This is a genomic window from Gluconobacter aidae (genome assembly GCF_009547075.1).
GTDB classification, from domain to species: domain Bacteria; phylum Pseudomonadota; class Alphaproteobacteria; order Acetobacterales; family Acetobacteraceae; genus Gluconobacter; species Gluconobacter aidae.
The window spans coordinates 57,672-115,342 of record NZ_WIPH01000006.1 but is presented as its reverse complement, the minus strand read 5'-3'; the positions used below and the strand labels follow the sequence as shown (position 1 = coordinate 115,342).

Sequence of the window (57,671 nt, the reverse complement as noted above, 5' to 3'; positions counted from 1 at the left end):
CGGCCCGAACGCGTCAGGCAGCAGTTCGGCCAGCGTCCGGATCAGGAGCAGTTCCCCCTGAGGATCAATCATGTGAACCGGCAGATCTGGCAGCGCGAATTCCCGCAATTTCTGCCGGCACCCCCCGCATGGCGTGCACGGCGCAGCCCCACCCACGATCACGATTTCCTCGATACGACGTCCACCGCCCCGCACCATGGCGGCAATCGCCCCGGCCTCGGCACACGTCCCAAGCGGATAGGCAGCATTCTCGACATTGCAGCCGGAATGGACAACGCCCTCACACCGCAATGCGGCCCCCACCTGAAAGCGCGAATAGGGTGCGTAAGCACGCGAACGGGCCTCAAGGGCCTCTCGGATCAGTTCCTGTATCATGCCGACGATATTATCCCCTGCGGGTTCAGCTTGGAACATGCTTCCAAGAGCGATACGGTAGCATCATCATGAGTGCAGCGCTTCCCTCCGATCCCGCCACCGATCCGTCTTTCTCCGACATGCTGGAAACCCGTCCATCGCTGAAGATGGACGCACGGGACGGCCTGCTGTTCGAAGGCGTGCCCCTGCACGTCATCGCGGCCGCCGTCGGAACACCGTGCTGGATCACGGGCGCTGAAACGCTGCGCCGTCGCGCAAAAGCCCTGCGCGCCGCGTTCGAGGCCCGGAACCTGCCGGTGAACATGCATTTCGCCATGAAATCGCAGGACCATCAGGCCACCCTGACCATCCTGCGCCAGTGCGGCTATGGCGTGGACATCGTCAGCGGCGGCGAGATGCAACGCGCGCTCCATGCCAGGATTCAGCCCTCGGGCATCGTGTTCTCCGGCGTCGGCAAATCCGATGCGGAACTACGCGCCGCCGTCGAGCACGACATCGCACAAATCAATGTCGAAAGCGTCGAGGAACTCTACCGTCTGGACGACATCGCCCGCGCCTGTGGCCGCGTCGCGCGGGCTGCCCTGCGCGTCAATCCGGACGTGGACGCCGACACCCATGACAAGATCTCCACGGGCCGCGCCGGAGACAAGTTCGGCATCGAGCATCGCCGCGCCGTCGCCCTCTATGGTGAAGCTGCCAGCCTGAAAAACGTCCGCATCGTCGGTCTGGCCGTCCATCTGGGCAGCCAGATGCTCACCGCCGGTCCCTTCCGCGAGGGCTATGCCCGACTGGCCGACATGGTCCGCGAGATCCGCGCCGCCGGTCACACCGTCGAGGCCGTGGACTGTGGCGGGGGCCTCGGCATCCGCTACCGGGACGAAATCGCGCCCTCGCCGGACATGCTTGCTGGCGTCATCGCCGAAACACTGGGCGATCTCGATGTCCGGCTCAGCATCGAACCCGGCCGCTGGCTCTCCGCCCCCACCGGCATCCTGCTGACCCGCGTGATCGAGACCAAAGCCGGCAATCCGGATTTCGTCGTACTCGACGCCGCCATGAATGATCTGGCCCGCCCATCTCTTTATGAATCGTGGCACGGCATCATGCCCGTCGCCCCGAGCGGCCTGACCAATCCTACGAAACTCTGGGATATCGTCGGCCCGGTCTGTGAAAGCAGCGACATCTTCGCCCGCGACCGCGCCCTGCCTGTGGACACGAAGCGCGGCGACCTGATCGCCCTGCTCGATACCGGCGCTTACGGCTCGGTCATGAGTTCAACCTACAATACCCGCCCGCTTGCGGCGCAGGTTCTGATCGACAACGGAAAATGGGAGATCATCCGCCAGCGCCAGAGCGTTGCGGAACTGATCGCGGCCGAAACCGTTCCGGAATGGCTGGCAGCCAAGGACGATCATGGCTGAGTCAAACCCGACCCTCCACCTCAAAACCCTGCGCCGGAAAGCCCAGCGTGTCCTGTGGTGGGAACGCGCCTGGGAGCCCCTGCGCTGGCCCCTGCTGCTGGTCACGTTCTACGTTCTGGCCTGCCTTGCGCGTATCCCCCAGTCCCTGCCGGACTGGCTGCATGCCCTGCTGGAAATCGGCGTTCTCGGCACGGCCCTGTGGCTGACCATCACCGGCCTGCGCCGCGTGCCTCCCGTCAGCATTCCCGTGGCCGACCGCCGGATCGAGCATGATTCCAAACTCGCCTGCCAGCCGCTCCTCAGCCTGACCGACCGGCCGGCTTTCGCGGGAAATGGCGAGCAATCGGCCATCTGGTCCCGTCATGTCGAGCGCGTCACAGCCTCGCTCGGCCCCCTTCGCGTTGGCCTTCCCCATCCAGAAACCAGCCTGCACGAACGGCTCGCGCTCATTGCCGTCCCGCTGGCCATCGTGGTTGCGGCCATTCTCGGCGGTACGCATACCCCCTCGCGCCTGCACGCAGGGCTGATTCCCGGCGTGGACGATGACAGCATTCCGCTCCCCACCCTTCAGGCCTGGATCGACCGTCCGTCCTACGCGCCCGGCGCGCCGATTTTCCTTTCCGCCACGGGCCACAATACGCTTGACGTTCCGCAGGGCGCCATTCTGAACGCCACCATCACCGGCGCGCATGGAAAACCCGCCCTGCACGGAATCGCCTCGCCTGAACAGAACAGGCTGGACGCTGAAAGCTGGAACAGCCACGGCACACTCCAGCAGTCCGGCACCATCAGTATCGTCGTCCGTGGCCGGACCCTCGGCTCATGGCGCGTTAAAGTCGAACCCGACCTGCCGCCCACCGTCACCTGGGACGGCAAACCCGGTCCACAGAAAAACGACTGGCGCACCGGCCTGCCCTGGCACGTCCATCAGACCTATGGCGTCGCCTCGCTTGAAGCCGAGATCAACCTTCCCGGCCTGACCCGAGGCCGCATCCTGCGCGTTCCCATCCCGCTCGACGGACAGCCCAGGGACGCGAAAGGTGTCGCCACGCCAGACCTTTCCTCCGACCCGTTTGCCGGAATGGAAGTCGAAGGCCGCCTGCATGCCAAGAGCGCTTCAGGCCGTGAAAGCCGCAGCGATATCGTCAAATTCCAGATCGCCGCCCGCAAGTTCACCGATCCGCTGGCCCGCGCTCTCGTTGCCCTGCGCCGCCGCCTCATGCTCGGACAGGAACGCGCCTCGAAGGCCGCAGCCGAACTGAACCTCCTGACGCAGACCACCGACGAACGCGCCATTCTCGCAACCCTCGGCCTTGAGATTGCTTCGCTCCAGAAAGACGCCCCAGATGGCTCAGCGGCCCGTGTCCCCGGGGAACTCTGGGCACTGGCTCTCTATCTGGACGATCTGCGCCGCGACGGACCTGAAATCGCCGATGCCGCCGCCGAAGTCCGCGCGGCCCAGCAGGGCGTGCAGCAGCAGCTCGACCACATGCGCGACCTCGGCGACAAGGGCCATACCCTTCCCGAACAGGAAGAACTCCAGCGCCGCACACAGGCTCTCAAGGATGCCCTGAACCGCCGGATGCAGCTTCTGTTCTCGCGCGCGGCCCAGAGCGGCATCGTCATGCCGCAGTCCGGCACCAGCTCGGCCGATCCGTTCTCGGACGAAATGCGCCGTCTCCAGTCCGAAGCCAATCAGGGCCACGGGGACGAGGCTCTCAAACGGCTTCAGCAGATGGAAGACATGGCAGAGCGCATGCGTCAGGCCAGCCCCGAGGATCTCAAAGCACTCGCCGAGCAGATGAAGGCACAGGCCGAAGCCCGGGCGCAGCGCGCGGCCCTGCATGATCTCGTCCACCGCGAGACGACCCTGCTCGATCACACGCAGTCCCGCCTTTCCGCCGCCCGTAAGGCCGCGGCTCCCGCCGACGATGGCAGCCATCCGGATATCAGCCAGATGTCCACGGCCGATCTGCTCCGCCAGCTCGGCATGCAGCCTCCACCCGGCATGGACCAACCTACGGACGCCAAACCACCCGCTCCGGTCGATCCCGCCACAGTCGCCTCCCAGTCCGACGGACGCCGTGCGGACCATGCGCTGCAACACGCCCTTCAGCGTGTGAACGACATCCTGAGCCGCCGCGTCAAGGACCTGACCGGCAAGCCCGCCACGGCCTTCGACAAGGCCAGAACGGACATGCAAAGCGCCCGCAAAGCCCTCGCGGACCGCAAGGACGCCGAGGCCCAGACCGCCGAGCAGAAAGTGCTGGCAGACCTCTCCGAAGCCGGAAAACAGATGCGCCAGAACCAGAAATCCGGCGGCTCCGGCAAGGGCGGACAGGGAGGTGGCAGTCTGAGCTTCATTCCGTCCGGTGGCGCAGGCGGCTCCGGCAAGCCACAGCATGGCGCGAAAGGCCAGCAGGGCGATGACGGCGACCAGCCTCAGGCCGGTGACGAAGACGGTGATGACGACGATCAGAAAGATCAGGACCCGCTGGGCCGCAAACTGGGCGAAGGGGACAAGGGCAAGGATTCCGACGCCCATATCCCGGACAAGAGCGCCCGTGACCGCGCCCGCGACATTGAACGCGGACTCCGCCGCCGCGCCTCGGACCGCACCCGCCCGCAAAGCGAACTGGACTATCTGGAACGGCTCCTCAAATCGTTCTGACACAAAAAAAGCCCGGTGCCGTCATGGCACCGGGCTTTTTCAGAACCAGCTTTCAGAAACCGCATACGCTCCCAGTTTCCGACAAGAAGAAGCGTAAGAACCGGGCGGAGCGTATAATATTTTTCGTTACGGAATGCGATAGAAGGGATTGGGCAGAAGAAAACCCTTTTCCGCATAACCACCGCTCAGATCGGACGGCTGGTCCCCGAGGCTTGCAATGATCGTATAGCCCTTGCGTTCGATCCGCCCGCGCGTCGGCGTCTTGTATAGTGCCGCATAACCATGAGATGTCATCGGCCGTAGATACAGCCCGTCCCAGCGCCGGATTCCCGCCAGATGCAGGTTCCGCTCCGTGGCCTCACGCTCGTCCTCATGCCGTCCCGTCACGAAAAATACCGCGACATGATGGGCCTGCGCGTCCTCGATCAACGCCCGCGTGGACGCAAAAGCAGGCGCGCGGCCACTCTTCTCCCAGGCATCCGCACCACACGGCCCCTTGGGCAGCGCATCACACGGACCGGCCGCGATATACCCGAAGCCGTCGGCCCGGATCTCGTCCCAGTTGGACAGCGTCGTCTCGTCAATATCGAGAACAATCGCAGGACGGCGGGTCTTCGGCGCCGTCTGGTCAATCCACTGGCGCGCCTGCGCGATAACGGCATCGAAATCACGCTGATAGTCGCCACTGTCGTGATAGGCGCTGGCGGCCAGAATGGCATCACCCACATTCGCGGGCTGTGCGGCCATGGCAGCCAGAGGCGTCATGGCGCCGCCGACAAACAGGCTGGTGGCAAGCAGGAGAGAGCGGATCATGGAGGGGCCACCTTTCGTGACAGAAGAACAAGACCGACCCCGACCAGCGCCAGAGCCGTCCCTATGACGGAGACTCCGCCATAGCCCAACCCCATCGACAGCGCGATACCACCCAGCGCCGCACCAATCGCATTGCCGAGATTGAACGCCCCGATATTCATGGACGACGCCAGAGCCGGCGCATCATGCGCGGCCTGCATCACCCGCATCTGAAGCGCGGGCATCAGCGAAAACGTGGACGCTCCCCAGACAAGCGATGCAAACAATGCGCCCGGCACGGTCTGCGCCATCCAGGGGAAAATCAGCATGATGACGCCAAGGATCGGGAAAAAGACCAGCAGGCTCCCGTCCAGAGACTTGTCCGCGCTCCGTCCACCCACGGCATTACCGATGGAGAACCCGACACCCGTGAGCATCAGCGCCACGGTAATGACCGTCGGGCTGGCATGGGTGATATGTTCAAGGATCGGCGCGATATAGGTGTAGAGGACGAACATCGCCCCTGCCCCGATCGCCGTCGTCAGCAGCGCCAGAAGCACGTTGCCCTTCACGAGAACCCGCAACTCCCGCCCGACTTCCGGCGGCGGAGCAGCTTCACGAGCCGGCAGGGCAAACCTTACAGCCAGCATGGTCACGAGCCCCAGCATGGCCGTCACTCCGAACGCACTGTGCCAGCCGAAATTCAGCCCGAGCCATGTCATCGCCGGTACGCCGATAATATTGGCGATTGTCAGCCCCATGAACATGGACGCCACCGCGCTCGCCCGACGCGAGGGCGCGACAGACAGCGAGGCCTCCACAGCCCCCAGACCGAAGAAAGCCCCATGAGCCAGACTGGTCAGCACCCGCGCGGCAAATAACAGGTCATAGCTGCCGGAAACGGCGGAAAGCAGGTTTCCCGCCACATACAGCCCCATCAACAGAATCAGGGCCAGCTTGCGCCGGAAACGCGCCATCAGCAGCGTGATGACGGGCGCACCGACCATCACGCCCATCGCATAGGCCGTCACCAGACCTCCAGCCTTGGGCACGCTGACCTGAAGACCATGGGCGATGACGGGCAGAAGGCCCATCGGAGTAAATTCTGTCGTGCCAATGGCAAAGGCGCCAACGGCGAGCGACAGCAGGGGCCAGTTTGGTGGCGATTTCGCTGCCAGTTTCAAGACCGGTCTCCGGGAATGCAGATTGTTCGAGAATGATCGAACCCTGCCATATCCAGAATGCCAGAACAACCAAAAGTTGTTTTACATCATGCCGTTGGGATGCTCGCCCATGTCCATGCCATCCATGATCATGGCTTTGTGGCGCGGATCATCGAGATGGCAGGCATGATCCTGAAGTTCCTCGCCCGAGCCGTGGTCGAGGACATGGGCCATGTCGTCGAGCAGGATGAACCCGCCATGCTTCGCCGGCGTGACGACAAGCGTGTGGATGGACATGTCATCGACCGCAATCACCCGGAACGGCGACGGGTCCAGCGACGCCACGATCCTCGCCCGATAGGGATGACCATAGAGCGAGACCAGAGACCAGGTTTCGGTGATCATGTTCTTGTCGAGTTCGGCGCGGGCATAGGCCGTCAGACAGTCCAGATGGATGTGCAACTGATCCTGCGTCCGTCCCGGACGTGAATTGATAGCCATCGACAGATGGGCGTCCGGGATCGCGAACCCGTAGGACTGCGCCACATGCCCACGCTCTGCCCAGGCTTCGGCGAAATAATTCGGCGTCTCGGGCTTCAGCAGAACAGGGTCTTCAACACCCGGAACCTTCTGCGTCGGGATCACGAGATACTGTCCGCGACCGACATGGTCCTTGAGGAGCGCGTAGCCATCCTTCTCGTCATAGACCGTGCAGGGCTTGTGGGCGCTATCCGACGCACACCGTCCGTGCACGACTTTCCACAGCGCATCCCGGTCATGGGACTTGCCACATCCTGACAGCCCGAACACAACCGCCGCCGCCAGAAAACCAACCCTGGCCGTCGTCCCGTAATTCCGCAAACTCATTCTTCCCTTACCTGACATTGAAGCTGCATCGCAGCCGCCAGCCTCTCGAAACGACGGCGGACCGCACTGCCCGCCGCCCGGACACTGCGCGCGCCCAGAACCAGCACGAGCGTTCCGTCTTCCACAAGGAGCCTGCACTCATCCAGCAGGACCTTCGTCCCCGCACAGAGTGTATACGCCAACCGGAGCGCCAGACCCAACTGTACGGCACGCTCGATTTCCGAACGTGACAGAAGCTGCCGGGAAGGTTCGATCAGGGGAGAGTCCATCGAGACTTCGTAACGCACCGCCAGCGTCAGCCCGATGAAGGCCCGCGCGCTGTGATCGAAACCTACGCCATGCCCATACATCACCCGTCGATAGGTCTGTTCGACCCGATATTCCGGGTGATCGTAAGAGCCGATATCGGAAAGCATGCACGCCAGCTCGCGCAGCCGCTTCTGGGTCCGCGTCTCGTCGCGAAACAGCGGCGCCGTCCAACTCACCAGCGCTTCAGCCAGCGACGCACTGCGCGCCAGACGATTGGCCATCTCCGCCGCCAGATCCGTCATCGGATCGAGATCCGCGACCGAAGACGCCACATGGCGCATGTACCAGCCCTCGCGCAGCCCATCGACGCTGAACACGACCTTGGACGGACGGACACGCTCCATCAGGCACCGCAGCACGACGGCCGCAAACGGCGCATCCGCCAGACGCTTGCGCGGCGCGCCCGGCATTTTCTCAAGGGTCCGGCGCGGGGAGCTGATGACCCAGTCCGCCATCTCCCGCGCTTCCCCCTCCGAGAGGGTAAAGAGATGCACGAGGTTCAACGGGTACTGCGTCCGCGCGATCTGCAGGCGCGCCAGAGCCCGGAATGCCCCGCCCACCAGATAAAGCGGCCGCCCCGTCATGCCCGGAAGCCAGTTCACGGCCGCCAGAAGTTCGTTCGCGATTTCAGCCGCCCGCTCGATGCTGCCCTTCGCACGGTCATGCAGCCGGATCACACCCAGCTTGGTCGTCACCGCCTCGAAATACTGACCATCAGCCACATGGATCAGTTCCAGAGAACCACCCCCGATATCGGCTACCAGACCGTTCGCTTCGGGCAGCCCGCACAACACGCCCCGCGCCGCGTAATCGGCTTCTTCGGTCCCTTCCAGAACCCGGATCGGCACGCCAGGCATCCGGGCACGGATGGCATCCACGAAGTCCGGACCGTTGGACGCGTCGCGGACAGCCGCCGTGGCGAGAACCTCGAAAGGCTCGGCGCCCATGGCACGCGCGACGGTGTGGAAGCGCCCCAGAACGTCCATCGCCAGCGCCACACCCTCGTCATTGAGACGGCCCGTCGCATCCAGCCCCCGCCCCAGCCTGAGTGTGACCTTCTCGTTGAAGATCGGAAGGGGATTGCGCGTGACCCCTTCAAAAACAACCAGCCGGACCGAGTTTGAACCGAGATCGACAATGGCGGAACGCTGTGAAGATGAGGACATGCAGATCAGTCTTCCAGAATCCTGTCGGGCCGCTCACGGGGGCGATGCGCCTCCGGAAGGACCTTCTCCCGCGCGGCCGAGCCTCGGCCGGACAGGGACGGATTGTTCATGAAGTATTCGTGGGCGGAGAAAGGATGTGCGCCCGGCGAAACCCGATGCCAGTAGCCGTCCCTCGTGAGCGTCCAGCTCTGAAGGTTGTCCTTGATGTTCATCGTCATGATCTGGCCAAGAATCTGCGCATGGACCGTCGGGTTCGTGATGGGCACCATGGCTTCTACCCTCCAGTCCATGTTCCGCACCATCCAGTCTGCGGAAGAAATGAAAACTTTTGCCTTGTGAGACGGCATCCGATGCCCGTTTCCGAAGGCAAAAACCCGCGCATGTTCCAGAAAACGCCCGACAATCGACTTGATCTCGATATTATCCGAAAGCCCCGGCACACCCGGCCGCAGACAGCAGATTCCGCGGATGATTCCGATGATCTTCACCCCGGCCTGCGAGGCTTCGTACAGTTTGTCGATCAGTTCGGCATCCACAAGGCTGTTCATTTTCAGCCAGATCCGCCCCGGCCGCCCCGCCTTCGCATGGTCGATTTCATCATGGATCAGTTGTTCGAGCGTCGAGCGGATCGTGATGGGCGAAAACGCCAGCGCATCCATCTTTTCCGGGATCGCATAGCCCGTCATGTAATTGAACAGACGCGCCGAATCCGATGCCAGCTTCGGATCACAGGTAAAGAACGACAGATCCGTATAAATCCGTGCCGTGATCGGATGGTAATTCCCCGTCCCGAAATGCGCATAGGACCGCAGAGACCCGTTCTCACGACGGACCACAAGACTCAGCTTGGCATGCGTCTTGAGATGCGCAAACCCGAACACGACCTGCACGCCCGCCGCCTCCAGCGCACGGGACAGGCGGATATTGGCTTCTTCATCAAACCGCGCCCGCAGCTCGACCATCGCCGTAACCGACTTGCCGGCTTCCGCCGCCTCGATCAGCGCATGCACGATCGGACTGTCGCGGGACGTCCGATACAACGTCTGCTTGATCGCCAGCACGTTCGGATCGAGCGCCGCCTGACGCAGGAACTGCACCACGACGTCGAAGCTCTCGAACGGATGATGGACCAGCATGTCCTTCGCCCGGATCGCCGCGAAACAGTCACCGTCATAATCCAGAACACGCTCGGGAAAGCGCGGCGTGTAAGGCGGGAACACCAGATCCGGGCGGTCATCGACGATGAGCTGCTTGAGATCGGTCACACCCACAAAACACGGCAGGACGACCACGTCCTCTTCGCCCACGCCCAGCTCTTCCCCCATCTCGCGGCCCAGCGCCTCAGGCAGCTTGCGGTCCAGCGCAAGGTGGATGCACACGCCGCGACGACGCTGTTTCAGTGCGGTCTCGTAGGATCGCACCAGATCCTCGGCCTCGTCCTCGAACTCCACATCCGTATCGCGGATCACGCGCAGCACACCCGCTGCCCCGATTGCCAGCCCCGGAAACAACCGCCCGGCAAACAGCGTGATCAGATCTTCGAGCAGCACAAACCGGATCTGGTCCGGCGTCTCCTGCCCTTCCTTCAGACGCGCCGGCAGTCGCAGGAAACGGGGCACCTGCGCCGGCAGCAGGATCAGACCATCCATGACATGCATGGAGGAGGCCGGGTCCTTGAGCCGCATCAGCAGCGCCAGCCCCATATTGGGAATGAACGGCAGCGGATGGGACGGATCAACCGCCATCGGCGTCAGAACCGGAAAAACCCGCTCGTCAAACAGCGTGGACAGTTGCGCCAGATCGGTCTCGTCCAGGGAGTCGGTCGGCAGGATGACGATCCCCGCCTCCTTCAGCTCCCCTTCCAGCACATGCCAGACACGCTGCTGCTCGGCCAGAAGATGCCGGGCCTTCTGCCGCACCTGAGCAAGCTGCTGGGCCGGCGTCAGCCCGTCAGGACTGCGGACGACCGTTCCCTCGCGCACCTGCCCCACCAGGCCAGCCACACGCACGGAATAGAACTCGTCAAGATTGCTGGAACTGATGGACAGAAACCGCACCCGCTCCAGCAGCGGATTGCGGGGGTTTTCCGCCTCATCGATGACGCGCTGGTTGAAGTCCAGCCAGGACAGCTCCCGGTTCAGAAACCGCTCTGGCGATGTCGGCATATGCGCATAGTCTTCAGCCTTGGCGGCAGCAGTCTGACGACGTCGGCTACGGTTCCGCACCGGGGTCACGGCATTGCGGGGTTTGCGGGGGGAACGGCGGCGCGGAGCAGGCCGGGAATCTTCACTCGTCACGATGGGGTCTTCCGGAACACACAGAAATACGGATCGTATAAAAAGTCATGCCGCGGGATAGGCATGTCAAACGGAGTTTTTGTGTCATTCCATGACGCTTACCCCTCGGGCGTCAGAAGATCCGGCAACATTTCCATCGCCAGCGTCCGCGTAATCGGCTGCTTGCGCGCCAGGGCGGCCTCATCCAGCCGCTCCACCGCCGAGACCAGCGCATTGCCCGTCCGGGGCAGATGCCGCCACAGCCATTCCGTCACCGTCTGCGACACCACGAGCTGCCGGTCCGCCAGCAGAGACAGCAGAAGCGTCGCCCGCAGATCGTCCTCCGGCTCGCCCGTCGCCGTGGTCGCTGTCGCCCGCAGGCGGCTCGCCAGATCAGGCAGCATGAAATGACTGCGCGACGGCGGAAGCCGCCCCGCCATCAGAACCCGGTCCCCCTGGGAGAACGCATCATTCAGCAGATGCAGCATGGTCGCCTCGTCTCCCGGCGAATCGGCATTGTCGATCGCCAGGTTCCCCTGAACCCTGATCCGCCCGCCTGCCGAAGACGTGGAAAACAGCCGCGCATCCAGCACCGTGGCATCATGCTCATGCGCCCACGCCGTCAGAAGATGCGTCTTCCCCGTCCCTGAAGGCCCCCAGAGCCAGAGCCGCCCGTCCGGCCACTGGTTCCGCGCCAGCCAGGCCCGCGCGGCCGCATTGGACGGCCCGTTGATGAAACGCTCGGACGTCATGGCCGTCACGCGACGCAGCGGAAACGCCATCTGAACGGCTGGCCGCCCCTCTGGCCGCCCCTGATGATGCTCCCGGCCGACAGCACCGGATTCCGGCACCGCGTCCCCGCCCGTGGCCCTGCCCGCATCCCGTTTCGTCATCTCAGGTCCCTTTTTCATGCCGTTACGCCTTCAAACAGGCGTTCCGCCAGCGCGCAGGATGCTCTAGAACGGCGTCACGTCAACCAGCGGGAACCTTCGACCATGACCGATCAGCCTGACATCTCCCCCGGCACGAGCCACAGCACGACCGGCGGCGCAAGCTACGCACAGGCCGGCGTGGACATCGCCGCGGGCGATGCGCTGGTCGATGCGATCAAGCCCGCAGCCAAAGCCACGAACCGGCCCGGCACCATGGGCGGCCTCGGCGGCTTCGGCGCCCTGTTCGATCTCAAGGCCGCAGGCTTCACCGATCCCGTGCTCGTCAGCTGCACCGACGGCGTCGGCACCAAGCTGATGGTCGCCATCGAAGCCGGAAAGCATGACGACGTCGGGATCGACCTCGTCGCCATGTGCGTCAACGACCTCGTCGTGCAGGGCGCCACCCCGCTGTTCTTCCTGGACTACCTCGCCACCGGAAAACTCTCCGTCGAAGCTGCCGCGACCGTCGTGAAGGGCATCGCCAGGGGCTGCGCCGAATCCGGCTGCGCCCTCGTCGGCGGTGAAACGGCCGAAATGCCCGGCATGTACGCCCCCGGCCATTACGACCTCGCGGGTTTCAGCGTTGGCGCGGCCGAGCGGAACAACCTGCTTCCCGCCAACATCGCCGAAGGCGACACACTGATCGGACTGCCCTCTTCCGGCGTCCATTCCAACGGCTTCTCGCTGGTCCGCGAAGTCGTGCGCCGCTCCGGCCTCGGCTGGAACGACCCGGCCCCCTTCGCTGAAGGCCACACCCTCGCTGAAGCCCTGCTGACACCCACGAAACTTTATGTCCGCACGGTTCTGGATCTGCACGCCAAGGGCCTGCTCCACGGCTGCGCCCACATCACCGGCGGCGGCCTGCCCGGCAACCTGCCCCGCGTCCTGCCTGAAGGTCTCGGCGTCCGCATCGACGGCTCCGCATGGATCGTTCCGCCCGTATTCCGCTGGCTGGCCGAAACCGGCAATGTCGCCGCTGACGAGATGCTCCGCGTCTTCAACTGCGGCATCGGCATGGTGCTCGTCACCTCCGAGCCCGAGAAGGTCATGGTCGAACTGGATGCCCGTGGCGAAACCGGCTTCCTCATGGGCCAGATCGTCCGCTCCGATGACGCCTACGCTCTGACCGCGCCGGTCTCCTTCGCATGAAGAAGCCGCATTCCAGAACCAGAGCGAAAGCTCCGGCCAAAAAGACCGAAAAAGTCCCCATCGCGATCCTCATCAGCGGCCGCGGCAGCAACATGCGCGCGCTGATCGAGGCCTGCGCCCGCCCGGACTATCCTGCCGAAATCGTGCTGGTTCTCAGCAACCGCCCGGATGCTCCAGGCCTTGAAGTCGCCGAAGAAGCGGGCCTGAAAACCCTCGCCATCGACCACAAACCGTTTGGCAGGGACCGCGAGGCCCACGAGCGCGAAATCGACGCCGCCCTTCAGGCTTCCGGCGCCATGCTGGTCGTCCTCGCAGGCTACATGCGCGTGCTGACGCCCTGGCTGGTCAAGGCCTGGGAAGACAGGATGCTCAACATCCACCCGAGCCTCCTGCCCGCCTTCCCCGGCCTGCACACCCACGAAGCCGCCATCAAGGCCGGTGTGAAAGAGCATGGCTGCACGGTCCATCTCGTCACATCCGGCGTGGACGAAGGCCCCATCCTCGGACAGGCCAGCGTCCCCGTCCTTGAAAACGACACGCCCGAAACCCTCGCCGCCCGCGTTCTGGAGCAGGAACACCTGCTTTACCCGGACGTGCTGGAAATGATCTGCGACGTGTTCGCGAAATAAGCCCGCGCCACACCCCATATTCCCGATACCGCGATCCGTATCGCGCGCCCTGACATCTTTTTTCAGATTGACTGAAAACAAGGGAAATCCTCCTTGCCCGCCATTCTTTCACCCCGACTGAACCACCGTTTCTGGCTTGGCGTGATCATCTTTGCAGGGCTTCTTTTTTTCCGCTCCCCCGACATCCTGCTTCATGCGCGGTTCTGGGGCGAAGACGGGTGGAACTGGTATCCGGAAGCGTATCATCTGGGCTGGTCTTCCCTCGCCCTCTCGCACACGGGATATTTCCAGACGATCAGCCGCATGGTGGCACTTGTTGCCGTGCCGTTTCCGCTCGCCTGGAACCCGGCGATCTATGCCGGCTTCGCCTTTATTTTCCAGCTTCTCCCCGCTGCGTTTCTTTTTTCGGACCGCGGAGCAGCTCTGTGCCCCAGTTCCGCCGTCCGGTTCATTCTGGGATCCTGTTCTGCGTTGCACCGAATACGGATGAAGTCTTCGTCAACCTGACCAACAGCCAGTGGCATCTTGCTGTTCTGGCTTTCCTGATCATCGTCTCCGACCCTCCACAGACACGCGCGGGGCAGGTGTTCGATCATGTCTTTCTGCTGATCTCGGCGCTGAGCGGACCATTCTGCCTTCTGCTGCTGCCGATTGCCGCAGCCCGCACCATCATCCACCGCGAGCCGACCTATTACACACGCCTCGCCATTGTGGCCTGCGGCGTGGCCATCCAGGCCGTTCCCATCATCCAGAGCAGTGGCAGTTCAAGACCCAACACACCTCTGGGCGCAAGTTTTGGAGCCCTCATCTGCCTTCTCGCGGCACAGCTTTTTCTGGCTCCCCTGATCAGCCACAATCACCTCGAATACCTCTATTCCACCCGGATCTGGCAAAATCCCGTTTTCCCATGTTTGGTTGATCTCGCAGCCGGCATGATCTGTTTTCAGGCCGTACGACGCTGGATTGCCCTGCGCTATGCGCTGGTCTTCGTCATGCTCATTCTTGCTGCGCCCCTGACACACCCCATCGTCACCACCACGATGCCACAATGGCACGCGATGTTCATCCCGGACGCAGGTATGCGCTATTTTTTCATGCCCATCCTGTTCTGGCTGGCAGCTCTGGTCGCCGTCACCTTCTCCGGACACGGCCTGACCCGTGCCCTCGCAACGGGCGCACTGCTGGTTGTGGTGGTTCTGGGTATTCCGCATGACCGAAAAATCGCCATGGAAGCCGATCGCGGCTTCAGCGAGGCGGCCCGAAGATTCGATGCCGGCCCACCGGGCACAACCGTCACGATCCCGGTCCGGCCTGGTTCCACCGTCACCCTGACCCGATAAAAAAAGCCCCCGGAACGAACGTCCCGGGGGCTTTTCCCTGAAATCGGAAAATCCGCAGATTACGGCAGGATTTCGGTCTCGGCGAAGAAGAAGGAGATCTCGTTCTTCGCGTTCTCAAGGCTGTCCGAACCATGCACGGAGTTGGCTTCGATGCTCTCGGCGAACAGCTTGCGGACAGTGCCTTCAGCAGCGTCGGCCGGGTTCGTCGCACCCATGACTTCGCGGTTCTTGGCAACGGCGCCTTCACCCTGAAGAACCTGAACGACAACCGGCTCGGCAATCATGGAGGACACGAGGCTGCCGTAGAACGGACGCTCCTTGTGCACGGCATAGAAAGCGCCAGCCTGCTTCTCGGTCAGCTGGATGCGCTTCTGGGCAACGATACGCAGGCCAGCGCCTTCGAACACGGCATTGATCTTGCCGGTCAGGTTACGCTTGGTGGCGTCGGGCTTGATGATGGAAAGCGTGCGCTCGAGAGCCATCTTTCTTCTCCTGGTTAGGACCGGCCCCTTCCGGGACCAGCGGGTCAATACCGCCGTTCCACTAGAGCAAATTCATCGTTCCTGATAGGTCTGTCGCAGTATTTTAACGTCCCCTGTTTCTTTTCTTCCGACTGATCGAGGCGCCCGTGAGCCTGCTCACCATTACCGACCTGACCCTCCGCATCGCGGGCCGCACCCTGCTGGACAACGCGTCCCTCAGCGTGGACCCGGGACGAAAGATCGGTCTGATCGGCAAGAACGGCGCGGGAAAGTCCACCCTGCTGGCTGCGATCGCCGGTGATTTCGTCCCCGATGGCGGCACCATCACCCTCGCCGCCCGCGCCACAATGGGTCGCGTCAAACAGGAAACACCCTCGGGCAGCACCTCCATTCTCGATACGGTCCTCGAAGGCGATCTCGAACGCACGCGCCTGCTCGCGGAAGCCGAGACCGCGACCGATCCGGCCCGCATTGCAGACGTCCATGAACGCCTCATCGCCATCGACGCCTACACAGCCCCCGCCCGCGCCGGTGCCATTCTCTCCGGCCTCGGCTTCGATCAGGACGCGCAGAACCGTGCCGTCTCGGACTTCTCTGGTGGCTGGCGGATGCGCGTGTCCCTCGCCACGGCCCTGTTCCTGAACCCCGATCTGCTGCTGCTCGACGAACCGACGAACCATCTCGACATCGAAGCCACGCTCTGGCTGGAATCCTGGCTCGCGAAGTTCTCCGGTGCCGCGATCATCGTCAGCCATGACCGCTCCCTGCTCGACAACACCGTCGATGCCATCGCCCATCTCGATCACCAGAAAATCAGCGTCACTCCCGGTGGCTACGACAATTTCGTCCGCATCCGCACGGAACAGGCCCTCCAGCAGAACCGTGCCGCCGAACGCATCGCCGCCCAGCGCGCCCATATGCAGTCCTTCGTGGACCGCTTCCGCGCCAAGGCCACGAAAGCCAAACAGGCTCAGGCCCGGCTGAAGGCCCTCGAACGCCTTCCACAGATCGACAGCGTCGTGGAAGACACCCCCACCCGCTTCTCCTTCCCCGAACCGCAGCCTTTGCCCCCGCCGATGCTGAGCCTGAACAATGTCAGCCTCGGCTATGACGGTCGCGTCGTGCTCAAGGGCCTGAACCAGCGTCTGGACATGGAAGACCGGATCGCCCTGCTCGGCCAGAACGGCCGCGGCAAATCCACCTTCGCCAAGCTGCTGGCCGGTCGGCTGGAGCCGATGTCGGGCACCTATACCCATTCACCCAAGCTGAAGATCGGCTATTTCGCCCAGCACCAGAGCGACGAACTCGTCCTGACCGACACGCCCATCGACCATATGAGCCGCGCCATGCCGGACGCGCTCCCCGCTGCCGTCCGCGCACAGCTCGCCCGGTTCGGCCTCGATGAAAACCGCGCCGAGACCAAAGTCGGAGAACTCTCGGGCGGCGAAAAGGCCCGCCTGCTTCTCGCTCTCTCCACCCGCGAAGCCCCGCACCTGCTGATCCTCGACGAACCAACCAACCATCTCGATCTCGATGCCCGTGACGCCCTGATCCGCGCGCTGTCGGCGTTCGAAGGGGCCGTCGTTCTCATCAGCCATGACAGCCATCTCGTGGAATCGGTCGCCGACCGCTTCTGGCTGGTGGAAGACGGCACGATCGCCCCCTTCGAGGGCGATATGGCCGAATACCGTGCCTGGCTCCTCGAACGCGCCCGCAAAGCCCGCGCCGAAATGACCGAGCGCAACAAGGCCGCCACCTCATCAGAAACCAGCGGCTCCTCCTCCGCCCAGAAGCGGATCGACCGCAAGGAACAGACCCGCGCCCTCGCCCCTTTACGCCGCAAAATCCGCGATGCGGAGAACAAGATGGCCCAGCTCACCGGCGAGAAGACGAAAATCGAGGCCAGACTCGCCGATCCGGCCCTTTATCAGTCCGGCGATACCGGGGAAGTGACGTCTCTGAACGTCCATCTCGCCGCGCTCAACGCCACTCTTGAAACCGTTGAGGAAAGCTGGCTTGAAGCCCAGACAGAGCTTGAGGAAGCCACCGGCTGACCTTCTGATATTTCCCTGATCGAAAATATTTAATAAAAACAGTTTGTTATCCACAAGTTCTCACGGGAGCCCCAGCCTCCCCCGAGGATTATCCCTGTTCCGGCTCTTTCCGGTCCGACAGGCGCGTCTCGGAATTATGGGTCGCCCCGCTACACCGCGACCTTCGCATGCAGGTCGGCAGTATGCCCCTGTGCGCCGGATCAAAACGCCTCTCACGACGGACGGCGATGGGTGACATGGCCGTGAAGGCGTCTCCATGCGCTGGACGGACAAGGCCCTCCGCACATTGCGTCCGGGCCTGACACTGCCGGGCGCGCGCATGTGGGCCTGTCGACAAAAGAAGGTGATCCATTGACCCCCTTTCCCTCTGCCCATAAGCCAGTCGGCAATGACTGACCAAGGACAGACCTTCCCCATGCCCATCTCCTTTTCCGATCCGGCAGAACGCAGCGAGACGGAACCTCGCGCGCGGGAACTGTCCAGAATCGCCGGTCTGCTGCGCATCACGCTCGCTCTCACACTGGGACTTCTGGCGATCTGGCTGATCGGCGATGTCCTGGCCGTGATTTTCGCCTCCGCTCTCGTGGCAATCGTCCTGCACGGACTTGCGCGCATGCTCCGGCGTCGTGTTTCCGTCATCCCGTATCAGGGGGCAGTCGCCCTGGTCACTGTCGTGATCCTCGTGGCCCTGTTCGGACTGGGCTGGTACAGCGGCCCGGCCATCAGCGACCAGTTCATCCGCCTCAAACAGGCTCTCATCACCCAGTCGGGAGAAGTCCGCACCCATCTCTCCGGCTCAACGCTTGGCCAGATGGTCCTCGATCACCTGCCCTCGTCGCTGGGAGGCAATGCCGCAGGCACCGCGAGCCTAGGCTCGCTGGGCTCGGGCCTCGCAGGCTCGGTCACAGGACTGCTCAGCTCCGTATTCGGCATCCTCGGAACCCTTCTGGTGGTTCTGATCGCGGGGCTGTATTTCGCACTGAGCCCTGCCGTCTATATCGATGGCATGCTGCGTCTCGTTCCCACGCAGCACCGTCCCGCAGCGCGGGAGCTGATGCTGACCGCCGGCGCGACCCTCTGGGCCTGGACCGCCGGACAGGCGCTGGACATGCTCGTGGTCGGACTGCTCTCCGGCATCGGCCTGTCGCTGATCGGCGTCCCGCTCGCGCTCGCGCTGGGTGTCGTGGCGGGGCTGTGCAATTTCATTCCCTATATCGGCGCCATTCTCGGCGCAGTTCCCGCCGTCCTGCTTGGCCTGTCCCTCGGCACCCACGAAGCCCTGTTCGTCGGCATCCTGTACTGCGTGATCCAGTTCTTCGAAGGCAACGTCCTCGCCCCGCTGATCCAGCGCCGCGCCGTTCACATGCCTCCCGCCCTCGCCATCCTTTCGCAGACGGTGTTCGGCTCCATCCTCGGCGCGCCCGGCCTGATCCTGGCCTCTCCCATCACGGCCGCCCTGCTGGCCATGGGCGACAAGGCCACGGCCCCGCTGGAGGACGAAAACCAGACCCGCCGCGCCGTCGGCGAAGTCACGGAACAGGAAGAAAAACAGCAAAAGTAAATCCGCTCCGACACGCCATCCGCTACAGGACAAAAAAAGACCGGCACTCCCTGCGGAGGCCGGTCTTTTTCATGTCATCGGAACCCGTATCCGTCTCTTTATTTCGCAGGTTGGGCGCCATCAGGCTGAAGCGCCATGACCTGCGCGTCCGGAAAGGCATTCATCCGGTACGGGCCGTTCTTTTCGAGCTGAACGCCGATAATATCGTCCTGTTTCTTGTGCTTCCAGATGGACACGATGACCGGCTGTCCCCGCGCCGTGGTCATTTCCAGAATGACCTGCCCCGGTGCAGGCGGACGCTCACCCGAAGGACCCCAGGCCGTCTCATGCGACTGAAGCCAGAGATTGACCTTCTGAACCTCATCCGCAGTGAGTTCACGGCTGACGGGCGCGCTCAGCCGTCCGGCCGTCACCTCTGGAAATTTCCACGCATGCAGCAGCGGCCAGGTCACGAACCAGATGATGCCCACCGGGATGAGAACAAGGGCCGCAAAAACCAGCAGAAGTTTCTGTTCGCGTCTCACGCCTGTTCTCCTGCCCAGCGATTAAGGGTTGCAATGATGTAGCTGACGTCATCGTCCGTCAGTTCGGGATGAATGGGAAGGGCCAGAACCCGCGCACCGAGCCCTTCGGCCACCGGCAGCACGGCACCATCGTGATGCGGCGCATAGGCCGGCTGACGATGAAGCGGCTTCGGATAATAAATGGCCGTCGGAACACCCGCATCCTTCAGAAACGCCTGAAGCGAATCCCGCTTGCGCGCCTCGGGCAACAGAACCGTATAAATCGCCCAGGCGCTCTCGCTGTCGGCAACGCGCGCAGGTGGAACAACGCCTTCCGGCATGGCAGCATCATAGGCCGAAGCAATCGCATCCCGACGCTTCAGCTCGTCTCCGAACACGTCGAGCTTCGCCAGCAGCACGGCGGCCTGAAGCGTATCCAGACGCCCGTTGATGCCGATCCGCTCGACTTCGTAGCGCGTGCGCCCTTCTCCATGCGTGCGCAGGGAATGATACAGCGCCGCCAGATCGTCATCATCCGTCAGGATCGCACCACCGTCTCCGTAACCGCCCAGCGGCTTGGACGGAAAGAAGGACAGCGTTGTCGCCTTCGCCTCATGCCCCAGACGACGCCCATGATACGTCGCACCAAAGGACTGCGCACAATCGGCCACCAGCGTCAGACCTTCCTGTGCTGTCCAGACCTTCAGTTCGTCCCAGGGCGCGGGCTGACCAAACAGATCCACGCCGATCACGACCCGGGGCTCAAGCTCCCCGGCCTGACGCATGGCCTCAAGCCGTTCCTTCAGGGACTCAAGACTGATCTGGAAGGTCTGCGGGTCCACATCCACGAAAACCGGTGTCCCCCCCAGAAGCAGAACAACTTCCGCCGTCGCCGTATAGGTGAAGGCCGGAAGGAAGACCGCGTCTCCCGGCCCGATCTCCTCGCCCATCAGCACCATCAGCAGCGCATCCGTTCCGGACGACACGCCGATCGCATGTTTCGCACCGCCGAACTCCGCCAGACGCTGCTCCAGTTCCTGCACTTCAGGACCAAGCACGAAACGGCAATGCGCCATCACGGCGTCCACACGTTTCTGGATGCTGCCCTTCAGCCGCGCCTGCTGGGCGGGAAGGTCGAGAAAAGCAATCTGCCTTGTCATGGCGCTATCATCTCCGGATCGGGATGGGACATCGCAACCGGCATTCCACCGTCGCGGTTATGAAGGAATTCGGGCACCAGCCTGTACAGGATGCTCATGATGGCGCCCAGATCATTCGCGTGACAGGCCGCCTCCAGCTCATCCATCGCAGCACGCGCCACCTTGAAATCGACCGTGCGCGGAGACGCCATCCGCAGACCGGGCGCATCGGTCGGAACCGGCGCCTCGCGTCCGTGAAACAGCTCTTCGAACAGCTTTTCGCCTGGCCGCAGCCCGGTAAAGCGGATTTCGATATCGGTCTCCGGCCGCAGACCGGCCAGACGGATCATCTGGAACGCCAGATCCATGATCCGCACCGGATCCCCCATATCGAGCACGAAAATACCGCCCTGCCTGAGCCGCTGGTCCGTCGCATCGTTCTGCGCGCGCTCATGCGTGCCACGCACCGCCGCCTGCAACACCAGCCCCACCGCCTCGGGCACCGTCATGAAATAGCGCGTCATGTCCGGATGCGTGACCGTCAGCGGCCCGCCATGCTCAAGCTGCCTGCGGAACAGCGGCACGACCGACCCCGTGGAGCCCAGCACATTACCGAACCGCACGGTCACACAGCGCATGCCGCCCTGCCCGGCCCGCGCGCGCATATCAAGCGCCTGCCCGTACACTTCGGCACAGCGCTTGCTGGCTCCCATCAGACTGGACGGATTGACCGCCTTGTCCGTGGAAATCATGACCATCGCCTGCGCTCCGGCCCGCTCGGCCTCATCCGCGACGATGCGCGTGCCAATCACATTCGTCAGCACCCCCTCAACCGGATTGTCCTCCACGATCGGCACATGCTTGAGCGCCGCCGCATGAAAAACGAGATGCGGCCGGTACATTCCGAAGACTTCAGCAATGCGCCGCCTGTCGCGCACATCCGCGATGATCTGATGGCGTTTCACGTCACCAAACCGCTCCGAAATATCCAGATTGATCTGCCACAGGGCATATTCGCTGCTCTCGATCAGCAGAAGCGCGGCGGGCTGAAAAGACGCGATCTGCCGCGCCAGTTCGGAGCCGATGCTTCCCCCTGCCCCCGTCACGGCAATGACGCGCCCGCAAATCAGCCGCGCCATCCCTTGCGAATCGAGTGCCACTTGTGGCCGGTTCAACAGGTCCTCGATTGCTATGGGCCGAAGTTCCACACGATCCGCCGGCCTTAACGCTGTCAGTGAGGGGGTGCGCTGCACGTCGAGATCATAGACTCGCGCGACTTCGAGAATCCGGGCCAGCTCCCGGCCCTTGATCTCGCCCGCCGTGATGACGAGCGCGTCCGGCAACCTTCCCGCCGCAGAAAGCCGCTCCAGAATGAGAGGCGTTTCGCTGATCGTTCCCAGAATCGGGCAGTCATGAATACGTCGCCCGGCCTGCTGCGCCCCACCCGTCAGCAGCCCCACCACACGGCGGCTGTTTGCACTGTCGCGCTCCATCGCCCGGATGAACAGATCCGCTTCATGATCCGCCCCGAGCAGCAGGATGCGCTCACCATCCAGAGTCAGGCTTCCGCGCCGCGCCGCCAGCCGCCACATCATGCGGATGGCGCCCAGGAACACGAGCAGGACCAGCGCATGAATGATGGGAAAAGTCGGCGTCGGCAGCGGATAGCCCGCCACATACAGCAGTTCCGCAAACAACAGCGCGCTCAGAATCGACGCACAGGCGATATTGAACAGGTCCGCCACACCCGAAAACCGCCAGTACTGCTGCGGAATACGGAACGGCAGTCCGCCCACCAGCAGCGTGATCCCGCCCCCGGCGATGAACCACAGCGGATGAAGCCATCCCCCTGCCGGATCAGCCAGCCAGCGCGCCACGGGAGCCGCCGCGGCGGACACGATTCCGTCCAGCATCACATTGAGGGCGATGCGCCGCACCGGCATCGAAGAACGCGCGGCCGGGCCTGAGGGGGGCATTGAGGCCGGAGATGTGGGCCCTGTGGGATGAACGGATGTCACGCGCCCCTTATAGCGCCAAAAGCCTCCCTCCCATAAAGTCGTCCCATGCCCTTTTCTTTCCAGAACCTGACCAGCGGCGTCACGCTCGCCTGCATCGCCGCCGTTATCCTGTGCAATCTCCTTATCCTGCTCATGATCCGCGCGGGCGTTCTGGACCACCCCGTCGCCCGCAGTTCCCATACCCGCCCGACGCCCAAAGGCGGCGGGATCGGCATCATCGGCGCCTTCATCCTGTGCCTGCCCCCCGCCCTTTACGAGGCCCATGCCTCGATGCGCATCGTTCCCGCCATCACGGGGCTGCTGGTCGGCATGATCCTCCTCGGCACGGTCTCATGGCTCGATGACGTCCGCCCTTTCCCCGCGCGCTACAAGCTCGCGGCCCAGTTCGTGGCGGCAATCGCCGCGGCCGTCGGAACGGGCGCAACCCTGCCCGAACTGATCCCCTTCGTGCTCGCTGCCGTCTTCATCACGAACGCCCTCAATTTCATCGATGGCATCAATGGGCTGGCCTCTGGCGTCATGGCCATTTCCGCTCTGCTCCTCGCCAGCACGGGCCTCATGCCCGTCGCCTTCGTCCTGCTCGCCGTCTGCCTGCTGAGTTTCCTGCCCTATAATTTCCCCAAAGCGCGGATCTTCATGGGCGATGTCGGCAGCCAGCCAGTCGGTCTCGCCATCGCCTGGGGCGGCATGACCGGCTTCGGCACAGGGAGCGCCGTGCTCGTCGTCGCCCTGCTCTCGGGGGTTCTGTGGGACGTGACCTTCACGCTCGCACGCCGGGCACGCGCCGGTGACAGGCTCGCACAGGCCCATCGCGGCCATCTCTATCAACTGGCTGTCCGCTCAGGACTGCCCGTCCCGCTCGTCACATGTCTCTATTGGGGATTTGCCCTCTGGGGCGCTGCGGCTTTCGCCACAGGTCAGATCATCACGATGGTCCTGATGATCGTCCTGCCACAGCTTGCATGGACAGGATATGTCTGCACGCGGGCCGGAACCCGCGTGCAGGACCGCTGGTAATCCAGCGGCTTAAATCAGCCGGCGCGACGGCTGCTCAGACGCTCGACAGAAGCCGAAGCGCGTTCCGTGCGCGTGGAGCGCGTGCCGGAAGCTTCCGCCATGACGGCGCGCATTTCACGCAGGAAGGTGGAGCCTTTCAGCGTGCGCTGCACCAGCACCGAACGGCGATCCAGCGGATCAACCTTGCGGCGTGCCAGATCCAGCTCGCCCAGGCGGTCGAGCGCGCGGGTGATGGCGGGCTTGGACACCTTGAGTTCCAGAGCCAGGCCCCGAACCGTATGCGCTCCATCCCGCAGATAGCAGGTCAGGAAAACGGCAAGCTGGCGGGCCGAAAGGTCGGGTCCGTCACGACGCACCATGGAAACGATGGTGTCGCACAGAAGGTTGAGCATCTGATCATTGGTAGCCTGGGGCATGATCTCTCTCCTAAGCAGTCCCTCCCTCATCTGTTGTCCGATCCCATAACAGGAGCCGACGGGATGAGGGTCGACGTGAAATTGTCTCTGCCTCTCCATATCGGGAGAGACCGTAGTGGCATTCAGATGGTGTTTCGAAACGCATGCGCAAGCATACGGGTTCCAAAACAATCCAGTAGACGATGACTCTGCATCGAAACGATAAAAGGGCGTATGCCTCATTAAAGCGCGTTTGACACCCTAATCTTTTAACACTCCATCGCTCGGCCACACTGTTCGCCGAGTGAAACGCTTTATGGAAGCTCAGGAATTATTATGAATTCGTGACAAACTCTCCAGAATTGCCCGAAGCCCAAGCACTTCTCCGCCCTCGGGACGGCCCGGCCGGGCACCGTCATTCCACGCATAAGTGTCGATATGCGCCCATTTCTGGCCGTCCGGAACGAATTTCCGAAGATAAAGCGCGGCCGTGATCGCACCGGCCATGGGTTTGGACGTCACATTTCCAAAATCGGCCACTTTACTATCCAGCCATGCATCATAGCCATGCCAGAGCGGCATTCTCCACATTACATCGGCGGTCGTTTTTCCCGATTCGAGAATGAGTGAGGCCAGTTCATCGTCATTACTGAACAGCGCGGGCACATCCGGACCGAGTGCCACACGCGCAGCACCCGTCAGGGTTGCAGCATCCAGAATGGCATCCGGACGGCTTTCAGACGCCTCCGTTATGAGATCACACAACACCAGACGCCCTTCCGCATCCGTATTGCCAATCTCGACCGTCTTGCCACTCCGCGTCCGCAGCACGTCGCCAGGCCGCATGGCATGACCCGAGACACTGTTCTCCACACAGCCCAGACGCAGTTCCAGATCCACATCCAGCCCAAGGTCGATCGCAGCACACATGACGGCCAACATTAGCGCTGCCCCGCCCATGTCCTTCTTCATACGCAACATGCCCGCCGCGCCCTTGAGATCGTACCCGCCCGTATCGAAACACACGCCCTTGCCGATCAGCGAAACCCGCGGCGCACCCTCACGGACCTTCCACCGCGCCACGACCACGACCGGCTTGCGCTCCGACCCCTCGCCCACTTCCGCCAGGCATGGATACGCACTCCGCAGATCATCCCCGTCCACAAGACTGACGCTCGCCCCGCGATGCACCAGCGCCGCACCGGCCATATCCGCCAGTTCACGCGGCCCCAGCAGATTGGCGGGCATATTGATAAGGTCACGCCCGAACCAGACCGCCTTCGACAGCGCTACCAGCCGCTGCGCCTCATCCGGCACGACCATCCGCGTCGTGACAGGTTTGTTCTCGCCCAGACTGAAACGATACGCCCCCATGCAGAACCCGAGCAGCGCGCTCTCCAGCGCCCCCTCATCAAGCCCGTGGAGCACCGCCGTCCAGTCCCCGTCCGGCAGAGCTGTCCCCAGCTTGCCAAAAACCACCGGATCATTGGCGCGTGCGGACGCCACACATAGAATCGCCGAGCCCACGCCCCCGTCCCCCGGCAGCAGTGTAAAAGCGCCGTCCTTTGCGGAAAATCCCTGTCCCTGAAGAAACGCCGCATGCTCCCCCAGAAGGTGCAAGACGGTCGCACTGTCCTCACAGGCCACCAGATGAACCAGACGGGCCGAAGCCGCGTCGGCAGATGTTACGAAGGGAAGCCGGGGATGCGGATTCATAAGACTTTCTTCCTCAAATACAGGTCCCACCCGATAAAGATCATCCGGGAAGGCTTCAGATGCTTGCTTTTGCCCCGCAGGCACCCGACCATTCAGACATGAAGGGTGCATTCCACGGAACCTCGTCCAGCTATCATACCATGCCAGCCAGCATCCGTGCTGCCCTTGGCCCCACCAATACCGGCAAAACCCATTATGCCTTAACGCGCATGATGGCCCATGCGTCCGGCATCATCGGCTTCCCCCTGCGCCTTCTGGCCCGGGAGAACTACGAGCGCCTCGTCAAAATCAAGGGCGAGCGCAGCGTCGCCCTCATCACGGGCGAAGAAAAAATCGTCCCACCCGGAGCCCGCTGGTTTTCCTGCACCGTCGAAGCCATGCCGCTGGACCGCAAGGCGGAGTTCGTCGCCATCGACGAAATCCAGCTCGCCTCGGACCCGGATCGCGGCCACATCTTCACGGACCGCCTGCTCCACGCACGCGGCACGGTCGAGACTCTTTTCCTCGGCGCAGAAACCATCCGCCCGCTGCTCCAGAAGCTCGTCCCGGGCATCGAGATCGACATCCGCACCCGCCTCTCCAGCCTGAGCAGCACGGGACACACCAAACTCTCCCGCCTGCCCCCCCGCTCGGCGATCGTCGCCTTCTCCATGAGCGAGGTCTACGCGCTGGCCGAAGTCATCCGCAGGCGTCGTGGCGGCTGTGCCGTCATCATGGGCCAGCTCAGCCCCCGCACCCGCAACGCCCAGGTCGAGCTCTACCAGAACCGAGAAGTCGATTATCTCGTCGCAACCGACGCCATCGGCATGGGCCTGAACATGGACGTCGATCACGTCGCCCTGGCCCAGCTCAGCAAGTTCGACGGCACGGTCCCCCGCCCCCTGTTCCCACAGGAAATCGCCCAGATCGCCGGACGCGCCGGACGCGGCATGAAAGATGGCACCTTCGGCACCACGGCCGACTGCCCACCCATGTCCAGCGCCCTCGTCGAAGCCGTCGAACAGCACCGCTTCGACCCGATCCAGCGCCTCTACTGGCGCAACCACGAGCTGGACTTCACCAACCCCGCAAACCTGCTCAAAAGCCTGACCCGCCCGCCTCCACTGCGTGGCCTGACAGCAGGCCGCGTGGTCTCGGACGTCACCACACTCGAATCCCTGATGCTCGATCCGGGCATCCGCGAGAGCGCCCGGGGCAAACGCGCCACCATGCTGCTCTGGGACGTCTGCCAGATCCCCGATTTCCGCAAACTCGGTGACGACAGCCACACCCGTCTCTGCGCGCGTCTTTATATGCATCTGCTCAAGGAAGGCTCCGTCCCAGCCAACTGGATGGAAGGCCATATCCGTGGCCTGGCCAAAACCGAAGGCGATATCGACACGCTGATGCACCGCCTCACCGGCGTACGCGTCTGCTCCTACGTCGCCGCTCGCACCGAGTGGAGCCGCCACTCCACGATGTGGCAGGAACGGGCCCGCGAAGTCGAAGACCTGCTCTCCGATGCCCTGCACGAACGCCTCACCGCCCGCTTCGTGGACCGCCGCGCCACAACGCTCCTTCGCCGCCTCGACAGTGACAGCGACCGCAGCCTGCTTTCCGCCGTCAAACCGGACGGAGAAGTCCTCGTCGAAGGCCACAGTATCGGCCGCATCCGTGGCTTCACACTGGAAACGGATGTCGCCGCAGGCCCTGACCGCCAGATCATCCTGCGCGCCGGCCGCAAGGCCCTGCTGCACGAAATCCCGCGTCGTATCCGCATGCTGCAGGACGCACCCGACACATCCCTCAGACTGGACACAGCAAACGGCGAACTCTTCTGGGAAGACACACGCCTCGGCCGCCTCGCCGCAAGCCCCTTCCTGCTCCGCCCCGCCATCCAGCTTTTCCCGGCCGAGTTCACCGACACCTTCCAGAAAACCCATGTCGAAACGCGCCTGCTGGACTTTGTGGCACAGCTCATCCAGCGGGATCTCAAGCCTCTCTACCGCAGTCAGGCCCTCGCCGAACGCGAACCCCAGCTCCGCGCGATCCTGCACCGCCTCATGGAAGACGGTGGCATCACCGAAACCCTCCCCGAAGACCACGCTCTTTCCCCGGCCCTGAAAAACAGACTGCGCAAGGGAGGCGTCGAGGTCGGACGTTTCTCGATCTACTGTCCCGCCCTCTTCCGGACCCGTCCGCTCGCGCTTCTGGGCCTTCTCCATGCCCTGCACAACAAGACCCCGATCCGCCCAACCGCTCCCGGCCGCGTTTCGCTGCCCTGGAGCGAGATCCACGGTCAATTCGGCTGGATCCGCGCAGGCGACACCGGCCTGCGTCTCGACATTGCGGAACGCTGTATCGCGGAAATGCACCAGCTCGCGGTCCGCCACGACCACGCCGCCCCACTCAGCCTGGCCTCCAGACTGGGCGTAAAAGCCGACATGCTCCCCTCCATTCTCAAAGGCCTCGGCATCGCACACCAGCCGGCCGAAGCCCCCTCATCCGCCCATGCAGGGCCGCCCCGTCCGCTCATGATCCTGAACGACCGCAAGACCCGGGCATCACGTCGGCGCAGATCCGCGCCGCACCACACGCCGCCCAGACGTCCGGCCCCTCCCCGAACCGACAGCCCCTTCGCAGCGCTCGCAGCTCTCAGGGAAAAAATCCGTCCATGAGCGAAGACTACCAGCGGCTGGACCAGTGGCTGTATTACGCTCGTGTCGCCAAGACGCGCCCCCTCTGTGCCGCCATCATCAGCAAGGGCCGCATCCGCATCAACCGGCAGCCGACCAGCAAGCCCCATGCCAAACTTCACGTTGGCGACATATTGACTTTTCCGGCTGTTTCTGGCGGAGAAGTGCGCGTGTGGCGCGTCTTGGATCTTGGTGAACGCCGCGGTCCGGCAAAAGAAGCCGCACTTCTTTATGAAGCCATCACAGAAGACGGCTGAGGATGCTTGCGTCTGAGGCCAAACCTTCGCATATCATCCCGCTCGGATGAAACCGGCCGGATGCCGGACCAGCAAGACGATCGGAGACGTCAATGACCTATGTGGTCACCGAAAACTGCATTCGCTGCAAGTTCACGGATTGCGTGGAAGTCTGCCCCGTAGACTGCTTCTACGCAGGCGAGAACTTCCTCGTCATCAATCCTGACGAATGCATCGACTGCGGCGTGTGTGAGCCGGAATGCCCGGCAGAGGCCATCTTCCCGGACAGCGACAACCGCGCCGCCCCATGGATCGAGATCAACGCGAAATATTCGACGCAATGGCCGAACATGACCCGCAAGATCGACGCCATGCCGGACGCCGAAGAATGGAAAGACAAGCCCGACAAGGCCGCCATGCTGTCCGAAGCGCCCCACAAGGACTGATCCCCACTTTTCTTTGGCGGCATCTTTCACCCGGTCTTCCAGGAGACCGGGTTTTTTTATGTCCGGCCGATGGCTCAACGCCTTTACCGGACTGGAACACCAAGGACACCAGACATAAAAAAAGGACTGGCAGGATGTCTCCCGCCAGCCCTTCCCTCAGGTTTCGAAAGAAACCTTAGCGGGACATCATGTTGATGGCCGTGTCGTGCATGATGAAGATCGTACCGCCGATGATGACGATCACCGATGCCGCGGCAAAGATGAAGCACATCAGGTTCCAGCTCTGCTCGCTGCTGGTGTTCAGGTGGAGGAAGAACACCAGATGGACGACGATCTGCACAACGGCAAGGACCGTCAGTGCGGCCAGCGCCATCCCGGGAGACAGGGCGTGGGTCATGACAGCGGCAAAGGATGCCACCGTCAGAATCACGGCCAGAACGAAGCCGATCAGGTAAGCCGAATAGGAGCCATGGCTGCTATCGTGGGCTGTGTGTGCCTGAGCCATTACATCACTCCTGCGAGATAAACGAACGAGAAGACACAGATCCAGACGATGTCAAGAAAGTGCCAGAACAGGCTGAGGCAGGCCAGCTTGTTCATCATACGCTCGGACAGATCCTGCGGACCCATCATCTGCACCATCAGAACGACCATCCAGATCAGGCCGCAGGTGACGTGCAGACCGTGCGTTCCAACCAGCGTGAAAAACGCCGAGAGGAATGCGGAACGGTCAGGACCATTGCCTTCAGCGATCATGGAACTGAACTCGTTCAGTTCCAGACCGACGAAGGAAGCACCCAGTACGAACGTGACGGCCAGCCACAGCAGAACCATCGTCTTGTTCTTCGCCAGCGCGTTCAGCGAGGCGAAGCCGTATGTGATGGACGAGAACAGCAAGATAGCCGTCTCGATCCCCACATTCGTCAGGTCGAACAGTTCCTTGCCCGAGGGGCCACCGGCATACTGGTTCCGGAGGACCGCAAAGGCAGCAAAGATCGACCCGAACAGGATGCAGTCCGTCATCAGGTAGAGCCAGAAGCCGAACACGTTCGGGGTCTCGTGATGATGTTCCCCGCCGTGATCGTCAGCGTGTGCCAGAGGCGACATTGTTGCTTCGTGAGCCATAAGTCTTATGCCCCCCTCTTACTCTGCAGCCTGCGCGGCGGCGATACGACGGGAATAGACTTCCTCGTTGTGCTCGATTTCACTCACCGGGACATAGTAGTCGACGTCGCGGTTTGCGCTGCGCAGGATCATGGTTGCAACGATACCGATCAGGCCGATGGCAGCGAGCCACCAGATGTACCAGATCGAAGCGAAACCGAGGATGAAGCTGAACAGACCGATGAAGACACCAGCGGATGTATTCTTCGGCATGTGGATCGGAGCCAGCGGCTTGCCGTGAGCCTTCAGACCCAGCTGCTTCTCGGTGTGGAACGTGTCGAGACCATGAATGTCAGGAATGACCGCGAAGTTATAAGCCGGCGGCGGAGAGGAAATGGACCACTCCAGCGTACGGCCGTTCCACGGATCACCCGTCAGATCAAGGTTCTCGGGCAGGTTGCGGTCACGGATGGAAACATAGAGCTGCGTGAGCTGGCAGACGATACCGCAGGCGATAACGATTGCACCAACTTCAGCAACAAGCATCCACGGATACCAGTCGGGGTTGTCGTAGTGGTTCATACGACGCGTCATACCCTCGAGGCCGAGGACATACAGCGGAATGAAGGCCAGGTAGAAACCGACGAACCAGCACCAGAAAGCGCGCTTGCCCCAGGCTTCGTTCAGCTTGAAGCCGAAAGCCTTCGGGAACCAGAAACCCATGCCCGCGATGTAGCCGAAATACACGCCGCCGATGATGACGTTGTGGAAGTGGGCAATCAGGAACAGGGAGTTGTGCAGGATCCAGTCAGCGGCCGGCATAGCCATCATGACACCGGTCATACCACCAATGGAGAAGGTGATCATGAAGCCGAGCGTCCAGTGCATCGGAGCCGTGAATTCCACGCGACCCTTATACATCGTGAACAGCCAGTTGAAGATCTTCACACCCGTCGGGACGGCGATGATCATCGTCATGATACCGAAGAAGGTATTGACGTTGGCACCGGCACCCATGGTGAAGAAGTGATGCACCCACACGACGAAGGAAAGCACCATGATGGAGCACGTGGCGTACACCATCGTCTTGTAGCCGAAGAGCGGCTTCTGGGAGAATGTTGCAGTGACCTCGGAGAAAACACCGAACGCCGGGATGACGAGGATGTAAACTTCCGGATGGCCCCAGGTCCAGATCATGCTGAGGTAAAGCATGACGTTGCCGCCGGCATCGTTCGTGAAGAAGTGCATGCCGAGGTAACGGTCAAGGCTGAGCAGAGCCAGCGTCACCGTCAGAACCGGGAAGGACACCATGATCAGAACGGTCGTGCAGAACGCGGTCCAGGTGAAGACCGGCATCTGCATCCAGCCCATGCCAGGCGCACGCATCTTGACGATGGTCGTGAAGAAGTTCACGCCCGTCAGCAGCGTACCGACACCGGAGATCTGAACGGCCCAGATATAGTAGTCAACGCCGACACCGGGGCTGAACTGCATTTCGGACAGAGGCGGGTAAACCAGCCAGCCGCACTGAGCGAACTCACCGATGAACAGCGAGATGTTGATCAGCAGGGCACCGACCAGCGTCATATAGAAGCTGAGCGAGTTCAGGAACGGGAACGCAACGTCGCGAGCACCGATCTGAAGGGGAACAACCAGGTTCATCAGGCCCGTCATGAACGCCATCGCCATGAAGAAGATCATGATGGTGCCGTGAGCGGAGAAGATCTGGTCGTAGTGATGCGGTGGCAGGTAACCGGGATTACCCTTGTAAGCCAGCGCGAGCTGGGTCCGCATCATGATGGCGTCCGCAAAACCGCGGAACAGCATGACGATCGCCAGAATGATGTACATTACGGCAAGACGCTTGTGGTCGACAGTCGTCAGCCAGTCACGCCAGAGATAGCCCCATTTGCCATAATAGGTGACAGCACCCAGTACGGCGAGACCGATGACAGCAACACCGAGGAATGTACCGACAAGAATCGGCACATCCAACGGTATGGCTGATAAGGAGAGTTTTCCGAGCATCTGTCGGTTATTCCTTCATGCCAGTGTCGGACGGTGCAGCGTTGGAAGCAGACTGCATGTGCATGACCTTGCCCGTCTTCTTGTCCACCATCATGCCGTTGTTATACTTGGCAACGATGCCGTCGAAGAGATCCGGCTGGACATGCGCGAAATACTGTACCGGTGCAGCTTCCTGCGGTGCAGCATATTTCGGGTATGTGGTGTCGTCGAGATTTTCGCTTCCGCTCTTCACCTTCTCAACCCAGTCGTTGAACTGAGCCGGATCCATGGCGAGGGTACGGAACTTCATATCCGAGAAACCACGACCGCTGAACTGTGAAGCCTCACCCAGGTAATCCCCGGATTCACTTGCAAGCAGATGCAGTTGGGTCTGTTCACCAGGCATGGAGTAGATCATCGATCCCAGACGCGGGATGAAGAACGACGTCATGACGGTGTCAGAAGTAATCTGGAAGTTCAGCGGCGTGTTCGTGGGAACATCCAGCTGGTTGATCGTCGCGATCCCCAGGTCCGGATAGATAAACAGCCACTTCCAGTCGAGAGAGACCACCTGGACATTCAGGGGCTTGACGTTGTCAGCCGTCTGAAGCGGGCGGTACGGATCATAAGCATGTGTGCTCCACCAGCTGATAGCACCCAGAAGGGCGATCAGGATGGCGGGAACACCCCAGATAACATATTCGATTGCGGTCGAATGATCCCAGGTCGGGAGGTATTCGGCCTCTTTGTTGGAAGCACGATACTTCCACGCAAAATAAAGCGTCGCGACGCAGGTGGGAACCACGACCAGCATCATGATGACGAATTCCGCCACCATGACATCGCGGTTCATTTCTGCGACCGGGCCGCGCGGCTGAAGCAGATCAACCGTACAACCCGATAGCATCAGCGCCGGCAACGCTGGGAGATATCGCCAGAGTTTTTTCATCGGTCCTGCTTTCATCATCCGTTCCGGCTTGCAGTAGTCGCCGGGAAACGGTTTGACACGATAAGGTCCGCATCAGTGCCGCCGAACGCTGCCATAGTCTGCTACCTTTCTCGTTCGTATCCTGACGTCAGGAACCGGATCAAAGATCCGACCCTGAAATTCATTCAGCATGGGACACGGCTGTCCCGGTTCCTCAGGTTTTTTCCGCCTGAATCGCCTCAAAGACAAGGCTTATCACGGATTTCGTGAGCACTCCCCCAAAATGGACGCCAGAGCGAAATGGCTGTTTTTCGCCACATTTGATCTAATTACGACTTTCATTAAATATGAATGTTACCGATTTTTAATGTAAACTCATTTAGAATTCGTGGAAATAATTCAAGACTTTTTTGGTCCAAAAACAGAAAGGGGCGGCATCGACTGCCGCCCCTTTCAGGATCTCCAATATCGCGAAGATAGTAATCTCAGTCGTTGTTACCGGAGCGAACTCCCATGAACTGGATCAGGAACTGAAACAGGTTCACGAAATTGAGATACATCGTCAGCGCATCATAGACACTCAGCTTCGCGACATCTTCTGGACCAGCATAAGCCATGTACTGCTGGTACGTGATCTTGATACGCTGCGTGTCATACGCCGCCAGTAAGGTGAAAAGCCCCACGCCTATTACGGAAACCAGCATGGCAAGCGGCGAACTGTGCATGAAAATGTTCACCACGGACGCCAGGATGATCCCGATCAATCCCATGAACAGGAAGGAACCGAGTCGAACAAGATTGGCTCCCGTCGTGTATCCCCACAGCGACATTCCGGCGAATGTAATGGCCGTCACGAAAAAGGTCCGGGCCACGGAAACGCCTGTATAGCTCAGCAGAAGGCTGGCCATGCTCGCCCCCATCGCCGCACTGAACAGCAGGAAGATCCCCTGCACGGCCGGACGGGACAGACGGTTGACCCCGAAGGACAGGACCATCACGAACACAAGCGGCGCAAAGATGCTGATCCCACCCAGAAGGGTCGGACGCAGGACGATGGCCCCGTTCGGCATCTCTGCCAGATGGAAGAAGAGCGCGCGCAGGGATGTCTGCGCCACGCCATAGGCGACCAGCCCCGTGATCACCAGGCCAAGCGCCATCCAGTTGAAGACCCGGCACATATAAGCACGGAGCCCGGCATCTAGACTGCCGGCTCCGGCCTGTACACCGGCTCTGCTGAAGTTGGTATTGAAAGCCATGACACCTTTTCCAATGAGATACCCTTTCGAAAAGGGCGCTTGACGAACCCGGGAGGGCCGTCCGTACACTCAGACTGAATGTGGGGTTTTTGCCGCAAGGGTCAAGAATACTCCGCGGTCCCTTACTTCTTTTTCATGGGAAACGAGCCTCTTGAGACTTTTTGTCGCACTCGACCTTCCTGCCAATGTCCGGGAAACGCTTGCGCTGATGCGCGGTTCCATGCCTGGCGTGCAATGGGTTCCAGCCGAAAACCATCACATCACCCTCCGCTTCATCGGAGAGATCACGGACCGGCACCGGCTGGAGGAAATTGATCTCGCCCTCTCCCGCCTCGCCTGGCAGCCTTTCGAGCTTTCTCTCGCTAAGGCCGACATTCGTGAAGGTCTCACGGCGGACAGTCTCCTGATCGGGGTCGAGCGCACCCGCCAGCTGGATGCGTTGCAGTCCCAGATCGAAAGCGCCCTTCGCCGCGCCGGATGCCCTCCAGCCAAGCGCCGCTTCCAGCCCGCCATCACTCTGGGGCATTTTTTCCCGAACCAGCGGGCCGACGCCATCAAATGGGTCCAGCGACACAATCTCTTCCGCAGCAAACCCATGTCCGTAGAGCATGTTACACTCTTCGAGAGTCTGCGAAGTCTGGGCGAACACGTCTATGTCCCCCGCGAAGAATACGCCTGGCAGCCGGAAATGCCGCTGATCCCCGAGGAAGAATGACCTTGCCTGTTCCGTCACCCGAGGAGCGCCTCGAGGCGCTCCTCACGGAAGTCCGGGCCTGCCGGGTCTGCGAGGCCCATCTCCCGCTCGGCACCAGACCCCTGATCCATGCTTCCGCCACATCAAGGATCCTGATCGCCAGCCAGGCTCCCGGCACCAAGGCCCATATCGCCGGAAAATCCTTCTATGACCCTTCCGGTAACCGCCTTCGCGACTGGCTCGGCATTTCAGAAAACGTTTTTTATGACACGCGCCAGATCGCCATTTTTCCGATGGGCCTGTGTTATCCCGGACGCCTTCCCAAAGGCGGCGACAACCCGCCCCGCCCGGAATGCGCCCCGCTGTGGCGCCGTCGCGTCCTTTCCCTCATGCCGGATATCCGCCTGACGCTGCTCGTCGGAAGCTATTCCCAGAACCATGTTCTGGGGCGCGGTTCAGTCACGGAACGCGTCCGGAATTTCCGGGATTACCTGCCGGAATATTTTCCCCTCCCCCACCCCTCATGGCGCACTGGCGTCTGGGAAAGAAAAGCGCCGTGGTTTCAGGAGGAGGTCATTCCCGCCCTGCGTAAGCGCGTTCACGCGATACTGGCGGAGCACTGATCAGGCGGCCTTGGCCTGCTTCAGCGCCTCGACAAGGAACCCTTCCACGCCCGACGCCAGAATCTGCACCCCGATCGCCAGCAGGATCAGCGCCGCAAGCCGGCTGACAATCCGTGTTCCCGTTACACCCAGCATCGCGACAACCCGCTCCGCATAAGCGTAAACGACCGCCACCACAACCGCCATGGTCGTCGCGGCAGCCGATACGCCGACATAATAGTCAGCAGTGGGCATGTTCGGCGGCGTGGATGAACTGAGCGCGATGGCTACGGAAATGCTGCCCGGCCCCACCGTAAACGGCATGGCCAGTGGAAAGAACGCCGTTTCCCGCAAATCGGGCGTCGTCACCGTCCGGCCACCCTGTAGCGCCTGCTTTTCCTTGCGCGCCTCGGACGTTTCGGGCTGCAACAGCATCAGCCAGGCACGCGACGCCACAACCAGCCCGCCCGTAATCCGCAGCGCATTGATCGAAATCCCGAAGAAACCGAGGATCCAGCTCCCGAACCAGATGGACACCAGCATGATGCCCAGCGAATTCAGCGCCACCTGACGCGCCAGCTCGACAACCTCGCGGCGATCACGCCCTTCCGTCGCCTGAGCAAAGATCAGGGACGCTCCGAGAGGATTGATGATCGAGAAGAGCGCCGGAAAGGCAATCAACCAACTGCTGAGCGTATTCCCCAGCCCGGGCGCCAGACTCATAAACCTGCGCTCATGAGCCGGTCAGACCTGACGCAGCCTGTGGCTGGCGCTTGCGTGCCAGCCGTTCCTCACCTTTCAGAAAAGCCCGCAGCATCCGATAATCCTCGGAAAAACAGCACACCGTCCCGGCCGTCCTGTCTGGACAGACCGTCAGTCCCAGATCGTTATAGACGGCCATCAGCGACTGGCCAACCTGTATGAAGGCGAGCTTGCACCCTTCCTGCAACGCCAGATCCCGCAACCGCCAGATTGCCGCAACATAGTTTCGTTCAGAACCGGCCGGATCACCCAGCCCGATGATGAACTGCCCCGTCCGCAGGAACGGAATGGCCGCACGCCCGGCCTCATCCAGCAACAGCCCGGTCGGACGGCACGCGCCCAACTGTGGCAGTGCATGAGCCAGACTGTGATAGCGATGCGCATTCTCGGCGGTCCAGGCCTCGAACCGGATCCGTGTCCTCCGCATCCCGCGCCACAGGGCATAGAACCCGCACAGTGCCGAAAATCCCAGAAACCAGCGCCCGACGGCCGTATGGGCGTCATAGATCATCGACCGCCACCAGATCGGCCCGAGATGCCGCTGCACAGCAACCCACCCTACCCCCAGCAGCCCGAGCCCCCACAGCGAGAGTGGCGCCAGCATCGACGGCGTCAGCGGTGCGGCCAGAAGATGCGCCCGGCGATAATAGCAGTTCCGGAACGGCAGCAGCAGCAGCATCACGAGGATGATGACCACCGGCCCTTCCCACGGCGCATGACGCAGCATCAGCAGCAGAGCCGCCGAAGCCAGCATCCCGAGGGAAAATTTCCAGGCCAACGCCACGCGCTGCGACAGCCCCCAGGACAGCGCCACCAGCCCGACACCCGCCACCGTCAGAAGCAGATCCGCGATCTGTGACACAGCCGCCCCAAGGGATGTCTGAAGCGGCGGCAGATCCGCCACAAGCGCGTAAAGTACAAGCAGAATGCCCACAACCGCCTGAACACTCGTCGCCACGGCCACGGAAAAATCTGCTTCCGACTCCCGAATGACCTGACTTGGCCGCACCCGTCGCGGCGTCTGCCCGGCCGAAACCAGAGCCTGTTCGCCGCGCAGAAACAGCTCATGCCCCGCGAACATCAGCCCCGCGAGAAGCAGTGGAATGATGTAATAGAAAAGCCTGAAAACAAGGATGGCGCCCATGATCTGCGACGCCGGCAGATAGGCCTGCAACGCCAGCAGCATGGCCCCGTCAAAAACGCCAAGACCACCCGGCACACTGGCCATGAGCCCGGCCGTATAGGACGCCAGATAGATCGCAAGAAACGTCCCGAATCCGAAATGCGCCTCGGGCGGAAGCGGAGGCAGCACGCAATACGCAATCAGCGCCGTCGCCGCCATATCCGCCGCACTGACCGCGATCTGCGCAATCGCAATACCCGACCCCGGAAGCTCGATCTCATATTTCCAGATCCGCACATGCCGCCGGACGCGCGCCACCAGCACATAAGCCAGCAGTACCCCCCACAGCGCCAGCCCCGCCAGACGGAGCAGGAACTCCGGCAGATGGGACAGAACCGGTACGGCATGCGGCTCGATGATGAGGATGCCGCCAATCAGCGCCATCGTCCCCAGCAGATAGGTCGCCGAGCAGAACGCAATGATCTGCGCAATCGCCCCCGGCGCCACGCCCCAGCTCCGATAGAGCCGAAAACGCACCGCCGCCCCGGAAATCGCCGCACATCCCAGATTATGGGACAGCACATAAGAGCAGAACGCCGCAAAGGCCGAGCGCTGGTAGGACACCTTCGCCCGGACATGCAGACAGGCCAGCCGGTCATAGAAAGACAGGATGAAATACGACAGGACCGTCGCCGCCCCACCCGCCAGCAATGCGGAATCCGGAATGGCGCTCAGGCTCGTGGTGATATCATGCAGCGACAGATGCCGCAGTTCCCGCCAGATGACGACGACCGCCGCCACCAGCAGGACCAGCCCCACGAGAGCGGGCGCACGGGACATGAACACCTGCCACCGCCGCTTCCGCTGCCCGGTCTCCGCACATGTCCCGTCAGCCGCCCCTACATCCACAGACAGGCTCTGCTCTTCCATCACGGAAGACACCTGAACATCCTGCGGCCTGTTATCTCCGGGCATGCCCACGGCTCAGTCCTGCACAGGCTCTTCGACAGGCCGCGCGAGAGCATCCCGGATCAGGCCGACCGTCTCCGGCAGCCCGAACAGGGACGCGAAAATCCCGAAGCGCGGCCCTTCGGTCTGTCCGAGCAGCACTTCATACAGACACCCGAACCAGGACCGCAGTTCCGGCTTGGCGAAATAGCGCTTGCCCACTTCGAACACCACATCCTGCACCTCACCCGGCGGTGTGTCCGGCGCCAGCTTCGCCAGTTCGTCCGCCAGATCCCCGAGCCCCTTCCGCTCGGTCTCTGTCGGCGCACGATAGGTCTTGTTGGGGTAAACCTGCTCCTTGAAATAGGTCAGCGCACAGTGCACGAGCCGGTCCACATACGGATGCGTCTCGGGCGAGAGCGTCGGATCATAGCGCCGCAGGAACTTCCACAGCGTCTCCGGTTTGTCGGCATTCGCCACGTTCGCAAGGTTCAGCAGCGCCGTATAGGACACCGGGCTGGTGTCTTCCGGACGGATCGTTCCGCCATGGATGAACCACACCGGATTGGCCATCAGCTCCGGCCCTTCCTGCGTCCCGGCCTTCTGCACGAGCGTCAGGTAATCATCCGTCGCACGCGGAATGACGTCAAAGAACAGACGCTTCGCCCGCGCCGGCTGCTGGAACATGTACTGCGCCAGACTTTCCGGCGTGCCATAACGCAGCCATTCCTCGACCGACAGGCCATTGCCCTTGGACTTGCTGATCTTCTGCCCCTGCGCATCAAGAAACAGCTCATAGGTCAGACCCGCAGGCGGCTCCTTGCCCAGAATACGACAGATCTTCGAGGACAGCTTCACACTGTCGATCAGATCCTTGCCGGACATCTCGTAGTCCACGCCCAGCGCATACCAGCGCATGGCCCAGTCGGCCTTCCACTGCATCTTGGCATGACCACCCAGAACGGACGTCTCGAACGTCTTGCCCGCCTCGTCTTTCCAGACAACGGTCCCGGCATCCGGATCGACCTTGATGATCGGCACCTGCATGACCTGCCCGGTCTCGGGATGGATCGGCAGAACGGGAGAGTAGGTCGCACGGCGCTCCGGACCAAGCGTCGGAATAATGGTCGCCACGACTTCGTCATGGACTTCAAGCATGCGGCGCAGAGCCGCATCGAACGTACCGTTGGTATAATACTGCGTGGCGGAAGCGAATTCGTAATCGAAACCGAAACTGTCGAGGAACTGGCGAAGGCGCGCGTTATTATGCGCGGCAAAGCTGTCATATTCGCCAAACGGATCAGGCACCCGCGTCAGCGGCAGTCCCAGATGCTTCGCGAGCATGTCCTGCTCCGGCACATTGGTCGGCACCTTGCGCAGCGCATCCATGTCATCGGAGAACGCGAGCAGGCGCGTCGGACGGCCCGTCAGCGCCTCATAGGCCTGACGCACCCAAGTCGTGCGCGCCACTTCGCCAAACGTGCCGATATGCGGCAGACCCGACGGACCATAGCCCGTTTCCAGAAGGGCCGGAGCCTGCTTCGAAGCATCAGAAGCGCGCGCGTCCATGCGCGCGGTGATTTTTCGTGCCTCATCGAACGGCCATGCTTTCGGAAGCGGCGCGTCAGGAGAGAGGGACGGGGCGATAGGTGTCTTGGTTTTCTGCATGATTGCCGGAAAAGGTAAGGAGACACCCCTCCCCGGTCAAGCAATACAACACATTGCGGTTTCAACCAGACACATCCATGTGGTTACGAAATATTTCAGAGACTTTTCCGTACGCCCCAAGCCCTTGCAGACAGCCGTGTTTCACGTTCCGTTCGCAAAACCCGCAAAACATCCTCGCCGGATTTTCCCCTACCCGCTACACTGGCGACAATGCCCCGCGCCCCCACCTTTCTCTCGCCATTCGACGCTCCGGCCCTCGTCGCCCGTCGCGGCCTGTCCTCGCTCCTTACTCCGGATGGCGAACTGCTGGACCTTACGGCGGAAGAAACGCGCGAGCGCCTCACCCAGCTTCCCCCGCCGCTTCTGGTCCACGGCCCCGCCGCCCTGCGCGCGCTGGATCTCTCCCCGCTGTCCCAGCCTGTCCCATGGTTCGACCTGCTGGACCTCTTCCTGTTCGTCCACCCCGCCACGACCGTCGCCCCCACCCCGCGCGGACTGGCCCTCGCGCTCGGCATCGAACCACCCGAGATCATCGGCGCGGACCTCCTGCCCGTCCTGTGCGAAACCCTGCTCGACGAACTGCGGCACAAGGTCGAAACGCCCGAAGGTACGCGCCTCCGTGCCCTGATGGTCCCCCTGACCCGCGCCGGCTGGGCCTGGAGCGGCGAGGTCACGGACGTTCTCGGAACCCCGCAAGACACGACAGGCGCGCATCCCTACGAAGCCATCCGCATCTGGAAGCGCCTGCCCCGCTGGGAAGAAACCGCTCCCCGTCCCGCGCCCGGAAGCCAGCCCGTCTCGCCAAACGCCGCCCGACAGCGCCTGCGTGACATCCTTGGCAAAAACGCCGAAATCCGTCCCGGTCAGGCCGATTTCGCATCCGTCGCCACAGCCGCTTTCGAACCGCGCGAAAGCATCGGCTCCCCCAATGTCGTCCTCACCGAAGCCGGAACCGGTACGGGCAAGACGCTCGGCTACATCGCCCCCGCCAGCCTCTGGGCCGAACAGAATGACGGCGCCGTCTGGGTCAGCACCTATACCCGCCATCTCCAGCGCCAGATCGAGCAGGAACTCCGCCGTCTCTACCCGAATGAAACCACACTGCGGGACAAGGTCGTCGTCCGCAAAGGCCGCGAGAACTATCTGTGTCTGCTGAACATGGAAGACCTGCTCAACGTCGCCACATCCCGTGGCCCTGACGGTTTCTCCGCGCTTCTCCCCATGGCCCTGCTTGCGCGCTGGGCCGAAGCCAGCCGCGACGGCGACCTCATGGGCGGGGACCTCCCCGGCTGGTTTGGCGAACTCTTCGGCCACGGCACACTGTTCGGCGTCGCGGACCGGCGCGGGGAGTGCATCCACGCCGCCTGCCCGCATTACCAGACCTGCTTCGTCGAACACGGCATCCGCCGCGCCCGTCAGGCCGATCTCGTCGTCGCCAACCACGCCCTCGTTCTCTCACAGGCCGCCTGGGCCGCCCTTGCTCCACCCGGCCTGCCCGACGAGGACACCACGCCCACGCGCTATGTCTTCGACGAAGGCCATCATATCCCCGATGCCGCAGACAGCGCCTTCGCCACAGCCCTGTCCGGCCTCGAAGCCGCCGAACTGCGCCGCTGGCTGCTCGGCGCGGAAGGCAGCCGCTCACGCGCCCGTGGCCTGCAACGCCGTCTGGACGACCTGGTCGAACGCCTGCCCATGATCGACACGCCGCTTCAGGCCGCACTTCAGGCCGCACGTGCCCTTCCCGCTCCCGGCTGGAGCACGCGCCTGCGCCCACAGACCGAGACCGAACAGGACCCTGACCTTCCCCCGCTCCCCGGCGAAACATCCCTGCTGATCCCGGAAGACCCCGCGCCGGAAAACCCGTCCGAAGCCTTCCTGCACGCCCTGGACCACCAGCTCCGCGCCCGGCAGACCAAGGACAGTCGCGACGGCTATATTTCGGCGGAATGTGACCTGCACCCCGTCAATGAGGATGTTGCCAGCGCCGCCGAAACCCTCAGCCGCGCCCTGACACGCCTGCGCGATCCCATTCGTCTTCTGGCCGACCGCCTCGCCGCACAGGTCGAGGACGATGCGGAAATGGACGCCCCGACCCGCCAGCGCATCGAGGCCATGATCCGCACCCTGCACCGCCGCGCCATCAGCCGCCTGTCCGGCTGGATCGGCATGCTGGACGCGCTTCAGACGCCCCCCGAACCGGACGTCACGCCTACCTTCGTGGATTTCATCCGCACCGAACGACTGCCCCGCACCCGCGCGACACAGGGGGATCATGACATCGGCCTGTACCGGCACTGGCTGGACCCGACCATTCCCTTCGTCTCGACGATCCAGACCCCCGCGCACGGCCTGCTCCTGACGTCCGCCACCCTGCGCGACCAGACCGGCCATGGCGACACACAGAACGAGGCAAGCTGGCACGCGGCCGAACTGCGTCTGGGCGCCACGCATTTCCTCAAGCCGCCCATCCGCGCCTCGGTCATGAGCCCGTTCGACTACGCGACGCAGACGCGCGCCTATGTCATCACGGACGTCTCGGGCGAAATCCCGTCCCTCGCCCACGCTTTCCGCGCCCTGTTCGAAACCGCAGGTGGCGGCGCGCTCGGACTCTTCACGGCCATCCGCCGCCTGCGCGAAGTCCATCGCCGCATCCACGAACCACTGGAAACACAGGGCTTCCCGCTCTACGCCCAGCATGTCGATGCGATGGACAATGCCTCCCTCGTGGACGTCTTCCGCACCGAAACCCATAGCTGCCTGCTGGGCACGGACGCCATGCGCGATGGCGTGGACGTCCCCGGCGAAGCCCTGCGCATGGTCGTATTCGAAAAGACGCCCTGGCCCCGCCCCGACATCCTGCACCGCGAACGCCGCCGCCTGCTCTCCGAAGGCCGCCCCGGCGATTACGACGATCGCATCACCCGCATGCGCCTGCGACAGGCTTTCGGCCGCCTGATACGGCAGGGCACCGATCGCGGCGTGTTCGTCATGCTGGACCGCCGCATGCCCTCACGCCTGCTCTCGGCCTTCCCCGACGGCGTGGATGTCCGCCGCATGCCGCTGGCCGAAGCGCTGGAAGACATCGCCCGCTTCCTGCATCCTGAAATACAGGAAAACGAGCCGCCTCTCCTTCAGGGCTGAACGGGACCACCAAGACTGCCCAGCCTGCTCATGCGCCTGCTTCAGTCAGCCCCATGCCTTGCGCAATGCAGCACGGCAAGGTCATCGGCGTTCCCGATCGTAAACCGTTTGACGGGTCCCGCCGCCCCCGGAAATTTCGCACAAAAAAAGAGCCCCCGACCACAAGGGCCGGGGGCTCTTCAGGACCCCGAAAGGTCCAGGCCGTTTTTCAGACTGGCAGGATCAGAAGTTCAGACCGGCCTGCAGGAAGAAATAACGTCCCTGATAGAAGCTGCCATAGGTCGCGCCGGCGCTGTTATCCACGCCACTGGCCACAAACGGCGGCTTCTTGTTGGTGATGTTGTTGATGCCGCTCTCGAAGTTCCACTTCTTCCAGCGATAGGCCAGCGTCAGATCCTGTTCGATCATCATCGGCGTCTTGTAACGGCCAGCCGTCGTGGAGTTCAGGAACTCGGACTGATCGTTCCAGCGCATACCGCCGATGAACTGCAACATATAGGTCGCCGTGAAGGCACCATGGGTCCAGCCGAACGTCGCATAGTCACGAACGCGCGGAATACCGTAGGACGCATTGGCGTTGTTCGGACCACCGGCATACAGCAGCGCACCGGTGTAGTTGGTGAACGCGCCACCCGGAACGAGTTGCTGCGTGTAGTTCAGCAGATACTGGAAGTTGTTGGAGACCGACAGGACATCGTGACGTGCCACACGGATACGGTAGTCGAAATCAAAGTCCACGCCGCTTTCATGCAGCGCACCCGTGTTCTGGTTCGTCGCCGACACCGTATTGATCTGGCCATTCGACAGACGGTTGATCGCATTGCAAAGCGAAGAGCTGGTGCCCGTGTAGCATCCGTCCAGAATATACTGCGTCGGAAGCGCGCTGATCGTGTGGTTGACCGAGTAGTGCCAGAACTCACCGGAGATGGAGAGGTTCGGGATCCAGCGCGGCGTGATGATCGTACCGAACGTGTAGGTCCGTCCGATCTCAGGTGCCAGATGCGCATTGCCGCCACCCAGCGTCGGAACCTGACCCGTGCCCGACTGATGGAACGTGGACGTGTTGATCCCCTGCTTGGCACAGGTTGCCGCAACTGTCGCAGAAGCAGCACCATACGTGCCGACCTGCCCGGCATCACACGGATCGTTGGCAAGATTGTAGCTGAGTGACTGCCCACCATACAGCTCATAGACGTTCGGCTGGCGATAGGACGTGCCGATCGTGCCACGGAAACGGATGTCCCGCGTTGGGGCCCAGTTGATGGATGCCTTCCAGTTCTTCGCCGTCTCGGACGTCGTGCTGTAACCGGACGCACGTCCCTGCACGTCAACCGTCAGATCCTTCGCAAGAAAGACATTCTTCAGCAGTGTCGCCTTGGCTTCCGCATAACCTTCCGTCACGTCAAAACCGCCGCTGGTCGGCAGAACCGTATTGGTCAGGCTCTGTCCGCTGCTGATCAGTTCGTCAGGCGTGTTGGTCAGCTGCTCGCCACGATGCTCGAAACCCACCGCAATACCCAGATCGCCGCCGCCCTTCCAGGGCATCGTCGTCACGTGGTTGTTGTGGATACGCAGGTTCCAGTCACGAAGCTGGTAATGCGAATGCGTGTTCGTGTTGTAGTTGACGTAGGATGCGGCCTGACTGCCCATCGTCCCGAACGGATTGCTGCATCCGAAAGACGGGCAGACCGACGGATTATAGACAAGCGCACTCGTCGCACTGGACGGATCAACCTGCTGCAGACCGTAGGCGTTCAGCAGGTTCGTATACGAACCCACATTCTCCAGGTGATCCGTCGACATGTTGGAACCGTAAGTATACGACAGGTCGTAGTTCCAGCCATAAGCAATCTCACCATTCAAGCCCACCTTGGCCGTGACGGTGTCGGTTGCATTCTCGTCGCGGCGGTCCCCGAGCTCCGTCAGGCGCTTCGTGATGTCCACGTCCTGACCGAACGGGTTGTTCGGATCATTGGCCGGCACCGTCAGAACGGACGGCAGCGTGCTGGGCTGGACAGAACCGTCAAACGGCTCGGCTGCCATATAGCTGGAGCTGGTCCGATGCGAGTACATCACATTGGAATACAGATTGGCGTGCCGGTTGAACTCGTAGTGGAAGTCCCCCGAGAGGCTGGCATCCTGAAGCTGGTTGATCAGGCTCTGATGGCGGCCATAGTCATACCGGTTGTTCGTGCCCCAGTTGCTGACCGTCTTTCCATCAGGCGCAACGGCGGCATTCAGGCCTGTCGTGCTGTTCTGAACATGCGTGTAGTTCGAATAACCTGAACCGTAGGTCTCCCCACCCGAACCAAAGGGATTATCCGTCAACTGCACCGGGTTGGCCCAGCTGCGGTCACGCTGCAGAACACCGCCCTGCGTCATATACTGGCCAAACAGCGTTAGGTTGCCCTTGTCATGATCGAAGTTCCAGCCCTTATAGGCGGAGATCATGCCCGTATCGTTGTCGCCCTGCCCGGTGATGCCACCACGGATCGTGATGTTTCCGTCCGAGAGGTTATGGCGCATCTTGATGTTGATGACGCCCGACACGGCATCCGCGCCATAAAGTTCGGAACCGCCATCTTTCAGGATTTCGACGCTGGCGATCTGCTGGACCGGCAGCGCGTTCAGATCGATGCAGTTGGTCTGACCGTTCAGCGTGGCGCGCTTGCCATCGATCAGCACCAGTACGCGGTTGGAACCCAGGTTACGGATATCAGTGCAGGACGCGCCACCCGTACCATTGGTTTCCGAGTTGTTCGATCCTGTTCCACCGATGGACGGGATACGCGCGAAAAAGTCGCTGAGCGTCGTGGCACCCGTCTGCTGGATCTGCTTCGCCGTCACGATCTGGACGGGGTTGGCGTTCTGGTTGTTTGAGGAGGCCAGAGCCGATCCCGTGACAACCATGCGCTCGGTCCCGCCCGAGACACCCTGCGCCTCAAGAAGCGCGGCACGACGGCGACTGGAGGAAGCCGACATGGTCGTGGCGACAGGCACAGCAACAGACGATGTGGCGGCAGGAGCAACAACAGCAGCAGATTTCGTGCTTTTGGCGGCAGTCGTCGAAGTGGAAGCCTTGTGATGCACAACCTTGTGGGAACGGTGTTCCGGCTGTGTCGTGGAAGCGGCGAATGCCGTCCCGGACAGGGTCCCAACTCCGAGAATTGATGCACACAGCAACAGATGGCGACGAGATGTGTTCATCAAAGAACAAGATCCTTCAGAAGAATGTTGGACCCTCTCTAAAGATGTCGGAGCGTTACTGTCACGAAAAATACATACCAGCCATGCTTATACGGAGCACTTGAATGCAACATGTGTTCTCCGCGCAACATTTATACCCCACCCCCGTTTTTTCGTTATCTTTCAGCAACTAAATAGACAAAGAAAAAGCCTCTGACCCGCAGGCAAGAGGCTTTTTTGCAACATCTGGGAGCCTTCCCCGCCCCTTCCGAGGAAGGAACAGGAAAGGAACCGGACTTCGATCAGAAGTCCATGTCACCCATGCCGCCCATGCCACCCGGAGCAGCGGCCGGAGCCTTCTTCTCGGGGCGCTCGGCAACCATGGCTTCCGTCGTGATCAGCAGACCACCAACCGAGGCGGCGTCCTGCAGGGCCGTACGGACAACCTTGGTCGGGTCGATGATACCGGCCGCCACCAGGTCCTTGTACTCACCCTTCTGGGCGTCGAAGCCGAAGACATAGCCGTCGTTCTCAAGCACCTTGCCTGCGATGACCGCACCGTCTTCACCGGCGTTGAACGCGATCTGGCGCAGCGGAGCCTGAAGCGCCTTGCGAACGATCTCGCCACCGACCCGCTGGTCGTCGTTGTCGAAGGTCAGACCCTTCAGAGCAGAAGATGCGCGGGCCAGAGCCGTGCCACCACCCGGAACGATGCCTTCTTCAACGGCAGCGCGAGTTGCGTGCAGGGCGTCGTCAACGCGATCCTTGCGCTCCTTCACCTCGACTTCGGTGCTGCCACCGACGCGGATGACGGCAACGCCACCAGCCAGCTTGGCCAGACGCTCCTGAAGCTTTTCGCGGTCGTAGTCGGACGTCGTTTCCTCGATCTGCGCACGGATCTGGTTGCAACGGCCCTTGATGTCGTCGCTGTTGCCAGCGCCTTCGACGATCGTGGTGTTTTCCTTCTCGATGTGGATCTTCTTGGCGCGACCCAGCATTTCGAGCGTGACGGATTCCAGCTTGATTCCGATGTCTTCGGAGATCACCTGGCCGCCCGTCAGGATGGCGATGTCTTCCAGCATGGCCTTGCGACGGTCACCGAAGCCCGGAGCCTTGACGGCAGCAATCTTCAGCCCACCACGCAGCTTGTTCACGACCAGCGTGGCCAGTGCTTCACCATCGACGTCTTCGGCGATGATGACCAGCGGACGGCCGGACTGCACCACGCTTTCGAGAAGCGGCAGCATCGGCTGAAGCGAGGAGAGCTTCTTTTCGTGGATCAGGATGTACGGGCTGTCGAGGTCAGCCGTCATCTTCTCCGGGTTCGTCACGAAATACGGGGAGATGTAGCCGCGATCGAACTGCATCCCCTCGACAACGTCGAGTTCCGTGTGCAGGCCCTTGGCTTCTTCAACCGTGATGACGCCTTCGGAACCAACTTTCTGCATGGCAGAAGCGATCATCTCGCCGATCTCGGTCTCGCCATTGGCGGAAATCGTTCCGACCTGGGCGATCTCTTCCGGAGACGTGATCTTCTTCGTGTTGCTCTTCAGCTGGTCAACGACAACGCCGACAGCCTTGTCGATGCCGCGCTTCAGATCCATCGGGTTCATGCCGGCGGCAACAGCCTTGGCGCCTTCACGGATGATGGCCTGAGCCAGCACGGTTGCGGTCGTGGTGCCGTCGCCTGCGATGTCATTCGTCTTGGACGCGACTTCGCGGACCATCTGGGCGCCCATGTTCTCGAACTTGTCAGCCAGTTCGATTTCCTTGGCAACCGACACACCGTCCTTGGTAATGCGCGGTGCGCCAAAGCTCTTGTCGAGAACAACATTGCGACCCTTCGGGCCCAGCGTCACCTTGACGGCATTTGCGAGGATATCAACGCCACGCAGCATACGCTCACGGGCATCAGCGCCGAACTTTACGTCCTTGGCAGCCATAATTCTTACTCCTGAATGAGGTTTTTACGAGAGGAAACGGGGACGGCTGATCAGCCGATCACACCCATGATGTCGCTCTCTTTCATGATCAGCAGCTCTTCGCCGTCGATCTTGACCTCGGTGCCGGACCATTTGCCGAACAGCACCTTGTCACCAGCCTTGACGTCCAGAGCCACAACCTGGCCCTGCTCGTTGCGGGCACCCGGGCCGACAGAAACGACTTCGCCTTCGGTCGGCTTGTCCTTGGCGGTGTCAGGAATGATGATGCCGCCAGCGGTCTTCTCTTCGCCCGTCAGGCGACGGACCACCACGCGGTCATGAAGGGGACGAAACTTCGTCATGGATCGCTCCATTTATGGCCACACCCTTGTACAAAGCAGCGTGACCGGGTTGCTGCACTCAATGACTGCAGTGCAGTTTGGCACTCTCACACGGAGAGTGCCAAAGACATAGTCCTCCTCCCCATTCCGCGTCAAGGATTCTCGCTATCGTCCCGAGAAAGTTTCCGCCCGTCCAGCAGAGCGTTCAGGCGCTCTTTCTCCTGCTTTTCCAAGGCTTTCTGGCCCTTCGTACGCCCTTGTAGTCTCCGATTCGCGTCCGCCACCCTCGCATCCTCGATCCCCTTGCGGCGTTTGCGTTCCCGACGGAGATTAACGATGTCGCTCATGGCTCATGGCCTTCCGGGCGTTACAGAACTGGATACACAGACATGAAACACAGCCCCGCAGACAAGAAAACCCCCGTTTCAGGCCGGATGGTAGCTCTGACCGCCACGGACGGACACAGCTTCGACGCCTGGGAAGCAGGCTCATCGGAGTCGCCCTTCGCGCTCATCGTCGTTCAGGAAATTTTCGGCCTCACCGATCATATCCGCAATGTCTGCAACGATTTCGCGGCGGAAGGTTTCCACGTCCTCGCCCCAGCCGTGTTCGACCGCGCGAAAGCCGGCGTCGTCCTGCCCTACTCACAGGCCGGCGTGACGGAAGGGCTCGAACTCCGCAGCCAGATCCCGTCCGATAAAACACTTGTCGACATTGTCGCGTGCGCGAAGGCCCTGCGCGATGCCGGGCACAAAAAAGTCGGCATCATCGGCTTCTGCTGGGGCGGTCTGCTCGCCTGGCTGACCGCGACGCGCACCCATGACGTGGACGCGGCCATAAGCTGGTATGGCGGCGGCATCGGCAACCATGTCGAAACCGCGCCGCACTGCCCGGTCGAACTGCATTTCGGTGGTGAGGATTCCTCCATTCCCCATACCGAAGTCCAGAAAATCCGCGACGCCCGCCCCGAGGTCGAGGAATATGTCTATGACGATGCCGGCCACGGTTTTGGCTGCCCCGAGCGTGCGAGTTTCAACCGCGATGCCCGCGACCTCGCCTGGTCGCGCAGCGTCGATTTCCTGAAAACACACCTCGCCTGAGGCAATCTCCTCCCACGGTGACACAGCCTGTCGCAAAACCGTGGGAGGGGTCTTATAACGTATGGTAATTCCGGCGAACACCGCACCGGATCAGACAGGAGTTTCAAAATGAGCACCAATCCGCTCAAAGACGATCCCAAGCGCGAGGCCGCGATCCAGCACGAAGCGCGCCTTCTGTGGGAAGCCGACGGCAAACCGGATTGTGGTCCCGAAGGCTATCTCGAAAAAGCGACCGATCTGATCGCCATCAAGGGCGTACCGCAGGGCACCCCGGTCAAGGACCTGCCGCCGCCGGAACTCGACGGTGTGGAAATCGACGATCCGCGCGCAGGCATTAACGTCGACGCAGACCCGAACCACAATTTCGACTGAATATGGTTCACGCCGCGCCTGGTGAAGGCGCGGCACCCGCAGGGCCTCAGCCCTGTTTCAGAACACGGCCCGCAACAGCATCGAGCTTCGCGACCAGCTTTGGATCACGCGCGGCGGGCGCCGTGATGATCGCATGATCCAGAGCCCGTTCGGCACCTGCATCGACCGGACGCTTCCTGCCCAGCACCGGAATGACAGCCTTCACAAGGCGACGCGCATTCTCCGCATTGCCCGTCATGACCTTCACGACAGCCTCGACCGTCACACTGTCATGCTCGCTGTGCCAGCAGTCGAAATCCGTGACCATCGCCACAGTCGCGTAGTTCATCTCCGCTTCACGGGCGAGCTTGGCTTCCGGCATGTTCGTCATACCCACGACCGAACAGCCCCAGGACCGGTACAGTTCGCTCTCGGCGCGGGTTGAAAACTGCGGACCTTCCATCACCAGATACGTCCCGCCCCGCGTGAAGGGAATCCCGAGCGAAGCCGCCTCCCCCTGCACCACATCCAGCACACGCGCCGAAACCGGGTCCGCCATGCCAACATGCGCCACACAGCCCGTGTCGAAAAAGCTCTTCTCACGCGCAAAACTGCGGTCGATAAACTGGTCCACCAGCACGAAATGCCCCGGCGGAAGCTCTTCCTTGAGCGAGCCCACAGCCGAAAGCGACAGGATATCCGTCACACCGGCCCGCTTGAGCGCATCGATATTGGCGCGGAAGTTCAGACGCGACGGCGGAATGGGATGCCCCCGTCCGTGACGCGGCAGGAACACGCACTGCACGCCCTCGAACGTGCCGAACAACAGTTCATCCGAAGGCTCGCCCCAGGGCGTTTCCACCCGGCGCCATTCCTTGTTCTCGAGTCCGTCAATGTCATACAGCCCCGAGCCACCGATCACACCGATGACGGGCTGGATTTCCTGTTCCGAAGACATGTCTGTTCCTGATTTCTGATTGATCCGCTCGCCCGTTCTGGACCACGAGACGGCCCGACACGCAAGCCTTGCGGCCCGCAAGCCGCGTGTTGCAGCATTCAGAGAAACTTTTTCACAAAATGCTGCCGTTTTTACGAAATGAAAACGTCTTTGCGCCATCGTCCCGCCACGGATCATCGGCAGGCATGCATCAGCCAACTGTTCGGCAGCGGCACGATTTGCTAGGACACTGCGCGTAACGAAGTTTTGTCCTGTATAGACGGGGGAAGAAAACATGGACCAGATCAGCCCCGGTTTCGCCGAAACCGTTCGTCCAGACGTGCCTCACGACGCCCTCAAGCAGGACGCCAAAGCCTGGTTCGAAACCCTCCGCGACCGCATCTGCGCGTCCTACGAAAAACTCGAAGACGAAGCAGCGCAAGGCGGTTCGCAGGTCCTGCGTGACCGCACGGCCCCGGGCCGTTTCGAACGCACCGCCTGGAGCCGCCCCGAAGGCGGTTCCGGCGTCATGTCCGTCATGCGCGGCCGCGTCTTCGAGAAGGTCGGCGTCAACGTCTCGACCGTCTGGGGCGAGTTCTCCCCCGAATTCCGCAAGAACATCCCCGGCGCTGACGAAGACCCGCGCTTTTTCGCAACCGGCGTCTCCCTCGTCGCCCATCCGTGCAACCCGCATGTGAGCGCTGCGCATTTCAACACGCGCATGATCATCACGACGAAGGGCTGGTTTGGTGGCGGCGGCGACATCACCCCGATGTTCCCCGAAAGTGCGGAAGCGCAGTCGGACGCCGCCTATTTCCACAAATCCTTCGAAGACGCCTGCAACCGCCACGACCCGGAGCATTATCCCCGCTTCAAGGAATGGTGTGACCGCTACTTTCACCTGCACCACCGCAACGAACCGCGTGGTCTGGGCGGCATTTTCTACGACCAGTTCTATACCGGTGACGTCGATCTGGACTTCGCCTTCACCAAAGACGTGGGAATGGCCTTCCACGACGCCTACCCGGCCGTCGTCCGCCGCCGCATGTTCACCCCCTGGACCGAAGCCGACCGTGACGCCCAGCTCATCCGCCGCGGCCGCTACGTCGAGTTCAACCTGCTGCATGACCGTGGAACGCTGTTCGGCCTCAAGACGGGCGGCAACACCGAAGCCATCCTGATGAGCATGCCGCCGGAAGTCCGCTGGCCGTGAGACTGACCCGACGTGCAGCCCTGAAGGGGCTGGCGGCTCTGACCGGAGCCGCTCCCTTCCTGAAGGTCCCGGCCCGGGCCGGGACCCTGACGGGTGTCCAGCTCCTTCTGGGCGGCACGCTCGCCTCCACCCCCGGCCAGTTCGCAGAGCTCGCGAGCGGCCCCCTGTCCCACGCCCTGGAGCTGGAGACACCTCTCGAACTGACCCCCGACATCGGACAGGACGGCGTCCGCGCCGCCAACCTGTTCGACGCCAACAGCGCGCCTGACGGCAACACCGCCCTGGCGCTGCCCGGCGCCACCCTGCTGGCATCCCTGACCGGCGATTCCCGTGTCCATTACGATTTCGGACGCTGGATCCCCGTCCTCGTGGCCTCCACCACAACCGTCGTCATCGCGCGTGCGGAACTGCACAAGACCCTGCGCAGCCGACTGACGGGTTTCTTCCATGACCACCCCGTCCGCCTTGCGGTCTCGCATATCGGCGGCCCGGAACTGAACGCCCTGATGGGTCTGTCGCTCCTCGGCCTGCGCCCCATTCCCGTGGCCGGCTACGTCGATTCATCAAATGCCCTGACCGCCCTGCATGAGGGCACTGTCGATGCAGTCCAGATTTCCCCCTACACGCTCGACCGCCCGCTTGATGACGTTCTCGCCAACCTGCCCGAAGGGACGAGCGCGATCTATTACACCGGCGACCTGACCGACACGCATGCGACGACCATCCCCATTTTCCTGGAAGCCTATCAGCAGGCCCGGCACCGGCCGCCCGAAGGCCCGTTCTATCATGCCTGGCAGGCCGTTTCCGCTGCCGCCGACACGGCCATGGCCCTCGCGCTGCCCATGTTGACCCCACCCGGAATCGCCGCACAATGGAGCCACGCCTGCGCGGCAATCGGAGCGGATTCCGGCATCCGGCACTGGGCGGACCTGCATCACTTCAAGCTGGCCACAGGGGAAAATGCCGCTCCATTCCTGTCACGGACGGTCCCGGATCTTGGTGCCACGCTCGCCCTGCGCCGCTGGCTCGCCGTCAACATCCCGCGCTGGCGCGAAGGACAGGAAACCCGCCACCTCTGACAGGATCAGCGGCGGCGCGTCTTCAGCAGGATCCGGACCGACCCATGATTGGCGGCATGAGGATGCACGACCGCCAGCACCATGGACCGCAAATCCCCCCGCTGAAGCCACAGCGGCAGTTCGCGCCGGATCAGCCCGCTGGTCTGCCCGCTCCCCAACCCCGTCACGATTTCGATACAGCGCCAGTTCCGCACACGGGCGCGCTGCATGAAGTCATACAGCCGCTCGAACGCCTCCTGTACGACATAACCGTGCAGATCGAGTCGCGCATCCACCTTCATCTGCCCACGTGACAGCCGCTTCCAGCTCGTATCATCCAGTCCCGGCGCGCGAACGCCAACGGCAAGCTCTGCCGGACGTGACACAGGCTTTTTCGGCTGGACCGAAACAAAGGAACGCCGGGAGACCACGGGCGTCGAGCGCGCAGCTTCCGGCATAAGCGCGGGGGGCTCGGTCTTCGCCACGGGCATCATGCGATGCGGAGTCCGCGAAGACTTCAGCGGCTTGATGTCACGGACAACCATCCGCCACAACGTCGCCTCGTCCTCCCTCAGATCCCGCTTCGCCACACCGTCCTCACCTGCTGCCTCGCCTGTCTCTCCCGACTGGGATTCAGGCCCCGAGCATGTAACGGTTTCCAGCGTCATTGAACAATGTTCTTTCGGGATTTCGGCACTTCCGCCGCACTGATACGTTGACTGTCAGGTTCCATCTCCAAGAGGACAAACCCATGAGCCATCTGACACAGGAAGAGCGCGACAGCCTGCCCGACAGCGCCTTCGGCCTCCCCGAGAAGCGCGCCTATCCGATCGATACCCGCGCCCGCGCCAGCAACGCCAAGGCCCGGGCCACGCAGGAATACGAGCGCGGTCTCCTCACGGCGGAAGAGCGCGACCGGATCGACAGGGCCGCCGACCGCCGCCTCGCCCAGGACGACTAAAACTACCCGCAATCGCAAATTCACTTGACGTTAAGGGACATGCCGTCAGTCTCGCTTGCACGCGGCGTTACATGCGCTGGCTTTCGAAGCGAGACTGACAAAGGATTTTTCATGCCCCTGCCTTTCCTGCGCAAGATCCTGCCCCTTCTTGCGAGCACGGCCCTCTGCGTCTCTGGCCTCGCCAACGCTCCCGCAGCACACGCCGCCCCCCTGGCCGCTGTCCAGAAGCCCGGAACCATCATCGCCTCGGCCCCCCTGGCTGACGCCCTGAGCCTGCCGGACGCAGGGCGCGCCCTGCGCATCACCTATCTTTCGACCAACGGCATCACCGGCAAGGGTCTCGTTCCCGTCACGGCCGAGATCATCGTGCCCGCAGGCCCTGCTCCCCAGGGCGGCTGGCCAATCGTCGCCTGGGCCCACGGCACCGTCGGCATCGATGATAGCTGCGCGCCCTCCCTCAACCCGTACAGCGACCGCAACCGCACCTATCTGTCCGCTTGGATGAAACGCGGTTTCGCCATTGTCGCCACCGATTATCAGGGCCTCGGAACACCCGGCCCTCACGCCTATCTGGACACCCGCGTTGAAGCATACAGCGTCCTGGACAGCGTCCGTGCGGCGCTCGCCAACTTCCCGGGCCTGAAAAACCGGATCATGATCGTCGGTCAGTCGCAGGGAGGCGGTGCGGCCGTCGCCGCCGCGTCTTACGCGCCGATCTACGCGCCTGAACTGGACATCCGCGGCACCGTGGCCACCGGCGCCCCTTACGTAACGCCCGAACTGCTCGGCGGCCTGCTCAAAGCCGCTTCACAACCCGGCGCCGGCTACAATCCGCTGATCGATTACGTCTTCTACCTTGCCGCCGGACTGGAAGGGCGCGATCCCCATTTCCGTCCCGAACAGGCTTTCACACCCAGAGCACTGCCCGTGTACCGCAATGCCGCGCATGAATGCCTGACGTCGCTGTCCAGACAGAGCCGGGACGCTGGCCTGACATTACACAACAGCCTGCAACCGACCTTCCTCAAAGCCATAAGCCCGGCGCTGAAGGATATGGCCTTTCCGACCCTGAAGCTGGCCCAGCCGCTCTTCACCGGCACCGGCACGAACGACCATGACGTGCCCCCGGCTCTTCAGCTCGGTCTGGTCAAAGCCGCCTGCGCGGCCGGCTCAACCGTTCAGGCCCATGTCTACCGGGGACTGGACCACAGTCAGACCGTCAACGGCTCCCTGCCGGACTCCGCCGCCTTCACGACAGCCGTAATGACCGGGCAGCCCGTCACCCCGCAATGCAATCCCGTTCCACAATAAAACAGGGGAAAATAAACTCTCCCATCATGCCCACTCAGGCATCACGATTGTCAGAAGAGAAAAATTCTACTGACAATCGGAGCCTTCAAACCGTTGAAGCGCATTCCCCAGACAGGGAGCAATCGTCAGGCACCCAGCCACATCTCCCGTGTCAGAAAGATACGCCAGCGCTTCCAGAAGAATTTTCAGGTCCCCGGAAAAATCCGGATAGTCCACAGGCTTCAGTCGAAAGAGTTCCCAATCATTGACATGCTCCGCATCGCAATGAAGGCTCTTATTCAACTCCGGCGGAACTGCTTTCAGCCATTTACCATTTACCGGGTTGCGAAATCCGATACCATTTTCATCTTTAAAATTCAGATATGATATAACTCTTGTCTCGATCAATTCTTTTTCTATAAAAAACGGCGGCAAAGAGGAATGGTTTGCAAAAATGAATGACTTGTTACCCACTGTGGCTACAAGAACGTCATAATCCCCGACCTCCTTCGCATCTCTCGAAAGAAGAATATTTTCATGACCTACAAAGAAAATATTCCCTCTGTTTTTTCGATCCAGAAATCCCAATCCCAATTTTTCTATTATTGTTTTCCAATACGCACTTGATCCGGCAGTATTCACCAGATTTTCCGCAAGTATTGAAGGATCTATCTTATCCTCACTGTACATGTAGCGTATCTCGGTATCATGCGCCGCATCCATCAATTCGTATGAACGCGCAATAGGCCGGTCTGAGGGACAAATGGCTATTCCCTTTGGAGTTCCGGCAAAGATCGACGTATGAAAAGCCGAGCCGATAGGCCCTATGACAATATTTTCGTTAAATATCCTGATCTGATCGGCAACAGACAGTTCTTCAGGACGAACGACCTTGACCCCACGTCCCGAAAGTTCAGCACAGAGATCCTCTTCGTTACAGGGAAGACGACTATTATAGAGAGGGCTGACCCTCGAGAGATACACCATCCCTTTGAAATCAAAGCTGCTTTCCTGAATCGCCTTCAACGACAGCGCTTTCAGATATTTTGCATAGCCCGTGTAAACAAACCCATCTTCAGAAAAAGCCTGCCCCGGTATGGTAATGAAATCAAATTTTAGCGGCACACGGGGAATAATGATCTGTTCTTTTCGGACCCCCGCATAACGAAGCAGATCGACCATCCAGGGCTTCGAAAAAATCTCTTCAACCGTCATGTCGCTGTGGAAAAGTACCAGCGTTTCCGATGAACATTCCCTCGAAAAATACCACAGCGTGTTCAGACATTCGGTTATGAAATGCCCGTAATGATCGCCAATGCATCCCCCGTACACGACAGGGCGGTTCTGGCGGGATGCCGGTTCTCCACTTTTTTCCGTCGTCAAACACTGTGTTTTCAATACAGGCGGATAACTCGAGAAAAGAGCATTTCCAAGGATCTGTCGCCCCGTCTCATCAAATAAACCAAAATCCTTGTCCAAACCGCCCTGTCGTCTTGGAACGTAGAGAACATTACGGCGGTTAAAAACCTCCGGAAATCCATTTATAACAGACCCAGAAACATCATATTTTACGCAATCCTTGAGATAATCACTCATACTACAACCTGTTGTGAAAATATTTTTATTTAAAATCGGTCACGAATCTGCTGGCCAGCGTCCATATCGTCACCAGTATCCACCAACATGCAACACATGATTTCTGGCGTACGAAGAACCGCTTGATACAGACAGGCGAGATCAATAG

General features: G+C 61.7%; 49 protein-coding genes (1 of these 49 only partly in view). 21 read left to right on the top strand and 28 right to left on the bottom strand.

Annotated elements, in window-relative coordinates; all coding sequences use genetic code 11:
- Positions 1 to 375, bottom strand: the 5' portion of a protein-coding gene (locus tag GFJ39_RS04715) for a cytidine deaminase (protein ID WP_153430265.1). Its footprint begins 15 nt before the window's first position; only the first 375 of its 390 coding nucleotides appear in the window; it begins with the start codon at positions 373 to 375; its stop codon lies beyond the left edge, outside the window.
- 68 nt (positions 376 to 443) lie between these two features.
- Between GFJ39_RS04715 and lysA the strand changes: the two genes are divergently transcribed.
- Positions 444 to 1,796 carry a diaminopimelate decarboxylase gene (gene lysA, locus GFJ39_RS04710; RefSeq protein WP_153430253.1) on the top strand — a complete coding sequence of 451 codons (1,353 nt, stop codon included), beginning with the start codon at positions 444 to 446 and terminating at the stop codon, positions 1,794 to 1,796.
- Positions 1,789 to 4,467: a DUF4175 domain-containing protein gene (locus tag GFJ39_RS04705; protein ID WP_153430252.1), complete on the top strand. Its 2,679-nt coding sequence runs from the start codon at positions 1,789 to 1,791 to the stop codon at positions 4,465 to 4,467. The genes lysA and GFJ39_RS04705 overlap by 8 nt, the downstream gene beginning before the upstream one ends.
- A gap of 126 nt (positions 4,468 to 4,593) precedes the next feature.
- Here GFJ39_RS04705 and GFJ39_RS04700 read toward each other — a convergent pair whose 3' ends face one another.
- The 6 genes from GFJ39_RS04700 to GFJ39_RS04675 all read right to left on the bottom strand — a co-directional run bounded on the left by GFJ39_RS04700 (position 4,594) and on the right by GFJ39_RS04675 (position 11,822).
- Positions 4,594 to 5,280, bottom strand: a complete 687-nt coding sequence (locus GFJ39_RS04700) for an HAD family acid phosphatase (protein WP_153430251.1) — start codon at positions 5,278 to 5,280, stop codon at positions 4,594 to 4,596.
- Positions 5,277 to 6,443 carry an MFS transporter gene (locus tag GFJ39_RS04695; protein ID WP_194285288.1) on the bottom strand — a complete coding sequence of 389 codons (1,167 nt, stop codon included), beginning with the start codon at positions 6,441 to 6,443 and terminating at the stop codon, positions 5,277 to 5,279. Before GFJ39_RS04695 ends, GFJ39_RS04700 begins: the two co-directional genes overlap by 4 nt.
- Positions 6,444 to 6,524: 81 nt before the next feature.
- Positions 6,525 to 7,289: a CDP-diacylglycerol diphosphatase gene (locus tag GFJ39_RS04690; RefSeq protein WP_153430250.1), complete on the bottom strand. Its 765-nt coding sequence runs from the start codon at positions 7,287 to 7,289 to the stop codon at positions 6,525 to 6,527.
- On the bottom strand, positions 7,286 to 8,764 hold the full coding sequence (locus GFJ39_RS04685) for a Ppx/GppA family phosphatase (protein WP_153430249.1): 1,479 nt from the start codon (positions 8,762 to 8,764) through the stop codon (positions 7,286 to 7,288). The genes GFJ39_RS04690 and GFJ39_RS04685 overlap by 4 nt, the downstream gene beginning before the upstream one ends.
- Positions 8,765 to 8,769: 5 nt before the next feature.
- Positions 8,770 to 10,929, bottom strand: a complete 2,160-nt coding sequence (locus GFJ39_RS04680; RefSeq protein ID WP_233736000.1) for an RNA degradosome polyphosphate kinase — start codon at positions 10,927 to 10,929, stop codon at positions 8,770 to 8,772.
- Between the two features lie 230 nt (positions 10,930 to 11,159).
- The gene (locus GFJ39_RS04675; RefSeq protein WP_407645864.1) at positions 11,160 to 11,822 is read right to left on the bottom strand and encodes a DnaA/Hda family protein; all 663 of its coding nucleotides are present in this window, start codon (positions 11,820 to 11,822) and stop codon (positions 11,160 to 11,162) included.
- Between the two features lie 213 nt (positions 11,823 to 12,035).
- On the opposite strand from GFJ39_RS04675, the gene purM reads away from it, so the two are divergent.
- From purM to GFJ39_RS04655, 4 genes are all read left to right on the top strand, one after another.
- The gene (gene purM, locus GFJ39_RS04670; RefSeq protein ID WP_153430247.1) at positions 12,036 to 13,121 is read left to right on the top strand and encodes a phosphoribosylformylglycinamidine cyclo-ligase; all 1,086 of its coding nucleotides are present in this window, start codon (positions 12,036 to 12,038) and stop codon (positions 13,119 to 13,121) included.
- Entirely contained in the window at positions 13,118 to 13,750 is a 633-nt protein-coding gene (purN, locus tag GFJ39_RS04665) for a phosphoribosylglycinamide formyltransferase (protein WP_153430246.1), read from the top strand. Before purM ends, purN begins: the two co-directional genes overlap by 4 nt.
- 93 nt (positions 13,751 to 13,843) lie before the next feature.
- On the top strand, positions 13,844 to 14,257 hold the full coding sequence (locus GFJ39_RS04660; RefSeq protein WP_153430245.1) for a hypothetical protein: 414 nt from the start codon (positions 13,844 to 13,846) through the stop codon (positions 14,255 to 14,257).
- On the top strand, positions 14,176 to 15,090 hold the full coding sequence (locus GFJ39_RS04655; RefSeq protein WP_153430244.1) for a hypothetical protein: 915 nt from the start codon (positions 14,176 to 14,178) through the stop codon (positions 15,088 to 15,090). Before GFJ39_RS04660 ends, GFJ39_RS04655 begins: the two co-directional genes overlap by 82 nt.
- A gap of 59 nt (positions 15,091 to 15,149) precedes the next feature.
- Here GFJ39_RS04655 and ndk read toward each other — a convergent pair whose 3' ends face one another.
- Complete coding sequence (ndk, locus tag GFJ39_RS04650; RefSeq protein ID WP_153430243.1) at positions 15,150 to 15,572, bottom strand: nucleoside-diphosphate kinase; 423 nt, start codon at positions 15,570 to 15,572, stop codon at positions 15,150 to 15,152.
- Between the two features lie 146 nt (positions 15,573 to 15,718).
- Between ndk and GFJ39_RS04645 the strand changes: the two genes are divergently transcribed.
- Together GFJ39_RS04645 and GFJ39_RS04640 are read left to right on the top strand one after the other, a co-directional pair.
- Positions 15,719 to 17,626, top strand: a complete 1,908-nt coding sequence (locus tag GFJ39_RS04645) for an ABC-F family ATP-binding cassette domain-containing protein (RefSeq protein WP_325062830.1) — start codon at positions 15,719 to 15,721, stop codon at positions 17,624 to 17,626.
- A gap of 415 nt (positions 17,627 to 18,041) precedes the next feature.
- Positions 18,042 to 19,187 (top strand): AI-2E family transporter, encoded by a 1,146-nt coding sequence (locus GFJ39_RS04640; protein WP_153430241.1) that lies wholly within the window; start codon positions 18,042 to 18,044, stop codon positions 19,185 to 19,187.
- A 98-nt stretch (positions 19,188 to 19,285) separates the two neighbouring features.
- On the opposite strand, the gene GFJ39_RS04635 is transcribed toward GFJ39_RS04640, so the two are convergent.
- From GFJ39_RS04635 to GFJ39_RS04625, 3 genes are read right to left on the bottom strand one after another with little or no spacing between them, the layout of a single operon-like run.
- Positions 19,286 to 19,711, bottom strand: a complete 426-nt coding sequence (locus tag GFJ39_RS04635) for a hypothetical protein (RefSeq protein ID WP_325062829.1) — start codon at positions 19,709 to 19,711, stop codon at positions 19,286 to 19,288.
- Positions 19,708 to 20,850: a DegT/DnrJ/EryC1/StrS family aminotransferase gene (locus GFJ39_RS04630; protein ID WP_153430239.1), complete on the bottom strand. Its 1,143-nt coding sequence runs from the start codon at positions 20,848 to 20,850 to the stop codon at positions 19,708 to 19,710. Before GFJ39_RS04630 ends, GFJ39_RS04635 begins: the two co-directional genes overlap by 4 nt.
- Positions 20,847 to 22,805 (bottom strand): polysaccharide biosynthesis protein, encoded by a 1,959-nt coding sequence (locus GFJ39_RS04625; RefSeq protein ID WP_153430262.1) that lies wholly within the window; start codon positions 22,803 to 22,805, stop codon positions 20,847 to 20,849. The genes GFJ39_RS04630 and GFJ39_RS04625 overlap by 4 nt, the downstream gene beginning before the upstream one ends.
- An 87-nt stretch (positions 22,806 to 22,892) precedes the next feature.
- Between GFJ39_RS04625 and GFJ39_RS04620 the strand changes: the two genes are divergently transcribed.
- On the top strand, positions 22,893 to 23,864 hold the full coding sequence (locus tag GFJ39_RS04620) for a glycosyltransferase family 4 protein (RefSeq protein ID WP_153430238.1): 972 nt from the start codon (positions 22,893 to 22,895) through the stop codon (positions 23,862 to 23,864).
- A gap of 14 nt (positions 23,865 to 23,878) precedes the next feature.
- Here the strand turns inward: GFJ39_RS04620 and GFJ39_RS04615 are convergent, their stop codons facing one another.
- Entirely contained in the window at positions 23,879 to 24,280 is a 402-nt protein-coding gene (locus tag GFJ39_RS04615) for a MarR family transcriptional regulator (RefSeq protein WP_024717011.1), read from the bottom strand.
- 303 nt (positions 24,281 to 24,583) lie between these two features.
- Complete coding sequence (locus GFJ39_RS04610) at positions 24,584 to 25,975, bottom strand: leucyl aminopeptidase family protein (protein ID WP_153430237.1); 1,392 nt, start codon at positions 25,973 to 25,975, stop codon at positions 24,584 to 24,586.
- 98 nt (positions 25,976 to 26,073) lie between these two features.
- On the opposite strand from GFJ39_RS04610, the gene GFJ39_RS04605 reads away from it, so the two are divergent.
- The 3 genes from GFJ39_RS04605 to fdxA all read left to right on the top strand — a co-directional run bounded on the left by GFJ39_RS04605 (position 26,074) and on the right by fdxA (position 29,332).
- Entirely contained in the window at positions 26,074 to 28,632 is a 2,559-nt protein-coding gene (locus GFJ39_RS04605; RefSeq protein ID WP_194285292.1) for a helicase-related protein, read from the top strand.
- Entirely contained in the window at positions 28,629 to 28,907 is a 279-nt protein-coding gene (locus GFJ39_RS04600) for an RNA-binding S4 domain-containing protein (protein WP_062507469.1), read from the top strand. The genes GFJ39_RS04605 and GFJ39_RS04600 overlap by 4 nt, the downstream gene beginning before the upstream one ends.
- Before the next feature lie 92 nt (positions 28,908 to 28,999).
- Positions 29,000 to 29,332 carry a ferredoxin FdxA gene (gene fdxA, locus GFJ39_RS04595; RefSeq protein WP_153430235.1) on the top strand — a complete coding sequence of 111 codons (333 nt, stop codon included), beginning with the start codon at positions 29,000 to 29,002 and terminating at the stop codon, positions 29,330 to 29,332.
- Between the two features lie 175 nt (positions 29,333 to 29,507).
- Here the strand turns inward: fdxA and cyoD are convergent, their stop codons facing one another.
- The 5 genes from cyoD to GFJ39_RS04570 all read right to left on the bottom strand — a co-directional run bounded on the left by cyoD (position 29,508) and on the right by GFJ39_RS04570 (position 34,627).
- Positions 29,508 to 29,837 carry a cytochrome o ubiquinol oxidase subunit IV gene (cyoD, locus tag GFJ39_RS04590; protein WP_153430234.1) on the bottom strand — a complete coding sequence of 110 codons (330 nt, stop codon included), beginning with the start codon at positions 29,835 to 29,837 and terminating at the stop codon, positions 29,508 to 29,510.
- A complete protein-coding gene (gene cyoC / locus GFJ39_RS04585; protein WP_153430233.1) occupies positions 29,837 to 30,457 on the bottom strand; it encodes a cytochrome o ubiquinol oxidase subunit III in 621 nt (206 codons plus the stop codon). The genes cyoD and cyoC overlap by 1 nt, the downstream gene beginning before the upstream one ends.
- An 18-nt stretch (positions 30,458 to 30,475) precedes the next feature.
- Complete coding sequence (cyoB, locus tag GFJ39_RS04580) at positions 30,476 to 32,464, bottom strand: cytochrome o ubiquinol oxidase subunit I (protein ID WP_153430232.1); 1,989 nt, start codon at positions 32,462 to 32,464, stop codon at positions 30,476 to 30,478.
- A 7-nt stretch (positions 32,465 to 32,471) separates the two neighbouring features.
- Positions 32,472 to 33,410: a ubiquinol oxidase subunit II gene (cyoA, locus tag GFJ39_RS04575; protein WP_153430231.1), complete on the bottom strand. Its 939-nt coding sequence runs from the start codon at positions 33,408 to 33,410 to the stop codon at positions 32,472 to 32,474.
- 446 nt (positions 33,411 to 33,856) lie between these two features.
- On the bottom strand, positions 33,857 to 34,627 hold the full coding sequence (locus tag GFJ39_RS04570) for a Bax inhibitor-1/YccA family protein (RefSeq protein ID WP_153430230.1): 771 nt from the start codon (positions 34,625 to 34,627) through the stop codon (positions 33,857 to 33,859).
- Positions 34,628 to 34,778: 151 nt separating this feature from the next.
- Here GFJ39_RS04570 and thpR point away from each other — a divergent pair, with 151 nt between their 5' ends.
- Both thpR and GFJ39_RS04560 read left to right on the top strand, forming a co-directional pair.
- Complete coding sequence (thpR, locus tag GFJ39_RS04565; protein WP_153430229.1) at positions 34,779 to 35,342, top strand: RNA 2',3'-cyclic phosphodiesterase; 564 nt, start codon at positions 34,779 to 34,781, stop codon at positions 35,340 to 35,342.
- Positions 35,339 to 35,944, top strand: a complete 606-nt coding sequence (locus tag GFJ39_RS04560) for a uracil-DNA glycosylase family protein (protein WP_153430228.1) — start codon at positions 35,339 to 35,341, stop codon at positions 35,942 to 35,944. The genes thpR and GFJ39_RS04560 overlap by 4 nt, the downstream gene beginning before the upstream one ends.
- Here GFJ39_RS04560 and GFJ39_RS04555 read toward each other — a convergent pair whose 3' ends face one another.
- The 3 genes from GFJ39_RS04555 to GFJ39_RS04545 are packed head-to-tail and all read right to left on the bottom strand — an operon-like array spanning position 35,945 to position 40,424.
- On the bottom strand, positions 35,945 to 36,646 hold the full coding sequence (locus GFJ39_RS04555; RefSeq protein WP_153430227.1) for a MarC family protein: 702 nt from the start codon (positions 36,644 to 36,646) through the stop codon (positions 35,945 to 35,947).
- 10 nt (positions 36,647 to 36,656) lie between these two features.
- Entirely contained in the window at positions 36,657 to 38,738 is a 2,082-nt protein-coding gene (locus GFJ39_RS04550; protein ID WP_153430261.1) for a lysylphosphatidylglycerol synthase domain-containing protein, read from the bottom strand.
- Positions 38,739 to 38,792: 54 nt separating this feature from the next.
- Positions 38,793 to 40,424, bottom strand: coding sequence for a lysine--tRNA ligase (locus GFJ39_RS04545; protein ID WP_153430226.1), 1,632 nt, complete (start codon positions 40,422 to 40,424; stop codon positions 38,793 to 38,795).
- A gap of 210 nt (positions 40,425 to 40,634) precedes the next feature.
- On the opposite strand from GFJ39_RS04545, the gene GFJ39_RS04540 reads away from it, so the two are divergent.
- Positions 40,635 to 43,568 carry an ATP-dependent DNA helicase gene (locus tag GFJ39_RS04540; protein ID WP_153430225.1) on the top strand — a complete coding sequence of 978 codons (2,934 nt, stop codon included), beginning with the start codon at positions 40,635 to 40,637 and terminating at the stop codon, positions 43,566 to 43,568.
- 222 nt (positions 43,569 to 43,790) lie between these two features.
- On the opposite strand, the gene GFJ39_RS04535 is transcribed toward GFJ39_RS04540, so the two are convergent.
- From GFJ39_RS04535 to GFJ39_RS04520, 4 genes are all read right to left on the bottom strand, one after another.
- A complete protein-coding gene (locus tag GFJ39_RS04535; protein WP_194285287.1) occupies positions 43,791 to 46,775 on the bottom strand; it encodes a TonB-dependent receptor domain-containing protein in 2,985 nt (994 codons plus the stop codon).
- A 281-nt stretch (positions 46,776 to 47,056) separates the two neighbouring features.
- Positions 47,057 to 48,697 (bottom strand): chaperonin GroEL, encoded by a 1,641-nt coding sequence (gene groL, locus GFJ39_RS04530; RefSeq protein WP_153430223.1) that lies wholly within the window; start codon positions 48,695 to 48,697, stop codon positions 47,057 to 47,059.
- Positions 48,698 to 48,747: 50 nt separating this feature from the next.
- Positions 48,748 to 49,038, bottom strand: a complete 291-nt coding sequence (gene groES, locus GFJ39_RS04525) for a co-chaperone GroES (protein WP_024717078.1) — start codon at positions 49,036 to 49,038, stop codon at positions 48,748 to 48,750.
- Positions 49,039 to 49,169: 131 nt separating this feature from the next.
- A complete protein-coding gene (locus GFJ39_RS04520; RefSeq protein ID WP_153430222.1) occupies positions 49,170 to 49,364 on the bottom strand; it encodes a DUF4169 family protein in 195 nt (64 codons plus the stop codon).
- 42 nt (positions 49,365 to 49,406) lie between these two features.
- On the opposite strand from GFJ39_RS04520, the gene GFJ39_RS04515 reads away from it, so the two are divergent.
- Together GFJ39_RS04515 and GFJ39_RS04510 are read left to right on the top strand one after the other, a co-directional pair.
- Positions 49,407 to 50,117, top strand: a complete 711-nt coding sequence (locus tag GFJ39_RS04515; RefSeq protein ID WP_228391793.1) for a dienelactone hydrolase family protein — start codon at positions 49,407 to 49,409, stop codon at positions 50,115 to 50,117.
- A 108-nt stretch (positions 50,118 to 50,225) separates the two neighbouring features.
- Complete coding sequence (locus tag GFJ39_RS04510) at positions 50,226 to 50,489, top strand: hypothetical protein (RefSeq protein WP_228391792.1); 264 nt, start codon at positions 50,226 to 50,228, stop codon at positions 50,487 to 50,489.
- Between the two features lie 46 nt (positions 50,490 to 50,535).
- On the opposite strand, the gene GFJ39_RS04505 is transcribed toward GFJ39_RS04510, so the two are convergent.
- On the bottom strand, positions 50,536 to 51,426 hold the full coding sequence (locus tag GFJ39_RS04505; protein ID WP_153430221.1) for an S-methyl-5'-thioadenosine phosphorylase: 891 nt from the start codon (positions 51,424 to 51,426) through the stop codon (positions 50,536 to 50,538).
- Positions 51,427 to 51,700: 274 nt separating this feature from the next.
- Between GFJ39_RS04505 and hemF the strand changes: the two genes are divergently transcribed.
- Both hemF and GFJ39_RS04495 read left to right on the top strand, forming a co-directional pair.
- Positions 51,701 to 52,618, top strand: coding sequence for an oxygen-dependent coproporphyrinogen oxidase (hemF, locus tag GFJ39_RS04500; RefSeq protein ID WP_153430220.1), 918 nt, complete (start codon positions 51,701 to 51,703; stop codon positions 52,616 to 52,618).
- Entirely contained in the window at positions 52,615 to 53,697 is a 1,083-nt protein-coding gene (locus GFJ39_RS04495) for a type 2 periplasmic-binding domain-containing protein (RefSeq protein ID WP_325062828.1), read from the top strand. Before hemF ends, GFJ39_RS04495 begins: the two co-directional genes overlap by 4 nt.
- 5 nt (positions 53,698 to 53,702) lie before the next feature.
- Here GFJ39_RS04495 and GFJ39_RS04490 read toward each other — a convergent pair whose 3' ends face one another.
- Positions 53,703 to 54,344 (bottom strand): Smr/MutS family protein, encoded by a 642-nt coding sequence (locus GFJ39_RS04490; RefSeq protein ID WP_153430218.1) that lies wholly within the window; start codon positions 54,342 to 54,344, stop codon positions 53,703 to 53,705.
- 83 nt (positions 54,345 to 54,427) lie between these two features.
- On the opposite strand from GFJ39_RS04490, the gene GFJ39_RS04485 reads away from it, so the two are divergent.
- Complete coding sequence (locus GFJ39_RS04485) at positions 54,428 to 54,637, top strand: hypothetical protein (protein ID WP_153430217.1); 210 nt, start codon at positions 54,428 to 54,430, stop codon at positions 54,635 to 54,637.
- Between the two features lie 111 nt (positions 54,638 to 54,748).
- Positions 54,749 to 55,948 carry a lipase family protein gene (locus GFJ39_RS04480; RefSeq protein WP_153430216.1) on the top strand — a complete coding sequence of 400 codons (1,200 nt, stop codon included), beginning with the start codon at positions 54,749 to 54,751 and terminating at the stop codon, positions 55,946 to 55,948.
- Positions 55,949 to 56,014: 66 nt separating this feature from the next.
- Here the strand turns inward: GFJ39_RS04480 and GFJ39_RS04475 are convergent, their stop codons facing one another.
- A complete protein-coding gene (locus tag GFJ39_RS04475; RefSeq protein ID WP_153430214.1) occupies positions 56,015 to 57,523 on the bottom strand; it encodes a glycosyltransferase 61 family protein in 1,509 nt (502 codons plus the stop codon).
- Positions 57,524 to 57,671 lie beyond the last annotated feature (148 nt).

Excerpts from the sequence above, each read along its gene's own strand:
- groL (WP_153430223.1), bottom strand. The coding sequence starts at position 48,697 with ATGGCTGCCAAGGACGTAAAGTTCGGCGCTGATGCCCGTGAGCGTATG.
- GFJ39_RS04550 (WP_153430261.1), bottom strand. The coding sequence starts at position 38,738 with ATGGAAGAGCAGAGCCTGTCTGTGGATGTAGGGGCGGCTGACGGGACA.
- GFJ39_RS04610 (WP_153430237.1), bottom strand. The coding sequence starts at position 25,975 with ATGAATCCGCATCCCCGGCTTCCCTTCGTAACATCTGCCGACGCGGCT.
- GFJ39_RS04560 (WP_153430228.1), top strand. The coding sequence starts at position 35,339 with ATGACCTTGCCTGTTCCGTCACCCGAGGAGCGCCTCGAGGCGCTCCTC.
- GFJ39_RS04605 (WP_194285292.1), top strand. The coding sequence starts at position 26,074 with ATGAAGGGTGCATTCCACGGAACCTCGTCCAGCTATCATACCATGCCA.
- GFJ39_RS04640 (WP_153430241.1), top strand. The coding sequence starts at position 18,042 with ATGCCCATCTCCTTTTCCGATCCGGCAGAACGCAGCGAGACGGAACCT.
- GFJ39_RS04620 (WP_153430238.1), top strand. The coding sequence starts at position 22,893 with ATGCCCTTTTCTTTCCAGAACCTGACCAGCGGCGTCACGCTCGCCTGC.
- cyoD (WP_153430234.1), bottom strand. The coding sequence starts at position 29,837 with ATGGCTCAGGCACACACAGCCCACGATAGCAGCCATGGCTCCTATTCG.
- cyoB (WP_153430232.1), bottom strand. The coding sequence starts at position 32,464 with ATGCTCGGAAAACTCTCCTTATCAGCCATACCGTTGGATGTGCCGATT.
- purN (WP_153430246.1), top strand. The coding sequence starts at position 13,118 with ATGAAGAAGCCGCATTCCAGAACCAGAGCGAAAGCTCCGGCCAAAAAG.
- cyoA (WP_153430231.1), bottom strand. The coding sequence starts at position 33,410 with ATGATGAAAGCAGGACCGATGAAAAAACTCTGGCGATATCTCCCAGCG.
- fdxA (WP_153430235.1), top strand. The coding sequence starts at position 29,000 with ATGACCTATGTGGTCACCGAAAACTGCATTCGCTGCAAGTTCACGGAT.
- hemF (WP_153430220.1), top strand. The coding sequence starts at position 51,701 with ATGGACCAGATCAGCCCCGGTTTCGCCGAAACCGTTCGTCCAGACGTG.
- GFJ39_RS04505 (WP_153430221.1), bottom strand. The coding sequence starts at position 51,426 with ATGTCTTCGGAACAGGAAATCCAGCCCGTCATCGGTGTGATCGGTGGC.
- GFJ39_RS04570 (WP_153430230.1), bottom strand. The coding sequence starts at position 34,627 with ATGGCTTTCAATACCAACTTCAGCAGAGCCGGTGTACAGGCCGGAGCC.
- GFJ39_RS04600 (WP_062507469.1), top strand. The coding sequence starts at position 28,629 with ATGAGCGAAGACTACCAGCGGCTGGACCAGTGGCTGTATTACGCTCGT.
- GFJ39_RS04625 (WP_153430262.1), bottom strand. The coding sequence starts at position 22,805 with ATGCCCCCCTCAGGCCCGGCCGCGCGTTCTTCGATGCCGGTGCGGCGC.
- GFJ39_RS04485 (WP_153430217.1), top strand. The coding sequence starts at position 54,428 with ATGAGCCATCTGACACAGGAAGAGCGCGACAGCCTGCCCGACAGCGCC.
- GFJ39_RS04630 (WP_153430239.1), bottom strand. The coding sequence starts at position 20,850 with ATGACAAGGCAGATTGCTTTTCTCGACCTTCCCGCCCAGCAGGCGCGG.
- GFJ39_RS04545 (WP_153430226.1), bottom strand. The coding sequence starts at position 40,424 with ATGCAGAAAACCAAGACACCTATCGCCCCGTCCCTCTCTCCTGACGCG.
- GFJ39_RS04705 (WP_153430252.1), top strand. The coding sequence starts at position 1,789 with ATGGCTGAGTCAAACCCGACCCTCCACCTCAAAACCCTGCGCCGGAAA.
- GFJ39_RS04700 (WP_153430251.1), bottom strand. The coding sequence starts at position 5,280 with ATGATCCGCTCTCTCCTGCTTGCCACCAGCCTGTTTGTCGGCGGCGCC.
- GFJ39_RS04475 (WP_153430214.1), bottom strand. The coding sequence starts at position 57,523 with ATGAGTGATTATCTCAAGGATTGCGTAAAATATGATGTTTCTGGGTCT.
- lysA (WP_153430253.1), top strand. The coding sequence starts at position 444 with ATGAGTGCAGCGCTTCCCTCCGATCCCGCCACCGATCCGTCTTTCTCC.
- GFJ39_RS04555 (WP_153430227.1), bottom strand. The coding sequence starts at position 36,646 with ATGAGTCTGGCGCCCGGGCTGGGGAATACGCTCAGCAGTTGGTTGATT.
- GFJ39_RS04515 (WP_228391793.1), top strand. The coding sequence starts at position 49,407 with ATGAAACACAGCCCCGCAGACAAGAAAACCCCCGTTTCAGGCCGGATG.
- GFJ39_RS04535 (WP_194285287.1), bottom strand. The coding sequence starts at position 46,775 with ATGAACACATCTCGTCGCCATCTGTTGCTGTGTGCATCAATTCTCGGA.
- ndk (WP_153430243.1), bottom strand. The coding sequence starts at position 15,572 with ATGGCTCTCGAGCGCACGCTTTCCATCATCAAGCCCGACGCCACCAAG.
- GFJ39_RS04685 (WP_153430249.1), bottom strand. The coding sequence starts at position 8,764 with ATGTCCTCATCTTCACAGCGTTCCGCCATTGTCGATCTCGGTTCAAAC.
- cyoC (WP_153430233.1), bottom strand. The coding sequence starts at position 30,457 with ATGGCTCACGAAGCAACAATGTCGCCTCTGGCACACGCTGACGATCAC.
- GFJ39_RS04675 (WP_407645864.1), bottom strand. The coding sequence starts at position 11,822 with ATGGCGTTTCCGCTGCGTCGCGTGACGGCCATGACGTCCGAGCGTTTC.
- GFJ39_RS04615 (WP_024717011.1), bottom strand. The coding sequence starts at position 24,280 with ATGCCCCAGGCTACCAATGATCAGATGCTCAACCTTCTGTGCGACACC.
- GFJ39_RS04690 (WP_153430250.1), bottom strand. The coding sequence starts at position 7,289 with ATGAGTTTGCGGAATTACGGGACGACGGCCAGGGTTGGTTTTCTGGCG.
- GFJ39_RS04480 (WP_153430216.1), top strand. The coding sequence starts at position 54,749 with ATGCCCCTGCCTTTCCTGCGCAAGATCCTGCCCCTTCTTGCGAGCACG.
- GFJ39_RS04490 (WP_153430218.1), bottom strand. The coding sequence starts at position 54,344 with ATGACGCTGGAAACCGTTACATGCTCGGGGCCTGAATCCCAGTCGGGA.
- GFJ39_RS04540 (WP_153430225.1), top strand. The coding sequence starts at position 40,635 with ATGCCCCGCGCCCCCACCTTTCTCTCGCCATTCGACGCTCCGGCCCTC.
- GFJ39_RS04680 (WP_233736000.1), bottom strand. The coding sequence starts at position 10,929 with ATGCCGACATCGCCAGAGCGGTTTCTGAACCGGGAGCTGTCCTGGCTG.
- purM (WP_153430247.1), top strand. The coding sequence starts at position 12,036 with ATGACCGATCAGCCTGACATCTCCCCCGGCACGAGCCACAGCACGACC.
- GFJ39_RS04520 (WP_153430222.1), bottom strand. The coding sequence starts at position 49,364 with ATGAGCGACATCGTTAATCTCCGTCGGGAACGCAAACGCCGCAAGGGG.
- GFJ39_RS04510 (WP_228391792.1), top strand. The coding sequence starts at position 50,226 with ATGAGCACCAATCCGCTCAAAGACGATCCCAAGCGCGAGGCCGCGATC.
- groES (WP_024717078.1), bottom strand. The coding sequence starts at position 49,038 with ATGACGAAGTTTCGTCCCCTTCATGACCGCGTGGTGGTCCGTCGCCTG.